Source organism: Hymenobacter sp., assembly GCF_035709525.1.
Classification (GTDB): Bacteria; Bacteroidota; Bacteroidia; order Cytophagales; family Hymenobacteraceae; genus Hymenobacter.
In genome coordinates this window covers 56,161-105,321 of the sequence record NZ_DASTEP010000170.1, presented here as the reverse complement: position 1 = coordinate 105,321, position 49,161 = coordinate 56,161, and the positions used below count along the sequence as shown (strand labels likewise).

Genomic DNA, 49,161 nt, shown 5'->3' with positions numbered 1-49,161 from the left:
AATGAGTGAAGGAGTGAGTTGTGAATGAGAGAATTGATTGTTCTGAAAATTCTCTCATTCACAACTCACTCCTTCACTCATTGCGAAACGCCTCGTCCAGCGCTAGCACCTGAGGCAGCACCAATTGCGAGTCGTCGTTGTAGATGACGTAGTCGGCGCGTTGCAGCTTCTCCTCATCGCTGAGCTGCTGGCGCATAATGGCTTGCACGTCGGCGGGCGTGCGGTGCGGGTCGCGGCTCAGCACGCGGGCGGCGCGCACCTCGGGCGGCGCGAAGACGGTGATGATGCGGTCGAGCTGCCGGTAGGCACCCGACTCATAGAGCAGGGCCGCTTCCTTGAGGATGTAGAGATGGCCGGCCGCCGCCTGCGCGGCTACCCAGGCTTCAAAATCCTGACCCACGCGCGGATGCACCAGCCCGTTGAGCTGCGCTACCTGCGCGGCATCTTTGAAGACGCGCTGGGCCAGATGCACCCGGTTTAGCACGCCCTCGGCGGTATAGGTTTCGGGGCCGAAGGCGGCGACCAGCTGCGCGCGCAGCTGCACGTCGTGGGCCATGAGGTGCTTGGCGCGGCTGTCCGAGTCGTACACGGGTACGCCCAGGGCGGCGAAAAGCCGCGCCACGATGCTCTTGCCCGAGCCAATGCCGCCGGTGATGCCGATGCGTAGCATAAAAAGTAACACCAAGCTCCAGCTTGGTGCAGCGTTAGAGGGCGTTGAGACAAGACTGTGAGGCGCGGCCGCTCAACGATTCTCCAAGCTGGAGCTTGGAGTTACACCCGTCGAATCTGCCCCCGGCATCAGGTAGTACGTGGCCGAGTCGGCAGGCAGCGCCACCAGGCGCACGGTGCCGAGCGCCCGGCGCAGCGGGGGCCGCAGCGGCGAACGGAAGGGCGGCGTACCGGGCAGCCGCAGGCGCACCTCGGCGGGCGGCTCGCTAAAGCCCAGCGCCCGGCTCAGCAGGCGCCAGCCGCGGCCCTGCACCTCGATGGTGAGGGTGGGCGGCAGCGGCCGGGCGGGGTGGTAGCGCTGCCGGTTGTAGCGCCACGTAACGGGGTAGTCCAGCGGGGCCACGTGCACCGTGTTGAGGCCGCGCAGCATCCAGAGCGTGCCCGCGATGAGAAAGCACGCCAGCACCACCCGGTAAAAGCTGGGCTCCTGCGCCGCCAGCGGGCGCAGGAACCGGAGCCATAAGCGGGGGGCGGGCGTGGCCATGCTAGGCGGTGGTAGCTACCACGTTATCGTTGGCAGTAGTGGTGGCACCGGCCACGCGAGCAATAGCCGTGCGGTCGAAGCGCAGGCGTTGGCCGCGCTCTACTTCGAGCAGCACGGTTTCGGGGCCTACCTCTACCAGCAGGCCGTGCAGCCCGCCGATGGTTACGACGCGCGTGCCCTTTACCAGCGACTCGCGGAAGGCCTTGGCCTCCGACGTTTTGCGCTGCTGCGGCCGAATCATAAAGAAATACAGCACCAAGCCAATAGCCACCGGAAACACCAGCTGCATGATGCCGCCGCCGGGCGCGGCTTGGAGGAGAAGCGTTAGAAAAGCCATTTTATTGAATGTGGGGGATGTGAAAATGTGAGAATGTGAAGATGGTAGATGCTATGAAAACGGCTGTCATGCTGAACGCAGTGAAGCATCTCTAGCGCACCGCTGGACGGTTTGGAAGAAGCAGTAGAGATGCTTCACTGCGTTCAGCATGACAGCCGTTTTCCATTTTCTCCACCTTCCGCACCTTTCCACATTCCAACCTTATTTCGTGAGGATGTTGCCCTTGATGATGATGGTAGTAGTGGCGGGCTGCGTATTGGCGCGCACGTTTACCTGCTTGCTGATGAGGCCCTGCTTGCCTTTGCTGTCGAACTGCACGTCGAGAGTGCCTTTGGCGCCGGGGGCGATGGGCTCCTTGGTCCAATTAGGGGTGGTGCAGCCGCAGGAGGCGGTGGCATCGGCGATGAGCAGCGGCGTCTTGCCGGTGTTGGTGAAGCTGAAGGTGTGCTTCACGACCTCATCGGGCTTGATGTCGCCGAAGTCGAACTGCGTTTCAGCGAAGGTCATCACCGGGGCGTCGGGGTTGGGTGCTTCGGTGTCGCTAGCTACATTGGGGTTGTCGATGGTCGGGTTGGCCTTGGCATCGTCGGCAGCGGCGGCGGTGGCATTCATGCCCTGGGTGCCGGCTTCGGAGGTTTTGTCGCGGTTGCAGCTGGCGGCCAGCAGGCTGAACGCTAGCAGTACACTAACTTTTTTCATAGGGTAAAAGTACGGCGGCCGGGCGGGTGGCGCGGGCTTCTTACATCAGTCATGCAGAGCGCAGCGACGCATCTCGCGTGGTGCAGTAACCCAAACGTTATTGATTACTACACCACGCGAGATGCTTCGCTGCGCTCTGCATGACCAGTCTTGGCCTTACAGCTTGTTGATAATCGCTTGCGTAAACTCGGCAGTCGAAGCCTTGCCGCCGAGGTCGCCGGTGCACTCGTCTTTGTTGAGGAAGGTAGCGTTCAGCGCCTTTTCGATGCGGGCGGCGTGCTCTTTTTCGCCGAGGTGCTCCAGCATCATCAGGGCCGAGCGCAGCAGGGCGGTGGGGTTGGCTTTGCCCTGGCCCGCGATGTCGGGAGCCGAGCCGTGCACGGCTTCGAAGATGGCCATGTTGTCGCCGATGTTTGCGCCGCTCACCACGCCCAGGCCGCCCACGAGGCCGGCGCAGAGGTCGGAAAGGATGTCGCCAAACAGGTTGGTGGTCACAATCACGTCGAATTGCTCGGGCTTGCCCACCAGCTGCATGCACATGTTGTCGATGATGCGGTCGTCGTAAAACGTAACCTCCGGAAACTCGGCGGCGGCAGCCTTGGCGGCTTCCAGCATCAGCTTGCCGGCGTTTTTGAGGATGTTGCCCTTGTGGGCCATCGTCACGTGCTTGCGGCCGTGCTTGGCGGCGTAAGCGAAGGCGGCGCGGCATATTTTACGGCAGCCTTCCACCGTCACGCGGCTGATGGAGTCGGCAATACCTAGGCGCTCGTCGTACATTTCCAGGCCAGCATACAGCCCCTCGGTGTTCTCGCGAAACAGCACTAAGTCAATGCCTTCGAAACGCGTTTTGATGCCGGGCGTGGTTTGGGCCGGGCGCACGTTCTGGTACAAGTCGTACTTCTGGCGCAGCGTGATGTTGACGCTCTTGAAGCCCTTGCCGACGGGCGTGGTCACGGGGCCTTTGAGGCCCACGCGGGTGCGCTCCAGCGAGTCATACAGCGGCTGGGGCAGCAGGCTGCCGCTTTCGGCCAGGGCAGTTTCGCCGGCATTGTGGGTTTCCCACTGCACGGGAACCTGCGCGGCGGCAAAAATATCAACGACTGAACGGGTGATTTCCGGGCCGATGCCATCGCCGGGAATGAGCGTTACGAGGTGCATAAAAAGGTACCTGTGGATAAAAGGAGGAGCAAACGAGGGTAGAGCCGGCCGGCCAGAAAACAAGAGAGCCTGATACACGCTGGCAGGGCTTGCCGGCAAATATCAGGCTCAATGTCTTAGCAAACGGTCATGGCAACTAGCTAGTGGCGCGGCGCGAGTTGATTTGGCTGATGAGTTGGTCAACGTCGCCGAGCAGCTGCTCGGCCTTGGTTTTGGCATCCTGAATCACGCGCTGGCCTTCGCGCTGGGCCGACGACGGGGCGTTGTCGCGGCTCGTCACGAGGCTTTCGGTGAGGTCGGCCAATACCGAGCGGTATTTTTCGAGCTGGTAGCTGAGGAAAGAGCGGGTTTCGCGGCCGGTTTCGGGCGCGTAGAGCAGGCCGATGGCGGCCCCGGCAAGGGCGCCGCCCGTGAAGCAGAGCAGGCCGGTGGTGGTTTTGCTAGCCATTGTTGAAAGGGTCGGGAAGTGAAAAAGAAAGTGTAGGGTAAGCTTTAGCTTGCCATTCGCAGGCAAAGGCAAGCTAAAGCTTACCCTACATTACTACTGGTTATCAAGCAGGCCGCGGCCCGACTTGCGGATTTCGCCGCTGGCGGCCAGGTCCTGGGCCAGCTTGTCCAGAATACCGTTTACGAATTGCTTGCTCTTGGGGGTGCTGTAGAGCTTGCTGATTTCGATGTACTCGTTGATGGTCACCTTCACCGGGATGCCCCGGAAAAGCTGCATTTCACAGAGCGCCATCTTCAAAATTATCTTGTCGAGCAGGGCCACGCGCTCTACATCCCAGTTCTGCACCGAGTCGGCAATGAGCTTTTCGGACTTGGCGTCGTCTTCGAGCGTCTTTTTGTAGAGCGTTTCGGCGAAGTCGCGGTCGTCCTGCCAGTTGGCGCTCAGGTTCATCAGCTCCTGCTTTTCGTCGGCCGCGTAGGGCAGCATTTTCAGGGTTTTGAGGACCAGGTTGCGCACGATGGGGCGGTTTTCCTCCCAGTTCAGGTCGCTGGCTTCGAGGTAGCGCGGCAGGGCTTCGCCCTTGAATACGAAGTCTTTGTAGATATGGCGCAGCAGCTCCATATCGGTTTCGTAGTCGGTTTCGGCCAGGCCGGTATTCTTGCCGTTGAGGTAGGCCTGCACGGCTTCGTCGGGCTTGATTTCCTTCTGCCAGGCTTCGCGCAGCGCCTCAATTTCCTCGGCGTCCGTCCATTGCAGCTTGCGCTTGATGGTGGTTTGCAGCAGCTGCTCGTTTTCCTTGAGCTTCTGAAAGGCCGCATTCTGAAACAGCCGCGCCGTGCCCTCGGCCTCGAAACGCGGGCCGGTAAAGCGCCGGGCCTCACGCTCGTTGTCCTCTTTGATGATTTCGAGCAGCGCGGGGGCCAGGTTCAGCAGGTGCAGGTACTGGTCGTGAATGCTTTCGGCCCCGTGCAGCAGCTGCCCGCCGTAGAAGGAGCCTTCCTTCTGCACCAGCTGCTCGTAGTAGGCAATGGCGGACTGGAGGGCAGCGGCCACTTCCTTGTCGTCGGAGCCGGTTTCGGGCAGCTCGCCGGTGCGGTGCCACTCGCGCAGCTGCGCTTCGCCCAGCTTGCGCTGGCCTTCGAGCAGGCGGCGGTCGGGGGCCACGTCGGCATTCAGGTCGGGCTCAAACGCCACCGCGATACGGTCGTGGGCCAGCTGAAAATCGGCCGCTACCGCCTGCTGATAGGCGTAGAGGGCTTGCATGACCTTGATTCTGAGGAGGCGGCGGTTTAGCATATTTTAGTGCTTGGTGCTTAGTTATTGGTGCTCAGCGCTTAGTTGTAAAGTCTTAGCAAGCTTTTTAACTAAGCACTAAGCACCAACAACTAAGCACTATTAATAGGTCGATTTTACTTTCCCCACCGACGCGATACGCTCTTCGGCCTGGCGAATGGCGGCGGCTTGCGGGTGGGAGTTTTCCTGCTCAGCTTTGTCGAGCACTTGCAGGGTGTAGTCGTAGATTTTTTCGGTTTGGGCGAGGGCACCCTGGCGGCTGCTACCCACTATTTCGGAGTAAACGTTGATGAGGCCGCCGGCATTTATCAGGAAGTCAGGCGCGTACACGATGCCGCGGCGCACCAGTTCGGGGCCGTGCTCGTTTTCGCTTTCGAGCTGGTTATTGGCCGAGCCTGCGATGACGCGGCACTTGAGGCGGTCGATGGTTTTGTCGTTTACCGTGGCGCCCAGCGCGCAGGGCGAGTAGATGTCCACATCCTGGTCGTAGATTTCATCGACGCCCACGGCCACCGCGCCGAAGCGGGCAGCCGCCTCGTAGGCGCGCTCCTCGTAGTAGTCGGTGAGGATGAGTTGGGCACCTTCTTTTTGCAGGTGCTCCAGCAAGTACATGCCCACGTGGCCCACGCCCTGCACCGAAATGCGCTTGCCGGCGAGGCTGTCCGAGCCGTAGGCTTTTTTGGCGGCGGCCTTCATGCCCATGTACACGCCGTAGGCCGTCACGGGCGAGGGGTCGCCGCTGCCGCCCATGCTCTCGGGCAGGCCGGCCACGTGCTTGGTTTCCATCCGGATGTACTCCATGTCCTTGGTGGTCATGTTCACATCTTCGGCGGTGATGTATTTGCCGTTCAGGTTATTAACGAAGCGGCCGAACTTGCGGAGCAGCGCCTCATTCTTCAGCTTTTTGGCATCGCCGATAATCACGGCTTTGCCACCGCCCAGGTTCAGGCCCGAAATGGCGGCCTTGTAGGTCATGCCGCGGCTCAGGCGCAGCACGTCGTGCAGGGCCTCGGCCTCGGTGGCGTAGTGCCACAGGCGGGTGCCGCCCAGGGCGGGGCCGAGCACCGTATTATGAATGCCGATAATGGCCTTGAGGCCAGTCTCATGGTCGTGGCAGTACACCACTTGTTCGTGCTGGAATTCGGCCACCTGGTCGAAAACCGATGCCTGGGCAACGGGAGCGTCGAGCATCATAGGAGAAAAATTGGGGGTTGGGTGGGAAAAAAGGGAGGGAAGAGTAGGGCGTAACTTTGTTGGGGTACTGGCGCGGGGAACCTCACCCCCCAGCCCCCTCTCCAAAAAAGAGGGGAGCCGAGACTGTGGGTTTACGTCAGCGAACGTAGGCAGTCGTCAGGCTCCCCTCTTTTTTGGAGAGGGGCCGGGGGTGAGGTTCCCGCGCCGGGCCAACGTCCAACACCGTTGCGGCCACAAAAGTACCCAAGTTTTTCCGGTTGCGGCCCTGCGCGCCGCCGCCCTCCTCCCCTATGCCGACCCGCTCGCTCGCCGCCGTCAATTTCCATATCTACCGCTACAAGTGGCATTTTCTGGGCGGCGTGCTCTTCGTGGTGCTCAGCACGTTGCTCACCATTTTCCCGGCGCAGCTGGTGCGCTACTCCTTCGATTTGGTGAACGAGGGCATCGACCTCTACCACCTCTACGCGGGCACCCAGGCGCAGGCGGGCGTATACCAAGTATTTGGGCGCAACGTGCTGTTTTACGGCATGTTGATTATCGCCTTGGCCTTGCTGCGGGGCATCTTTCTGTTCTTCATGCGCCAGACGCTCATCGTGATGTCGCGCCTCATCGAGAACGACCAGAAAAACCAGATATACCAGCACTACCAGTCGCTGCCGCTCAGCTTTTACCGCCGCCATAGCACCGGCGACCTCATGTCGCGCATCTCCGAAGACGTGGGCCGCGTGCGGATGTACCTCGGGCCGGGCATCATGTATTTCTTGCAGCTTGTGGTGCTGTTCATCCTCGTGGTACCGCTGATGCTGATGGTGAACGTGCGCCTCACGCTGCTCACCATCCTGCCGCTGCCGATTTTGTCGGTCGCCATTTTCTACATCAATAACTTAATCGAAAAGAAATCCGACGACATCCAGAAGGCGCTGGCGGCCATGACGACCTTCACGCAGGAGGCGTTTTCGGGCATCCGGGTGTTGAAGTCGTTTGTGCGGCAGCAGGATTCACTGGATAATTTTACGGCCGCTACCAACGAGTACAAGGACAAGTCGCTCAGCCTCAACTTCGTCAACTCGCTCTTTTTCCCGCTCATCATGTTCGTGGTGGGTATCAGCACCATCGTCACGGTCTGGATAGGCGGGCAGGAAGTGATAAACGGCACCATCACGACGGGCACCATTGCCGAGTTTATCATCTACGTCAACCTGCTCACGTGGCCCGTCACGGCGCTGGGCTGGACGTCGTCGCTGGTGCAGCGTGCCGAGGCCTCGCAGGCCCGCATCAACGAGTTTCTGGACGAGAAAACCGACATCGTATCGCGCCGCGACGTGGTGCAGGAAATGCAGGGTGAAATCGTATTCGACCACGTCTCCTTCACCTACCCCGACACCGGCATCAAGGCCCTGCGCGACGTCAGCTTCCGCATTCAGCCCGGCCACACGCTGGCCATCATCGGCAATACCGGCTCGGGCAAAAGCACCGTGGCTGCCCTGCTCTGCCGCCTCTACGACGTGACCACCGGCGACATCAAAGTGGACGGCGTGGACGTGCGCGACTACGCGCTAACCTCCCTGCGCGAGCAGATTGGCTACGTGCCGCAGGATATTTTCCTGTTTTCCGACAGCATCCGCAACAACATCAACTTCGGCCTCGACCGCCCCGACGAGGAGCGCATGGCCCAGGCCGCCCGCGACGCCGACGTGTACGAGAACATCATCCGCTTCCCCGAAGGCTTCGACACCAAAGTGGGCGAGCGGGGCATCACCCTCTCGGGCGGCCAAAAGCAGCGCGTAAGCATGGCCCGCGCCCTCGTCAAAGAGCCCAAAATCCTCATTCTAGACGACTCGCTTTCCGCCGTCGATACCAAAACCGAAAACGCCATCCTCGACAGTCTCCAGCGGGTGATGAAGAATCGCACCAGCCTCATCATCTCGCACCGCGTGAGCTCGGTGAAGCTGGCCGACCAGATTCTGGTGCTCGACGATGGGCAGATTGTGCAGCACGGCACCCACGCCGCCCTCATGGGCGAGGCCGATGGCCTGTACCGGGCGCTCTACGAGCGGCAGTTGCAGACGGAGGATGTAGGGTAAGCTTTAGCTTGCCAGTGGCTGCAAAGCCACCAAAAAGCCCCGTTGATTGCGCATCAACGGGGCTTCTTTACGTTCAAAAGGCAAGCTAAAGCTTACCCTACACCTAGTCGCCGACCATCACGCGGCGCATACCGGTTTTCACGCCAGCCGTGCAGCGCACCACGTAGGGGCCAGCGGGCAGGCTCGTCACGTCGAGCACGACGGGCGTGGTACCCACCACCGTATTCTTGGTCAGCACCGGGCGGCCGTCTTTGTCGTTGATTTCGATGCGCGTGGGGCCGGGCGCGTCGCAGCGCACCGTCAGCTTGTGGCTGATGGGGTTCAGGTCGGCTTTGATTTTGAGCGCGTTGGGGTCAGCGGCCGGCGTCACGGGGGCCAGCGCGATGGGCGCTTGCGCGGGGGCCGCGCCATCGGCGGCGGGCTCAGCGGCTGCTGGTGCAGCGGTGGGAGCCGCAGCGGCTGGCTTCGGGGCGGCTGGTTTGGCAGCGGCAGCGGCGGGCTTCTTGGGAAGCGGCTTGGTTTGGGCGCGGCCGGCGAACGGGGCCAGCAACAAAGCTCCTGCGCAGATAGTAATAAGTCGCATAGAATGGTAGTGATAAAAGGTTGGCAATTTTGATTGGGGTAAAGGTACAACGGCGGACTTTTTTTCGGAAGCACCTTTTACTGGGGTTGGGTTACTGCGGTGCTAATGACAGGGGATGGCGCTGGGAGTACCCTGATTGCCCCTGCTTCAACCGAAACAGTTTTTGAGAAGCATTTTTTTTGCAATTCACAACTCACTAGGAATCTATAAAGTAGCTATTCCAAAACCCTGCCAATCGCGACCAAAGCGACTTTTACAGCAAAAAAATTGTGCAGACTCGTGCATTTATCAAATTTTTATCTACCTTTGTGACTCCAATTCCCTCGGGGTGTAGCGTAGCCTGGTATCGCGCCAGCATGGGGTGCTGGAGGTCGTAGGTTCGAATCCTGCCACTCCGACCGAGGGTTTAGTTGCCCCACGATTAAGCCCCCGACCTTCGGGTCGGGGGCTTTTTCAGGCAAACTAGCCAACAGAATTGGAATACCGGCGCGGAACTGCCCCCTCAGTTTCGCAACCTTTCGGGGTGTAGCGCAGCCCGGTAGCGCGCGTCGTTCGGGACGACGAGGCCGTAGGTTCGAATCCTGCCACCCCGACTAAAAAGCCAGCTTTTCCACTGCGGAAAAGCTGGCTTTTTTCATTTAGTGCTCGGGCAGGCGCAATACTGGCAACTACATTTGCCGGTTTAATACCTCCTGTCTTTTTCATAAATGAAAAAATCCTTTTCCATCTTTCTCTTGTGCGCCACGGCCTCCATCGCCCACGCGCAAAGCCCCATCAAAGCTGGTACCGTGGCGCTGGGCGGCAGCATCAACTACTCGCACAGCAGCGACGAAGTAAATAGCAACACGGGCTATCGCAACGGCAGCTACTCCTCTAGCTATAGCAACAACATACTCAGTCTGAGCCCGGAAGCAAGCTATTTTGTGGCTGATAATATATCGATTGGCCTCTCGCTGAACTATAGCATTCAGGAGATTTCGTTTAGCTCCTCCCCCAATTTCGGTGGCACCAGCTACCGCGATGCGACGAGTTTCCGCATTGGCCCCTTTGTGCGCTACTACAAGATGCTGACCGACCAGTTTGGCTTCACGGGCACACTGGGCGCTGGCTACGAGCACGACAAGCAGCCCGGCCAAACCAATAATTCCGTGGCGCTCAAGTCTAATGGCTTTTACGCCGCGCTCACGCCCGGCTTCATTTTCCTCCCCATTCCGAAGCTGGGCATCGGCGCTTCTGTTGGGGGCCTGGGCTACACCCGGCTTAATGTCGAGCCCGAAACCTCTACTACCAACGGTAGCTACACCCAAACCAATTCTACCTTCGGCGCTAGCTTTGGCTTAGCTCAACTTACGTTTAGCGGTACGTATTTCTTTGGCCGCTAGGCTTTCAGGTTTAACTCAACGGAAAGGCCCGACTTACTGCCGGGCCTTTTCTATTTCACCCCTACCCATAATTCGCTGTTTTCATCGGCCCCAAACTGCTCTAGATAGGGCGGCTGCTTGGTCAGCTTCTGAGCTTTGATTTCCTGCTCGGCGGCGGCGTAGAGCTTGCCGGGGGCCAGCATAAAGCTCGCGCCGGCCAAGCGGGCGTGCAGGGTGCGGCGGCCGGCCGGCACCACGCGGTAGCGCCAGCCAGCGGGTAGCGTGGTGCTCGTATCTGCCACGGTGAGGCCCACAAAGGCTCGGATGCTGTCGTGCGCCTTTTCGGGGTCGTTGTAGTAGAGGTTGGCCAGGGTGCGGGCGGGGCCAAAGCGACCGTTGGCCTGCATGTCGCTGGCTTCGCGAAACAGCTCGCCGAAGCGCGGCGCGCTGACCTTGCCGGCATAGGGCTGGCCGGCCAGCAGCACCGGGGCGGCGGTGGTTTCAAGGGCTACGGTGGGCGTGCGTAGGCCGCCGAGGTAGGCGTAGATGCTCAGGCCGATGGCCGTGAAAATGAGGACGAGGGGAAAGAGAAAACGCATATTTTCAATGAGCAATTAACAATGAGCAGGCTTCATCTTACTTACTGTCTTTCTTATCAACGGGCAGTTGCTCACTGCTCATTGTTACTTGCTCATTACTAGCATACTGCATCCGGTAGAGCTGGGCGTAGTAGCCACCGTGGCGCAGCAGCTCGTCGTGGGTGCCGGTTTCCTTGATTTCGCCGCGGTCGAGCACGATGATGCGGTCGGCCTTCTGGATGGTGCTGAGGCGGTGGGCGATAACGAGCGCCGTGCGGCCTTCCATGAGCTTATCGATGGCTTCCTGAATCAGCTCCTCGGTTTCGGAATCGACCGACGAGGTGGCTTCGTCGAGCACGATGACGCGGGGCTCGTACACCAGCGCCCGCACGAAGCTGATGAGCTGACGCTGACCCACGGAGAGCGTGGCCCCGCGCTCCATCACGGGGTAGTCGAGGCTGCCGGGCAGGCGCTCGATAAAGCGCTGCGCGCCCACGAGCGCGGCCGCTTCCCAGATTTTGGCGTCGCTGATGTCGCGGTTGCCGAGCGTGATGTTGTCGCGGATGGAGCCGGCAAACAGGAATACGTCCTGCAAGACTACCCCAATCTGGCGGCGCAGCTGGCTGAGGTCGTACTCGCGCAAGTCCTGCCCATCGACCCGGATGTGGCCCTTCTGGATGTCGTAGAAGCGGCTGAGCAGGTTGATAATGCTGGTTTTGCCCGCGCCAGTAGCGCCCACGAAGGCAATGGTCTGGCCGGGCTTTACGTGGAAGCTGATGTCTTTCAAAACCCACTCGGGCTCGTTGTAGGCAAAGGACACGTGGTCGAACTGCACGTCGCCTTGCAGTTGCGGCACAGGCTGCGTGCCGGAGGTAGCTACCAGGTCTTTGTTATCGAGCAATTTGAGCAGGCGCTCGGTGCTCACCAAGCCCAGCTGCAAGGTATTGAAGCGGTCGGCAATCTGCCGGATGGGCCGGAAGAACAGCGAGTTGTACATGATAAAGGCAATCAGCTCGCCCTTGGAGATGGAGCCCGCAATCTGGCCTTGCGCGGCGTACCACACCAGCAGTCCCACGCCGATGGCCCCGAGCACCTCGGCCACCGGGAAATAGATGCTGTAGTAAAGCACCGACTTGATGTTGGCCTTGGTGTGCTCCTGGTTTATGGCCTCAAACTTCTTGTACTCGCGCTCCTGGTTGTTGAAAATCTGCACGATATTCATGCCCGTCAGGTGCTCCTGCACGAAGCTGTTGAGCTTGGCCACGGCGTTGCGCACTTCCTGAAAGCTGCCCTTCACTTTTTCCTTAAACACGTAAGTGCTAAAGAGTAGCGGCGGAATAACCGACAAGCTGATGAGCGCCAGCTGCCAGTTGGTGTAGAACATGAAAATCATCAAAAAGATGATTTGCAGCAAATCGCCCACCATCGCGGCCAGGCCCTCGCTGAACACGTCAGCCAGCGTTTCCACGTCGGAAATATTGCGGGTGACGAGCACGCCGATGGGCGTGCGGTCGAAGAAGCTGAGCTTGAGGCTGAGCAAGTGCCGGTAGAGGTCGGTGCGAATGTCGCGCACGATGTACTGGCCCAGCCAGCCGCCATAGTAGGTCTGGAGGTAGCTCACCACCGTGTTCACGACCAGCAGCGCCAGCAGCCACAGCGTCGAGCGGTTCAGCCCGGCCCAGTCGTTGGTGCTGATGTCCACGTCTATCATGCGCTGAATGAGGGCGGGGCGCACGGTGCCCAGCACCGCGGCGGCCACCGTGAGCACGATGAGGCCGATAAACACGCCCCGGTAGGGCTGCACGTAGGCGAGCAGGCGGCGCAGCACCTGCCAGTCGAATACCTGGCCGGTTTTGGTAGCAGAAGTTGGGTCCATAAGTAAGTCGGGCTACTAACAAAGGTCGGGCAGGGAAAGTCTACGGCGCGGGCCAATTCGCAAGTAAGCGCTGGGCCTATCTTCGCCACGCACTCTTTTTCTGCCTGCTATGCCTCCTTTCACCCGGCTGCTTTTGCTGCTGACTTTGCTGCTGGCCGCCGGCCCCGGCCGCGCCCAAACCATCGACACCGAGGCCGCCACGGCCTACTGGAAAATAACCGACGCCCTGCGCCGCAACGAGCCACTGACCGATGCCAAATGGCGCGAGTTTCTGGCCCTGCCCGCCAATAAGGTGTACGTGAGCAGCATTTTTGGCAGCGATACGGCCAGCCTGGCAGCGTATCGGCAGGCCGTCGAAGTGGTGTACATGCCGCGCTACGACTCGCTGCGGCAAGCAAAGCTCAAGGCCAAGCGCTGGTACTACGTGCTGGTGAACAACTACAAAGAGCACGAGAAAGAGCACCAGGCCTTTTTGGCCGAAACTGCCAAAAACCCCGCTTACCTGGAAATAATGTACACCTACGCCTACGACTACCTACCCACCCGCGCCCACCGAAAGCAGCCAGCCCTTCGCTTGTATTACACTGCCCTGGGCGACGATGCTACTTCGCAGGAGGACGGTATTGTCTTCAGCCTGTACGATGCCTATAGCTACCAGCGCGTGCGGCCTGGTATTCTGGAAGCGCACGAGCTGCACCATCAATTGCTAGGCTACGCCCTCACGCCCGCCGAAAACCTCACCCGCCCCGCCCAGCCCGAAGATGAGGGCCTGCTGTGGCTGCTACGCTCATCGCTGATAGAAGGCCTGGCCGACCTCACCGACAAGCAGGTGCAGCTGGCGGCCCCCACCGATTCGGCCGAGATGCGCCAGCGCTATTTCCGGCCGGCCCCCCGCGTACTGCACCAGGTAGATTCCGCCATTCAGGTGCAGGCGGCGGGCGGCCCGGCCGCCCCCGAGCGGTTTTACCGCGGCCTCACCAACGGCAGCAATGGCCACCTGCCGGGTTTTTTTATGACCTACACCATCCTGCAAAACGGCTATCGCAAGCCCCTACTCGACCACGCCGACGACTTCGTTGCCTTTACCTTGCTCTACCAGAAGGCCGCTAAGAGGGACAAGCACCACCAGCATCCGCCTATATTCACCGAGGCTTCGGTGCGCTACCTACAGCAATTAGCCTATAAGTACGCCCCGCCCCGCCCAGCACCCGCAGCAGCGCTAAAACCTTAGCTGGCAACTCGTAATACATGGGCTGTTTTGTACTTCGCTGTCTTGCAGTGAAACTAAACGGGCTTTTTTATACTAATACGCCAGCTTTTCCGATATTGCTTCGTCGGGCACGATACCCGGCGCATACTCTACCTTGCTCAGATATAAACCTTTGGCAGGTGCCGCGCCGCTGGCCGCAATACGCTGCTGCCGGTGCAGTATCTGCTGAAACTCGGCCGGCGTGAGCTTGCCCCGGCCTACATCGAGTAGCGTACCGACTACCAGCCGCACCATACCCCGCACAAAGCGATTGGCCCGGATGCGGAACACCAGCCCACCCGGCGCAGGGTGCCAGCCGGCTTCGTAGAGGTAACACACGTAGTGCGTTTCGGCCCCTTTCACCTTCGAGAAAGCCGTGAAATCAAACTGCCCTACAAGGTAGCTCGCCGCCTCATTCATGGCCGCCACGTCGGGCGCCCGGTCGAGATACAGCGCCTGGTCGCGCCGGAACGGGTCGGGCTGCAAGCTTATAAAGTACTCATACGTGCGCGCCTCGGCCGAAAAGCGGGCGTGGTCCTTCTCCCCTACCTCATGGATGCGGAAAGCCTGCACATCGGGCGGCAACGCCCGATTCAGGCGGTAGCGCAACAGGTCGAAGGTCATACCCTCTGGCAAATCCGCCTCAAAATGCGCTACCTGGTGGCTGGCGTGCACCCCCGTGTCTGTACGCCCACTTCCTAGCACATGGATGGGCTGGCGCAAAACTTGGCTTAGCGCCCTATCAAGGGCTGCTTGCACGGTAGCCACGCCCGGCTGCACTTGCCAGCCACAATAAGCTGTACCCTCGTAAGCAAGATGAATAAAATAGCGCATAGAGCTCGCAAAAGTACCGATGCGGCTCTGGCTTCACCTAACAGGCTTACCGCAGGCGTAGCTTAGTACGAGCGCTAAAAAGCAATGCCTAGTAGCTACCCATGCCTATGTAGAGCTCAGCAAAAGCCTGCTCGCGGCTTAGCTCACCGGCTACATAGCGCATAAGCTGGGCCTTAGCGCTGGGGCCTGGCTTGCGCTCGCACAGGGCTTGCACAATCAGGGCGTTTTCTACCTCACGCTGGCGAGCGGCTTGGCCCACGGACTCTCCTACCTGACGGTTAGCAGCAACTAGGTTCGTAGTATTCATAGAAATAACAGTAGCAAGAGCGAATGCCTTTCTAATACTAATCGATAAATAATCCCTAGTATTTTATTGAGGCGCTCAAAGATAAGCACGCCACTGATTGCCAGCAATACACTCAAATAGCCCTATCGCTGAAATTAACATAAGGTTACAGCACAGCTTTCGCAAATGCTAAACAAAAATCTAATCATCAGCCTATTATACTTTAAAAAAATTAATAAATATCTCTGCAAGAGGTAAGGCAAGCGTTCTATTAAAATATAGACTTACTTAAATATGTGGAAATTACATACTAAAAGCTGCGCCAAACAAAAAAACGCCGGAACTAAGTAGTTCCGACGCTTTCGCTTTGGATGGAATGTGTATCTACCGGCCAGCCGCCAGTGCTTCAGCACCACCTACGATTTCAAGAATCTCGGTCGTGATGGCCGCCTGGCGCGTCCGGTTGTACGTCAATTTCAACGACTTCAATAGTTCACCGGCGTTGTCGGTGGCTTTGTCCATCGCCGTCATGCGGGCGCCGTGCTCCGAGGCGTTGCTTTCCAAAACAGCCTTGTAAAGCTGAATTTTCAGGCTCTGCGGAATGAGGGTTTTGATAATCTCTTCCTTGCTCGGCTCGAAGATGTAGTCGATGCTGTTATCGGGCGCGCTGGCGCTGGGCGTGCCAGCGGGTACTTCCGTGGGCACTAGCGGCAGCAACTGCTCGGCCTGCACCACTTGCGTGGCCACGTTTTTGAACTCGTTGTACACCATCACCACCTCGTCGTAGGTGCCTTCGGTGAAGCCGCGCATGGCTTCCTCGGCGGCCTCGCGCACGGTGTCAAACGACAGCTTGGCGAAGACATGGGTGTAGTTGCCCACCAGCATGTTGCGGCGGCCGTAGTAGTCGTGCGCCTTTTTGCCGATGGCCATCACCGAGATATTACCCACCGGCAGGTTGGCATAGCGGGCCGCAATCAGCGCATTCACCCCCTTGAAGATGTTGGCGTTGAACGCGCCGGCCAAGCCACGGTCGGAGGTGATGGCGATGACGAGCACCCGGCGCACCTCGCGCACCTCACCGTACTCGCTAACTACCTCGTCGGTAGTGGTGCGGGTCAGGTTGGCCAGAATGCTGGTCAGGCGCTGCGCGTAGGGGCGCATCCGGATGATGTTGTCCTGCGCGCGGCGCAGCTTGGCCGCCGCCACCATTTTCATGGCTTTGGTAATCTGCTGCGTGCTCGAAACCGATTGGATGCGCGAGCGAACTTCTTTTAAAGAGGCCATTTCTTGATATTGTCAGATTGTTGGAACTGCTGGATTGTTAGATTGCTGGACAATTGAACGGGATAGCGTACCCCAATTCAACCATCCAGCAATCCTGACAATTCAACAATCTAGGCAGCGAAGCCTGCGGCTACGTCCTTAGCCGTCTGGCGCAGGGCGCCGGTCACGGCGTCGTCGAGCTTACCGGCTTTCAGGGCCTTCAGCGCGTCGGGGTGGCGGGCGTTCAGCACCTGGCGGTACTCCTTCTCAAACTCGCGCACGCGGTTCACAGGCACGGTGTCGAGCAGGCCGTTGGTGGCGGCGTAGATGATGGCTACCTGGTCCTCCACCTTCACGGGCGAGAACTGGGGCTGCTTCAGAATCTCCAGGTTGCGACGGCCGCGCTCGATGGTGAGCTTGGTCGAGGCGTCGAGGTCCGAGCCGAATTTAGCGAACGCTTCCAGTTCACGGAACTGCGCCTGGTCGAGCTTCAGCGTACCCGATACCTTCTTCATCGACTTAATCTGGGCGTTGCCACCCACGCGGCTTACCGAGATACCCACGTTGATAGCGGGGCGCACGCCGGAGTTGAAGAGGTTGGTTTCGAGGAATATCTGGCCGTCGGTAATCGAAATTACGTTGGTCGGGATGTACGCCGAAACGTCACCGGCCTGCGTTTCGATGAGCGGCAAAGCCGTCAGCGAGCCACCACCTTTCACCAGCGGCTTCAGGCTTTCGGGCAGGTCGTTCATGTTGCGCGCAATCTCGTCCGAAGCGTTGATTTTAGCGGCACGCTCCAAGAGGCGGCTGTGCAGATAAAATACGTCGCCGGGGTAGGCTTCGCGGCCCGGAGGACGACGGAGCAGCAGCGACACCTCGCGGTAAGCCACGGCCTGCTTCGACAAGTCGTCGTACACCACGAGGGCCGGGCGGCCCGTATCGCGGAAGTACTCGCCGATGGCGGCACCCGTGAAGGGCGCGTAGAACTGCATCGGGGCGGGGTCCGAGGCCGAAGCCGCTACTACCACAGTGTAGTCCATGGCACCGCCCTTGGTGAGGGCGTTTACTACCTGCGCTACCGTCGAGGCCTTCTGGCCCACGGCTACGTAGATGCAGAATACGGGCTCGCCGCGCTCGAAGTACTCGCGCTGGTTGAGGATGGCGTCGAGGGCTACCGTCGATTTGCCGGTCTGGCGGTCGCCGATAATCAGCTCGCGCTGGCCACGGCCAATCGGAATCATGGCGTCGATAGCCTTAATGCCGGTTTGCAGGGGCTCGGTTACGGGCTGGCGGAAGATTACGCCGGGGGCCTTGCGCTCGAGGGGCATTTCGTAGGTCTGGCCCACGATGGGGCCGCGGCCGTCGATGGGCTGGCCCAGCGTGTTTACCACGCGGCCCACGATGCCCTCGCCTACCTGGATAGCGGCAATTTTGTTGGTGCGGCGCACAGTGTCACCTTCGCGTACTTCGGCGTAGTCGCCGAGTAGTACGGCACCCACGTTGTCTTCTTCGAGGTTGAGCACCAGCCCTTGCAGGCCGTTCTCGAACTCAATCAGCTCGCCCGACTGCGCGTGCGACAAGCCGTAGATGCGGGCCACGCCGTCGCCGACCTGGAGCACCGTGCCGACTTCTTCCAGCTCGGCGGCCGATTTGAAATTGGACAGCTGCTGCCGCAGGATGGCGGAAACTTCGTCCGGGCGTACTTCTGCCATGGATATATTAGTTTAAGCTGGGAGTAAAAGTCTTGTCGGTGAGCGAGGTACGCAGGCGGCGCAGGCCACCACGCACCGAGTCATCAATTTGCCGGTCGCCGACGCGCAGCACGAAGCCGCCAATCAGCGAGGCATCCACCTTCTCGGTGAGCGAAACTTGCGTGAGGCCGGTTTGCTGCTGCACCATCTTCTCGATTTCGGCGCGGGCGGCGGGCGAGAGCGGCGCGGCCGAAATCACTTCGGCTACCTGCACGCCCATCAGGGCATTGTACTGCTTCAAAAACTCGTCGCCGATGTGCTCCAGCGTCGCCTCGCGGTTTTTACTGGTCACAATCTGAAAGAAACGCAGTAGCAAATCCGACACCTTGCCCTGAAACACGGCGTTGAGGATGCTTAGTTTCTTGTCGTGCTTCACAATCGGATTGCGCAGCAGCAGGCGCAGGTCGCGGCTACCGGCCATGGTGTTGGCCAGCAAGTCCATGTCCTGCTTAATCGTTGCCAGGTTGCCCTGCTCCTGGGCCAAATCCAGCAGGGACTTAGCATAGCGGGCAGCTACTTGTTGGTCGGCCATTTGTTGGGGTGAGTTGGTTTAAACCGGACTGTCATTGCGAGCGCAGCGAAGCAATCGCATAATAACGAGCCGTTCAGGTGAGATTGCTTCGCTACGCTCGCAATGACAGCCGGTTCGAAACACTAATTCAATTTTACGTCTTTCAGGTACTCGGTCACCAGTTGCTGCTGAGCGGCCGGGTCGGCTAGCTCGCGGCGGAGCAGGCGCTCGGCGATATCCACGCTCAGCTGGGCAGCGGTGTTGCGCACCTCGGCCAGTGCTTGGTTTTTTTCCTGCTGAATGGCTTCGCGCGCTTGCTGGGCAATGCGGTTGGCCTCTTCGGTGGCGTCGGTTTTAGCCTTCTCCACAATTTGATTGGCGATGTTCTGGCCTTCCTTCAGCATTTGGTCACGCTCGTGGCGAGCGTCGGCCAGTAGCTTTTCGTTACCGGCTTTCAGGCTCTGCATCTCCAGCTTGGCTTGCTCGGCCATGCGCAGGGCATTGTCGATGCTGTCTTCGCGGTCGCGCAAGGCTACCAGAATCGGCTTCCAGGCAAACTTGGCCAGCAGGAACAATACCAGCAGGAAGATAATCAGCTGCCAGAAAATGAGGCCTAATTCGGGGGTTACAATTCCCATAGTAAATAGAGAGTAATTATCGGAATACGAAGCAGTTGGGCTGCCACAGCCTAGACTTGTGGCTTACCTCCTGCAATCTTTCACGCAAACAGCCCGCCGCGCCCTACGCCGAAGCGCCGCGCAGCGGGCTGTATCTCGTCGTCTCTACTAGCGGAACGAAATCAGCAGGCAGACTACCACTGCGAAGAGGGCCAGGCCTTCAACAAGAGCCGCTACAATCAGCATAGCGGTTTGAATTTTGCCCGAAGCTTCCGGCTGACGGCCAATGGCTTCCATAGCTTGGCCGCCGATGCGGCCGATGCCGAGGCCAGCGCCGAGGGCAACCAGACCTGCACCAATAGCAGCACCAAATACAGCCAGACCAGTGGCGTTAGCAAGTTGCAGTAACAGAGAGAGCAACATAAAAAAAGAGGGAAAGTGTGGGGAAATGAAAAAACAAAAGAAAGGCAATCAACCAATTACCAAAAAAGCAATCTAGATACTAGTGAGCCGGGTTAGGGATAACGGCACCGGCGGGGCCGGTCTGCATGTCCAGGGAGTGTTCCTCATCATGGTGATGCTCTTCTACTGCGCCGCCGATGTACATGGCCGTGAGCAGGGTGAAGATATAAGCCTGCAGGATGGCTACCAGCAGCTCTAGCACGTTAATAAACAAGCCGAAAGCCAGCGACACCGGTGCTACTGCTGCCGAGCGGAAAATGAAGATGAGGCTAATGAAGCTCAGAATTACAATGTGGCCCGCCGTGATGTTGGCAAACAACCGAATAGTGAGCGAAACCGGCTTTACCAGGAAGGCACCAATCAACTCGACCGGTATCATGATAATCAGTAGCGGCTTGGGCACGCCGGGCGTGTTGAAGATATGCCCCCAGTAGTTCTTATTAGCGCTAAATAGCGTGATAAGCAGCGTGATGATAGCCAGCGTAGCCGTTACCGCAATGTTGCCAGTCAGGTTGGCGGCACCGGGGGTGAGGCCCAGCAGGTTGTTAAACCAAATAAAGAAGAATACGGTGAGCAGGTAGGGCATATACCGCTCGTACTTGGGGCCAATAGATTTTTTAGCGACCTCATCGCGGATGAAGACGATGATGGGCTCAAAGAAAGACTGCATGCCCTTGGGGGCGCGGCCCTGGTTTTTTTTGTAGCCAGCAGCTACACTGGTAAACACCACCAGCATCAGGACAGCACTGCCAAGCAGGGCAACGGCATTTTTAGTGATAGAAAAGTCGTAGACCTTGCTGCCATCGGTGGTCACTAGCTTGCCTTCGCGCAGCATAAGACCGTCATACTCAGGGCCTTCGAAGTGGCTGCCACCGGCTGCGCGCTTGCGCGAGGGCGACTCTTCATCGGCCAGATTGGACTCAGCGGCAAGCTTCTTGGAGGAGAATACCGATAGGCCTTTGCCAGGGCGGTAGGCGATGATGGGCAGGTAAGAGGTGAAGTGGTTGTTGTCGGTCGAAAACCAGTGCCACTCGTGCGAATCGCCGATGTGATGCATTATCATCTCACCGGGGTTGAACGCTTCCTCTTTTTTGCCCCCTTCGGTGGGCTCGGCCGCGAAGCCGGCAAACGTGCAAAGGCAAAAAATCAGCGTGAGTAACCTCTTCATTTAAAACTAATTAAAACCCGATTAATTTGGTAAATTCCTATGCTTCGGGAAGTTGCTTCTTGGAAAACGGGCGCAAGTTACTAAAAATAGCCCAAATTTCAAAGCCGGCGCCCAGAAAGTAGCTCACAAAGAACACCCCGAGGAAGGCCCAGGCGCCCCGCCCTTCGTGCGCGCCACCCCGAAAAAAATAAACCAGTACGATAACCAGCGACAGCATCAGCCGCAACACCACGCCGCCGAAATAGGCTCCCATAAAGTTGTCGGCCGAGCGTGTGACGAAATGTGCGGTAAGCCAGTAGGTGAATAAGGTAACGGCCAGCAGCCCTCCCAGCACGTAGGGCGCGAGCGGGTGTATCACCGCCGACCCAAATGCCGATTTCAGCCCAAAAAGCACCGCGAAGCTGGCGAGCACCAGGGCAGCAAACTGGGTGAGAAAAGAGCGTGTCATGCAAGAGAAAATGGCGGCCAAAAACCATTCGGGCTGCAAAGGTCGGCATAACTTCCCGTATGCCAACGCTAAGGCCCCACTAGCGCCGGCTAATGGGGCCAAAAAGCGGTCAATAAGGCTGGTTTGGCTTAGTTGGCGATGATATAATTTATGCGCCGCCGGCGCTGCGCGCCGTTGGCGAAGGTCATCGTGACATCGAGCCGCACAGCTGTATTGAGGGCGTAGGTGGTGGGCACGGTGTAGGCGATGGGCTGCGCGGTGGTCTTAAACGTCTGGTTGAAGGTGCCGGCGGCCGGGTAGCTGCCGACCTGCATCGAATCGGTTTTGGTGGCCTGGAATACGGTGATGGCCGTCGGGTTGTCGGGCTGGTTGTACACGGCCGTTATCGGGATGGTTTTGCCGGGGCCGTACTTGGCGGCAAAGCCGGTGGTGCTGAAGGTGGTGCCCAGCACGCCGATGTTGAAAAAGCCCGGCTCGGCCTGCAAGTTGTAGTAGGTGGCTACGTCGTCCTTTTTGCAGCTGGCCAGCAGGCTGGCCGCCAGTAGCACCGGAGCGAGGCGATAAAGCAGCTTCATAAGCAATAAGTAGTTAGAAATGAAGCCTTACGGCTGGTCAAACCACAGCGGCTTGGTGATGTAGGTATTGATATCGCCGCTGGCCACACCGGCATCGGCGAAGAGCTTGGCCACGGCGTTGGGGCTGTAGAGCACTTCGGTGGCACCAGGCGGCAGGCGGCGCGGGTAGCGCAGCTTGGGGTCGGCTTGGCCGGCGGCCGACTGGTTTACGGCGGTACCCACGGGATAAGCAAAGTTGACGTAGATGTTGGAAGCGAAATCGTACCGGCGCAAATCCGACCACGAATCGGGGTTCAGGAACATGGCAATGTACTTCTGCTCCATGATGCTGCGCGGCGTGACGGCGGCGGGCGTCTGGGGCACGGCCGCCGAGGCAAGGTAGGCGTTTATCTGGGCCGTGGTAATCTGCGGAAACGTAACCGGCGGCGGCGAGGAGGAGCCGCCTACCCCAATCTTGACCATGTGCGCCCGAATACCGGCCCGCAGGGCGTCGTAGGCGCGCTGCCGGTTGCCAGCGAGGTAGGCGGCTTCGGCCTCGATAAACTTCAGCTCGTGATAAGTAATAACCTCAAAATAGCCGAGGTCGCGGGCGTACCAGCCGCCGTAGAAATCGGTGATGGCCGGCGTGACGCCGGGCGTGATGTTGATACCCGTGGCCGGTAGCGAAGTGCCCACGCCGGGGTTGGCACCCGTGCTGGTAGTAGGTGCCATAATGCCGAAACGCGGGTCGACCACGCCCGGAAAAGTCGTGCCGTTCAGATACTTAATGATATTCGCCGAAAAGGTAGCGCCCCCGAAATTGGCCCGCGTTACGCCGAAAATATTGGTAGTGCCGGTGAGCGGCAGCACGGGTACCTGGTAGTTTAGCTGGGCGTCGTCGGCACTGCTGGTGAAGGCTTTATCGCAAAGCGCGAGCACGGCAACGGGGTCGTAGGTGCCCTGCTTTTTGGTGAGGTGCTGGGCCTGGCGGGCTTTCAGGGCGTAGGCCAGGCGCGTCCACTTGCCCACGTCGCCTTTGTACAGGATGTCGCCGCTTTCGCTGGGCGCGGTGCTGTACAGCGGGCGCACATTGGCCGAGGCCGGCTTCTGCATCTCCACAATGCCTTCGTCGCAAAGCTGGTTGATGGTAGCGTAAATCTGCTGCTGCGAGTCGTACTTGGGTGTGTAGTTGGCCCCGCCCTGGTAGGCCTCGGAGTAGGGCACATCGCCGAGCATATCGGTAACGTGGGCCAGAATGACGGCCTGCATAATCTTGCCCGCACCCACGTAGTAAGGCGAACCCTCGGCTTGCGCCGCCGCTATCATGGGCGGAATGTTACCGCCCGACTGAAAGTACGAGTAGTTAAAGGTGTTCGTACTCTGCGCGTTGGTGAAAATATACTGGTCGTTGGTGCCGCTGTTGGCGGTGCGGTTCACCACGTACTGCTCGATGTAGGGCGTGCGCAGGGCCGTAAACATCTGCGTCTGAATACCGTTGGCGATGATATTTGGCAGCAGGAAGTTAGGCGTGGTAGAGGTCGGGTTGTTCGGGTTGGTATTAACGTCGAGAAACTTCTCGCACGAGGTCAGGGCGGTAGTAGCGCCCAGCAGGCCGAGTAAAAGGAGGTATTTTTTCATCGTGATTATGGCTGGATAGTTGAATGGGCGAATTGTTGAATGGATGAACTGCGGAATGAAAAGCGGCTCAATATGAATGCTTAGCCGTTCAGCCATTCAACAATTCACCCATCCACCCATTCAACAATTAAAAATTAACCCGCAACCCCATATCCACGCCGCGCGTGGCCGGGATGTTGCCGTAGTCGATGCCGCCCGAGCCGCCGCCGCGCACGCCGGCCCCGGCCGAGGCCGTTTCGGGGTCGGCACCGGTGTAGTTGGTCAGCAGCACGAGGTTGCGGCCGGTCACGCTCAGCTCGATGCCTTTCAGGAACGAGCTAGCGCCGCCCAGCCAGCGGGCCGGCAGCGCGTAGCTGAGCGTGACGTAGCGCAGGCGCGCCCACGAGCCATCTTCGATAAAAGCGGTACCCGCCGCGCCCAGCACGTTGGTATAGTAGGCCTGCGTCAGCTCGGCCGGACGGGTGTTGGGGGTGTAAGTAGTGTTGCCGCTGGCATCGCGTGTGGCCACTACCCCATCGAATACCACTTGCTTGTAGCGCTCGGCGGTGCGGGCCGAGGTGCCCACGGTGGTCTGGTAGTAGTCGTTGCCGTTTATCACCGAGCCGCCCACCCGGAAATCGAGCAGCGCGGCCAGCGATAAGCCCTTGTAGGTAAACGTATTGGTAAGCTGCGTGGTGAAGCGCGGCGCGCGGTTGCCCGCGTACACGAAGTTAGAATTGACGGTGGGGTAGCCCGTGGCGCTGTTGATGATTATCTGGCCGTTGTAGGGGCTGCTAGGGTCATTGACGCGGGCAAAGTCGCTGGCCGCGATGCCCCCGATGGGCCGACCGGGGAAGGCCCCACCCTCGTGGATGTTGGTGATGAACGTGTCGGACTGGTACACGACCGTCAGCGGGTCGGGCAGGCTTTCTACGCGGTTGGTGTTGTGGTAGAAGTTCACCAGCACGTCCCAGGTAAAGCCGGTGGTCGTGCGTACCGGCGTGCCGCTGAGGCTGATTTCCTGGCCTTCATTGGTCACCACACCGCCGTTGATGTATTGCAGGATGAAGCCCGTGGCCTGGCTTACGCGGGGCGCGATGAGTTGGTCGGTGGTGCGCGAGCGGTAGTAGTTGAAGTCGAGGCTGAGGCGGTTTTTGAAGAATTGCAGCGCAATGCCGGCCTCGTAGGTGCGGGTGCGCTCGGGCTTCAGCAGCCGGTTCGAGCCAAAGAAATCGTTGCGGAGGCCACCGCCGATGTAAGTACTCTGCGTCAGGGGCGACTGCACGCGGTAGGGGCCAGTGTCGCGGCCTACCTCGGCCACGCTGGCCCGCACTTTGCCGAAGTTCAGAATCGGGTTCTGGTCGAGGCCCAGCACCTTCGTAAACTCGTAGCCCGCCGCCGCCGAGCCGTACAAGAAGCCTTTGCCGAAGATTTTGCCTTCGTCGGGCCGGGGCAGGGTCGACGACCGGTCGTAGCGGGCTTGCAGCTCCAAGGTCAGTTGGTCGAGTACCGTGGCCGACAGCCGGGCGAAGTTGCCGATGAGGTGGCGTTTCGAGTCGCGCTGCAAGGCACCTGTATCTACCGTATTATTTAGCCCCGCAAAACCGGGGTTGCGAAAGACCAGTCCTAGATAATCGACCGCCTCGGTGCGGTTTTCCTCAATCGTGTTGCCCAAAACGAGCGAGCCGCGCAGCTTGTCCTGCATAAAGCTCTGGGTAAACGTGGCCAGCGTGGTGGCCGTCGTCACGCGGGTCTGGTCCACGGTTTCGGCAATGCCGCCAAACTGGTTATTTACCTGCGAGGTACCTACGGCCCGCACCGACGTCACACGGGTAGTAGCCCAGTCAGTACCGATATTATGGCTCAAGGTCAGCCATTTGGTGGGCGCGAAGCTCACCAGCGCGTTGCCGATAAAGCGGTTGGTGCGGTCGGTTTGGGGGTTGCGGTCGGCGCTCCAGTAGGGGTTGTCGGCGTCGGCATCGGTGCCGTTGCCGAGGGCCAGCAGGCGGCGGCGGCTCCCGTCGGGGTTGAGGTAAATGCTGGCATCATCGTTGCGCGGCCAGTTGAGCAAGCTCAGCATAAAGCCGCCCGTGCTGCCAAACAGCCCCGGCCCCTGCAACGGCCGCCGCGCCCCCGAATTGAGGTACTGCCCCGAGCCGGTGATGGTGAGCTTGGGCGAGATTTTGGCCGAGCCCGACAAACGCACGGTGGTTTTGTCGTAGTTGCTCTGGGGCGTCACGCCGCTCTGCTGCAGGTTAGAGGCCGAGGCAAAAAAGCTGGCCCGGTCCGAGCCACCCGACATCGTTACGAAGTTTTGGGCAGCGTAGCCCTTGCGGAAAAAGTCTTCCAGATTGTTGTAAATCGGCTGCCCATCCTGAAAGCGCGGCCCCCACGAAACACGCGTCGAGCCGTCGAAAATCCCGTTGGAGCCCTGCCCGTACAGGCTCTGCATTTTGGGTAGGCGGTTGACCTCATCCACCGATACCTGGCTGCGAAAGTTGAGCTGCGTACGGCCCGCCGCGCCTTTTTTGGTGGTGATGACGACCGCGCCGTTGGCCGCGCGCAGGCCGTAGAGCGCGGCGGCAGCCGGGCCCTTCAGCACCGTCATCGAAGCGATGTCTTCGGGGTTGAGGTCGCCGGCGCGGTTGGCCGCGCCCACCGAGCGGCCCAGCAGGCCGTTGAAGGCCGAGCCGCCGCCCGGCGCGGTGCTTTCCTGAAACGACGAGTTGTCCATTATCATCCCGTCGATGACGAACAGCGGCTGGTTGTCGCCATCGAGCGAGGTGCCGCCCCGAATAACGATGCTCGCGCCCTCGCCCGGCCCGCCGCCCGACGAGGTGATGTTGACGCCCGCCACCTTGCCCTGCAAGGCGTTCACGATGTTGGGCTGGCGCGACTCAATAATATCCTTGCTACTAACCTCTTGCACGGCCGTCACGAGGTCGCGCCGCTCCTGCTTGATGCCGTAGCCCAGCACGATTACCTCATCGAGGTCGCGGTTGCTGGCGGTCAGGGTCACGTCGAGCGGGCCACCATCGGCCTTGCGCTCCACGCTCTCGAAGCCCACGAAGCTGAACACGAGCGTGGCCCCGGCGGGCACGTTGGCGAGGGTGTAGCGGCCTTCGGCATCGGTAGCGGTGCCATTGCTGGTGCCTTTCACTACCACGTTCACGCCGGGCAGCGCCACGCGGTCGGCGGCCTGCCGCACCACGCCGCTGATGGTGCCCGTGGCGGCGGCTGAGGTGCCGGGGGCCGTTTGGGCGCGGCCGGGCGGGGCCACCAGCACGCCGGGCAGTAGGGCTAGAGGAAGCCAGTAGATTTTCTTCATAGAAACGAGAAAGGTTGAAAAGGCAATTTTAGCTTCTTACAATCAGACAATTACTAACATCTGTTAGCAATACATTCAGGCGTAGTGTCTAAATATTACTGCTGTCCGAAAGGTTAAAAGTGCAACTTATTTTCGACTTTTCTTCACGCTGGCTTAATTCTACTCCGCTACTTGGCATAGACGGTATTTTTTCCGGCAACGTTTGGGGAAATTATTGCCCCGGCAACGCGCTTTCAATAGCCAGCTGCAACAATGCCGAGCGCACGCCCAGCTCGCCGAGCTTGCCATTGCGGCGCGTGGGGTTTACGCGGTTGGTGAGCAGAATCACGAACAAATCCTTGTCCGGCTCGACCCAGAAATACGTGCCGGTAAAGCCCGTGTGCCCGTAGCTGCGCGGGCTGGCGCTGCGCGCTGCGTTGAGGGCCGGGTTTTTGGGGTCGGGCTTGTCGAAGCCCAGCCCGCGCCGGTTGTCAGGACAAAAAGGGCACGCGGTAAACGCGGCCATCGTTTCGGGCCGGATAAGCTGTTGCCCGCCGTAGCGCCCCTGCCAGAGGTAGAGCTGCACGAGCTTGGCCAGGTCATTGGCATTGCCGAAGAGGCCAGCGTGGCCGCTCACGCCACCCAGCATGGCCGCGTTTTCGTCGTGCACGGTACCATGCACCAGCGCGTGGCGAAACAGCGAGTCATACTCGGTGGGCGCGATGCGCCCCAGCGGAAACCGGCGCAGCGGGTTAAAGCCTAGCGTAGTAGCGCCCAGCGGCCCGTAAATTTCCTTCGCTAGGAACTGGTCAAACGGCTGGTCCGTGGCCTTTTGCACGTAGTACGGGTAGAGCATAAAGGAAAAATCGGAGTACACGTAGCCCGGCCGGGCATTGAGCGGCGAGGCGGCCACGCCTTGGTAGATGCGCCCTGGCAGCGCCCGGCTACCCCACAGCCCCGCCGCTACCGGCAGCGGAAACGCGGCCGACGAATCGGGCCGGAAAAACTGTGGCTGCGAACCCCCACCCTGCTGCACGTAGCCCTGCCAGAAGGGAATGAACGCCTTGAGCCGCGCCTGGTGCGTGAGCACGTCGCGCAGGCGCAGGTCTTGTTTATCAGTACCTTTCAAAAAATCGAACAGCGCGCCCAGCGTGTAGTCGGGGCCGAGCAGGCTGCGGTCTTGCAACAGCATGAGGGCCGGCAGGGCGGCGGTTACTTTGGTGAGCGAGGCGAAGTCGTAAAGGGTACTGTTGAGCACCGGCCGGCTAGTGCCGGCCTCCTGTACGCCGTAGCTGCGGCTCAGCGCCACCACGCCGTGCCGCGCCACCAGCACCTGCGCTCCTGGAAAAGCACCCGCTTCGAGCGCTTGTTTCATCAGGGAATCAACCTGTTCGGGCAGATTACCTTGTAAACCCGCTTCTTTTACCGAAGCATAAGCTAAACGTGAGCCACCTAGCATGGGCAGTCCCGCACTCAAGCCGGGCAACGCGGCTGGTAGCCGCCCGGCCGCGCCCATTCCGCCAAAAATGACTTGCACAGCGCGGTTGACGGCGGCCACGCGGCGAGCTTGCACCAGCACTACGGCCGTGGCCTGGCGCAGTTCGGGCCAACTCAGCGCGGCGCTATCGAACACCATCACAATGGTTTGCTTGCCCAGCGCTAGCGTCTGGCGCAACGCCACACGGTCGTGCGGGCCGCCTTCGGGCAAAGCCAGCAGCAATAGATTGTGGCGGCGGAACTGAGCAAGGTCAGCTTTTTGCGGGCCGGTGAAAAAGCTGGTCGGCGCGTAGTCGGCCACGTCGTGCGGCAGGTGCCAGCTAAAATCGAGGCCACTCTTGGGGGCCGCCGTAGCCTGGGCTTTTATGGTAGCCAGGCGCAAGGTATCGAACCGTTGCAGGGGTAGCAGTTCGCCTTCGTTGCGCAGCACCACTATCTCGGCGGTGCTGAGCGCCGGGCGGCCGGGTGGCTGCCCCTGGCCGGCCCGCGCACCCGCGAGCAGCAGCAAAAAACACCAAACAACAACGACGGGCCGAGGTAGCAGATACGGGAGCATAGCTCGCAATATATTGCCCCTCAGCCCGTCGTAATTCAAACTACGTCTGTCATTGCTTCGCTACGCTCGCAATGACAAGCTACTTGGCCGCCGGAAAGTGCGCGTGCAGCCACGCTACCGCCCCGTCGAGGTCAATAGGCGTGAGGTTGTGGCCGGCCGGCGCGTCGTGGCGCGTGAGGTCGTAGCCGCCTTGCGTGAGCAGCACCGCGTAGGCCTCGGTAGCGGCGGGGCGCACGGTGGGGTCGTGGCTGCCGGGCGCGAAGTACACCGGCACCGGCCGGGGCGCGGCAAACGCCGGCACCTGCTGCACCAGCGGCTGCATGGGCCGCCACAGCACCGCGCCCGCCAGCAGGCCGGGGTGCAGCAGCAGCAGGCCACCCGCGATGTTGGCCCCGTTGGAGTAGCCCACCGCGATGAGCTGCGCGGGGTCGAAGCCTTCTTTGGCAGCCACTTTTGGCAGAAAATCGGCCAGCTCGTGGGTGCGAAACACTACGTCGGCCTCGTCGAAGACGCCCATGCCGAGGCGGCGGAAAAAGCGGGGCATACCGCCTTCCTGCACGTTGCCGCGCAAACTCAGCACGTTGAGGCCGGGGCCGAAGCGGGCGGCCAGCGGCAGCAGGTCGCGCTCGTCGCCGCCGGTGCCGTGCAGCAGCAGCAGCGTGGCGCGGGCCGGGCCGGGCGCGGGCTGGTACACGTAGGCGAGAGGCTGAAAATCGGTCGGTTGCATGGGCTAGCCTAGTTTGGGAAGGTGGGCTTCGATGGCGGCGCGCTTGCTTTCGTGCTGGGCGGGCAGCATGAGGTGGGTACCCAACTCGGCCAACGGCTCATCCACCATGAAGCCGGGGTTGTCGGTAGCTATTTCGAAGAGCACGCCGCCTGGCTCGCGGAAATACATGGCGTGGAAATACTGCCGGTCAATCTGCGGCGTCACCTGGAAGCCCTTCTTAATCAGTAGGTCGCGGAAGTAGAGCTGCGTCGCGTCGTCCTTCACCCGGAAGGCCACATGGTGCACCGAGCCGGCCGCCACCTGCCCGCGCCCCTCGCCGGGCGCGGCTACCAGCTCCACAATGTTGGCGGTGCCGAGCGCATCGGTAGCGTAGCGGTAGCGGTTGACGTGCTGAGCCACTAGTTTATAGCCAAACACGTCAGTGAGGACGGCGGCCGTGGCTTTCACGTCGCTCAAGGTCAAGGTAATGTGGTGGAAGCCGCGGGTGGCTACGTCGGCCCCTACCTCGGCGGTAGTCCAGGGCGTGCGGGGGTCGTCGGCCACTTCGGTCAGCTCCAGCTTGAGGCCGTCGGGGTCGAGGAAGGTGAGGTAGCGCTCACCGAATTTCTCAGCGGGCTTGTTGTAGGTTACGCCCTGGGCGTCAAAGCGCTTCATCCAGAAATCGAGACTGCCCCGGGGCACGGCGTAGCCGATTTCGGTGGCCTGGCCGGGGCCGCGGCGGCCGGGCGTCATGTGCTCCCAGGGGAAGAACGTGAGGATGGTGCCGGCCGAGCCGCTTTCATCGCCAAAGTAAAAATGGTAGGTGCCGGGGTCGTCGAAATTGACGGTCTTCTTGAGGAAGCGCAAGCCCATCGTCTTCGTGTAGAAGTTGAAATTGCGCTGGGCGTTGCCGGCAATGGCCGTGATGTGGTGCAAACCGAGAATGCGATTTTCCATGATTGCTAACGATTTACAGAAAAGCGATTGTCATTGCGAGCGTAGCGAAGCAATGACAGAAAATTATTAGTGATTAATGGGCGCTTCAATGAGCAAAAACCGCGTGTCGGCGGCGCAGTCGAGATGCACCGGGGCGTGGGTATTCCAAATGCCCAGCGCGTCGCGCTGGCTTAGCACTTGGTCATTTATCCGCACGGTGCCGCTTATCACGAAGACGTACAGCATCTTATTGAGCGGGGCAAAGGCGTAATCCAGGCTGTGGGACTCGGTGTAGTAGCCCAGCGAAAGCTTGGCGTTCTGGTTTATCCAGCAATGCGCGGTGCCCTCCTCGTTGCTCACGATGGTGGTGAGCTGATTGGCGCGCTGCGCCTCCGGGAATTGGCGGCGCTGGTAGCGTGGCGTCACGTTTTGCAGCTTGGGCTCAATCCAGATTTGCAGGAAGTTCACCTCGTCGTCGCCCACGTTGTATTCCTCGTGGCGCAGGCCGCTGCCGGCGCTCATTATCTGCACGCCCCCGGCCGGAATTACCTCCGAGTAGCCCAGCGAGTCCTTGTGGTTCATGGTGCCGGCCAGTAGCACCGAAATGATTTCCATGTTGGCGTGGGCGTGCAGGCCGAAACCCTTACCGGGGGCCACAAAGTCGTCGTTGAAGACCTTGAGCAGCCCAAAGCCATTGCGCTCGGGGTTGGCGTAGGGGCCAAAGCTGAACGTGAGGTGGCTTTGCAGCCAGCCGATGTCCTTGAGGCCGCGCTCGGCGGCGGGGAAGAAATACGTGTTCATGGTGAAAAGGTTAGGGAGGACTGACGGGTAGCTGATTGGGTAACGCGCCAAAAATGTAGCGACATTTAATGTACATACATTAATTAACGCGAAAAAGTTTTTTAGCTTATGCTTTTGCAGTCTGCATGGCTGTCGATGAGCGGCGTAGAGACGCAATATTTTGCGTCTCGTCGTTGTTGAGTTATTACCGCCTGACTTACTACCACCTGACGCACCCTGACGCGAGACTCCAACTATTGCGTCTCTACATCATACGCCTCTACCCTTTCGTGAGGCCGCGAATGACCTGGTAGAGCGCCGCCAGCACGCCAAACAACATCAGCCCGATGGTCCACCACGGGTTTTTAGTCTGGAAATGGCCGTCGAGCCAGGTGCCGGCCCAGGCGCTGAGGCCGATGGTGGCGAGCATCTGGAAGGCGATGCCCGAGTACTTGGCAAAGGCGCGCAGGCGGTCGGGCGAGTTGGGGCCGTCGGCGTCGGACGGGGGCAGCGGGTTGGTAGCCATAGAAATGAGCGGAAAGCTGGGCGTTTGCACTACGGGGGCAGCGGCGTGGTGTTTCGGGCAGGGGCGGCGTAATTTTACCGATTGGCGGGCGTTACCAAAGGTGGCGGCCGAACATTCTGGCCCCGGCGCAACGTTGGCGCGGTATCTACCTTTCTTCTTTGGCTTTGACTCGCACTTTTTCCCTTCCCCAACTTTTCGGAGGCTTGCTGGTGGCGCTGCTGGGCGCGGGCGCGGTGGGCTGCGCCTCCGACAAGTCGCTGGTGAGCCACCAGCTCAACAACGTGGCCGCCCGCGACAATGGCTACTTCCTGGCCCGCGAAAAGCTGCGCGAAACCGAAACCGCGCTCTACAAAGGCCGCCTCAACGACTACAACCGGGTTTTGCCGCTCTTCCCGACCTTGGACAGCGGCACGGTGCGCGCCACCCGCGCCGACCTCAACGACATTATCAAAAAAGCCTCGCTGCCGATTCAGCACCGGCCGGGCTCCGACTGGACCGACGACGCCTACATTCTGGTGGGCTGGTCGCGGTTTTACAAGATGGAGTTTGACGATGCCGTGCTCACGTTCAAGTACGTGAACAGCACCAGTAAAGACCCTTACGCCAAGCAAGAGGCGCTGATTGGGCTGATGCGCAGCTTCTTGGTGCTCAAGCAACTGGATAACGCCAAAGCTGTTTCGGACCTGCTCGACAAGGAAACCGGCCTGCGCAAAGACGCCCGCGAGCTGTTTCTGACCCGCGCCGCCTACTACCTCCAAATCAACGAGCCCAAGCAGGCCATCGCGCAGTTGGAGCGCGCCGTGCCGCTGATTCCGCTCAAGAATGAGCGCTCGCGCACGCGCTACATCCTGGCGCAGCTGTACCAGGAGCAGGGGCAGGACAAGGAAGCTACCGCGCAGCTCAACGAGATACTCAAGCGCAACCCGCCCTACGAGCTCGATTTCTTCGCCAAGCTGATGCTGGGGCAGGTATCGGAGCTGGGTGCCAAAGACCGGGCGCGGCTGGACAAGTACTACGCCAAGCTGCTCAAAGACCTCAAAAACAAAGAGTACCGCGACAAAATTTACTACGAGATGGCCCGCGTGGCTTATCGCCAGCAGAAATACAGTGAGGCCCTGAAACTCCTCCAGACCTCGGCTAAGGCTACTACTACCAACCGCTCGCAGAAGGGCTACACCTACCTGCTGGCTGGGCGCATCTACTACGAAAACCTCCAGAAATACCGCCTCGCGGCGGCCTACTACGACAGCACCACCCAGGCGCTGCCCAAGGACAACCCGACCTACGCCGCCGTGCAGGAGCGGGCCGATATCCTGAAGGAGTTTGCCAAGCAGTACACCATCATCGAAACGCAGGACAGCCTGCAAGCCTTGGTGAAGCTGCCCGCCGCCGAGCTCGACCAGCGCCTGGCCAAGTACGCAGCCGACGAAATAGAGGCCAAGCGCAAAGCCGCTGCCGCGGCCCTGGCCGCCCAGAAAGCCCAGCAGCAGAAAGCTCTGGCCCAGGCCCAGGGCGCGCCCGGCGTGCCGAGCGCCCTGAGTGGCAACCAGCGCGACATCAGTAACCCCAACGCCTTCGACCCTAATACCGCCGTACCCACCGGGGCGCTGTGGTATTTCGACAACCCGACTGCGCTGAGCACGGCGCGCACCGACTTCGTGCGCAAGTGGGGCGACCGTGGCCTGCGCGATAACTGGCGCACTGTGAACACGCCCAGCAGCTCGCCCAACGACCCGCGCAACGGCGGCGTGCCAGTGAGCGTCACCGGCAACGGCACTACCCAGGTAAACAACCCGGACGGCCAGCCCGGCGGCGCGCCCGCCGCCCCCGACCCCGCCGCCGAGCAGGAGGCGCTGGTAGCCGGCTACCGCGCCGCCCTACCCTCCTCGCCCGATAAGCTCGCGGCCTCCAATGTGCAGGTCGAAGCGGCGATGTACGAGCTGGGCGGCATTTATAAAGAGCTGCTGAAAGAGCCCGCGCGCGGCTACGAAACCTACACCAGGCAAGTGGCCCGCTACCCGCACGGCGCCAACGCGCCCGAGGCGTACTACCTGCTTTACCTCTACTATAAAGGCCTGCCCGATGCCGAGAAAATGGCGCAGTACGCGGCCGCGCTTCAGCGCGAGTTTCCGACCTCGACCTACGCCAAGCTCATCGCCGACCCGCTGTACCGCGAGCACGAGCTGGCCTTGAATAAGGAGGTAGCGCTGCACCTCGATTCGGCCTTCGTGCTCTATAAAGACCAGTATTTCACCAAGGCCAAGGCCGTGCTCATCCGCACCGAGCGGGCCTACCCCAAGAGTGGGCTGGCCGACCGCATGGCGTATTTGCGCACGCTGCTCACCATTCGCACGCTGCCGCCTACTACGGCTCGCGCGGCGGTGATGCAGTTCAGCCAGGAATTTCCGAACAGCTCGCTGGTACCCCGCGCCCAAGAGCTGGCCGCTGCCTATAAGAAGGCCGAGGAAGGGCAACTAGCCGGCGCGCTGGCCTCGACCGACAAGCCGGTGGTGTCCATTTTCCGCCCCGGCGAGGTCAACAACCGCCTGCGCATCCTGGAAGACGACGACCTGCCGCCGCGCCTCGACGCGCCCGCGACGCCGGCCCCGGCCGTGCTTACTACCACCCCCAGCGACCTCAAGCCCGCGACCACGCCCGTAAATACGACTCCGCCACCCGTAGCCCCGGCCGGGCAACCGGCCGCGAAAGCTGCTCCCATTACTAAATCGGGTAGGGGCGGTAAAAAGCCCGCCACGACCGCCGCACCAGCTGCCGGGACACCTGCTACAGCCACCGGCGTAGCAGCCACAGCCACAACTACCCCGGCGAGTGGCGCGGCTGCGCCAACGGGCAACACGCCCGCTCCTACCGCCTCACCGGCGGCAGGCACGCCGCCCGCCACTACTCCGACGCCTGCTACCCCGGCCCCCGTGGCCGCCCCGGCCGTGGCCTACACCACGCAGTTGAGCGCCGCCCACGCCGTAGTGCTAGTGTACCCGAAAGGGACCGCGCCTACGGCTGACCTCGCCACGCAGCTGGGCACGTACAACGGCAAGTTTTTCCGGGCTAATAACCTCGTGGTACAGCCCGCCGAGCCACTCGGGGCCACGCAGGAAATGGTCGTGGTACGGACTTTGCCGGGCGCCAAAGTGGCCCAGAGCTACGCTACCAAGCTGCGCGGGCCGCAGTCGCCATTGGCGCGGCTGCGCGGCCAGGGCTACCAGACGCTGGTCATCAGCCTCAGCAACCTGGCCTTGCTGCAAGGCGCGGGCGACATGGCCGGCTACCAGCAGTTTTACCAACAAGTTTACCAATAGCACTGTGCAGGTATAAAGAGCGCCTGTCATTGCTTCGCTTCGCTCGCAATGACAGGCGCTCTTTGCCTTGCCTTTTTACCTTATGCCTAGCTCTTCTTCACACGCTACCTCCTCCCACTCGGCCCATCGCCCCGCTGGCCGCAAGCCGCCCGTAGCGCGGCGGGGGCGCTTTCAGGCGTTTATCCGCACCATGTGGGTGCTTTTCTGGGGCGGGCTGGTGGGGCTGCTGCTGTACGTGGCGGCCGTGAATTACAACTTCATGAACCTGTTTGGGCGCATGCCCAACCTGCGTACCCTCGAAAACCCTAAAAGCGAACTAGCCTCCGAAGTGTACTCGGCCGATGGTGTGCTGCTGGGCAAGTACTTCCGCGAAAACCGCACGCCCGCCGACTACCGCGACCTGCCGCAAAACCTAGTCGATGCCTTGGTAGCGACCGAAGATGTGCGCTTCGAGCAGCATTCGGGTATTGATTTTAAGAGCATCATGCGGGCTGTGGCGGGCCTGGGGCGCAGTGGCGGCGGCTCCACGCTCAGCCAGCAGGTAGCCAAGGTGTTGTTTAAAACCCGCCCCGGCGAGGCCAGCAACCTCAACGACGGCACGCTGAATGGGGAAGGCAAGCTAGGCCTGCTCATCACCAAGACCAAGGAATGGCTGCTCGCCATCCGCCTGGAGCGCAACTATACCAAGCGCGAAATCATGCGGATGTACCTCAATACCGTGGATTTTGGCTCCAACGCTTACGGCATTAACACGGCCGCCAAGACGTTTTTCAATAAGAAGCCCAAAGACCTGACCACGCCCGAGGCGGCCACGCTGGTGGGCATTGTGAATGCGCCGTCGCGCTTTAGCCCGGCCCTGCACCCGGTGCGCTCGAAGCGCCGGCGCAACTGGGTGCTGCGGCAAATGAACACCTACGGCTACCTGCCGCAGGAGGAGCTAGTGAAAGATACGGCGAAAGCCATCGTGCTTCACTACTCGGTGGAGAGCCCCACGCAGGGCCTGGCCCCGTATTTCCGCACTGAGGTGGCCAAGTACCTGCAAGCCTGGGCCAAGGAAACCGACCACGACCTCTACGCCGACGGCCTGAAAATATACACTACCCTCGACTCGCGGATGCAGCTCGCCGCCGAGCAGGCCGTGAGCGAGCACCTGGCCTTGCAGCAAAAGGCGTTTTCGGCGCAGTGGAAGGGCCAGCTGCCCTGGCGCGACGAGAACGGCCGGGTTATCCCCAATTTTTTGGCCACGGCCATGCGCCGCACCCAGCGCTACAAGTCGCTGATGACGCAGTACGAGGGCAACAAGGACTCGGTGAACTACTACCTGCGCAAGAAGTACAAGATGCCGGTGTTTAGCTGGCAGGGTGAGAAGGAGATGCTGCTATCGCCGATGGACTCGCTCGACTACTACAAGCGCTACCTGCGGGCCGGCTTTATGGCCGTGAACCCGCTAAACGGGCAGGTAAAAGCCTGGGTAGGCGGGCCCAACTTCAAGTATTTCAAGTTCGACCACGTGCGGCAGGGCAAGCGCCAGCCGGGCTCCACGTTCAAGCCCATCGTGTACACGGCGGCTATCGACGCAGGCTACTCGCCCTGCTACCCGCGCCCCGACATGGCCACTACCTTCCCCGCCGTGGCGGGCCGCCCGCCCTACACGCCCAAGAACTTTGAGGGCGGCTTTTCGGGGCGCGTCTTCACGCTACGGCAGGCTTTGGCGCGTTCCATGAATTCGATTACGGCGTGGCTCGTGTTTCAGCTCACGCCCAAAACGATTGCCGATTATGCCAAAAACATGGGCATTACCTCGCCCATCGACCCGGTGCCGGCCGTGGGCTTTGGGGCGTCGGATTGCAGCATTTATGAGCTGTGCGGGGCCTACGGCACGTTCGTGAATAAGGGCGTCTGGACTTCGCCCATCATGGTAACGCGCATCGAGGACAAGAATCGCAACGTGCTGCGCGAATTCGTGCCCCGCACCAAGGAGGTGCTGAGCGAAGAAACGGCCTACGTAATGACTAACATGCTGCAAGCCAGCACCACCGAGCGCGGCGGCACTAGTACCATTTTGCACACGGGCTTCAAGTTTCCGTTTGAGATTGGGGCCAAAACGGGCACTACTTCCAACTACTCTGATGCCTGGTTTATGGGTATTACGCCCAACCTCGTGTGCGGCATGTGGGTGGGCGGCGAAGACCGCAGCATTCACTTCCGCTCGGGCTACTACGGGCAGGGCGCGCGCCTGGCGCTGCCGCTCTACGGCATCTTCATCAAGAAGGTGTATGCCAACAAAAACATCGATTTCGACACGCAGCCTTTCCCCAAGCCGGCCAAGCTGGACATTGAGCTTGACTGCTCGAAGTACTCAGGCGCGCGGCGCGACACCATTCCGGCCGACCAGAAAATGGCCCAGCCGACGCTGGACGCGCTAGACGACAAGGACATCTAAGACCGCAGATTCAAACGGATTTGTCGGATTTAACGGATACGCCCGCTGCGCGGGCTGGCTTTTGGGTGGGGTGTGGGTGGGCATCTAGCCCGCTTACTCTTTGCGCGTAGCGCAAGGAACAGCGGGTACTTTTGCCGGCCGTTCTGTGTTCTCCACACGTACCTACTAGTCAGCCCGCGCAGCGGGCGTATCCGTTAAATCCGACAAATCCGTTTGAATCTGCGGTCATGGCAGCCAAGTCTGAACTACAAGAACAAATAAACCGCTTGCCGCACCAGCCCGGCGTGTACCGCTACTTCGACGACGAGGGCATCATCTACGTGGGCAAGGCCGTGGACTTGCGCAAGCGCGTGTCGTCGTATTTCACCAAGCAAGACCACAACAAGAAGACGCAGCAGCTGGTCAAGAACATCAAGCGCATCGAGTTCACCATCGTGAATTCGGAGTCGGATGCGTTTTTGCTGGAGAATAACCTCATCAAGCAGCACCAGCCCAAGTACAACATCCTACTCAAGGATGGCAAAACGTACCCCTACCTGCTGCTGACCAAGGAGCGGTTTCCGCGCCTTATCCCGACGCGCAATAAGCAGCCCGGCGATGGGCAGTACTTCGGCCCCTACGCCCACCAGGGCGCGCTCAACGTGCTGCTGGAGCTCATCCGGGCCTTGTACCCGCTGCGCACCTGCACCTACAACCTGAGCCCCGAAAACGTGGCCGCTGGCAAGTTTAAGGTGTGCCTGGAGTACCACATCGGCAACTGCAAGGGGCCCTGTGAGGGCAAGGAAGACGAGGCTACCTACAACCAATACATCCAGCAAATCCGGCAGATACTGGGTGGCGACCTGCGCCTGCCCAAGCAGTACTTCCGCGAGCGCATGACCGCCGCCGCCCAGGACATGCAGTACGAGCTGGCCCACCAGTTCAAGCAGAAGCTCGACAAGCTCGACGCCTTCCAGGCCAAGAGCACCATCGTAAACGCCTCGTTGACCAACATCGACGTATTCAGCATCGCCTCGAATGAGAAAGCGGCGTTCGTCAACTATTTCAAGGTGATGAATGGCAGCATCATCCTGACCCAAAACCTGGAGCTGACCAAGAAGCTGGACGAAACGGACGGCGAGATTCTGGCCCCGCTCATCATGCAGCTGCGGCAGGAGTATGAGAGCGAGGCCCGCGAAATTCTCACCAACGTGCCCGTGGGCGACCTGCCGCTGCCCGGCGTAGCCATCGCCCAGCCCCAAATCGGCGATAAGCGCAAGCTGCTGGAATTGAGCATAAAGAACGTGCTTTACTTACGTAAGGAAAAGGAGAGCATGAACGAGAAAAGCAAGGATGTAAACGAGGTTCGCATCATGGAGCAAATCAAAAAAGACCTGCGCCTGACTGAGCTTCCTAAGCACATCGAATGCTTCGATAACTCCAACTTCCAGGGTGACAACCCAGTGTCGGCGATGGTGTGCTTCCGCAATGCCAAGCCCAGCAAAAAAGACTACCGCCACTACCACGTAAAAACAGTAGTTGGTCCCAACGACTTCGACACCATGTATGAGGTCGTAACGCGCCGCTACCGCCGCCTGGTAGAGGAAGGTGCCAGCCTACCCCAACTCGTGATTGTAGACGGCGGCAAGGGCCAGCTCAGCATGGCTGTAAAAGCCATTAAAGACCTCAACCTGTGGGGCCAAATGGCCATCATCGGCATCGCCAAGCGCCTCGAAGAAATCTACGTGCCCAACGACCCGCTGCCGCTCTACATCGACAAAAAGAGCGAGAGCCTGCGCCTGTTCCAGCGGATGCGTGACGAAGTTCACCGCTTCGGTATCACCTTTCACCGCAAAACCCGCGACGACGCCACGCTCAAAACCGAGCTTACCGATGTGAAGGGCCTCGGCCCCATTACCGCCGACAAGCTTCTCAACAAGTTCAAATCGGTCAAAAAGATAAAGGAGCTAACTCAAACCCAACTGGAAGCCGAAATCGGCAAAGCCAAAGCGAAAGTGCTTCTCACCTATTTTAGCGAGCAGGAAGACGCGCAGGAAGCATCTTAAATACCCAGCCGTTCGAATTGCAAATCCCAATAAAAGCAAAAAGCCCCAACCAGCAGGTTGGGGCTTTCGCTATCCAGTCAGGAGCGAAGCTCCGTATCCGTTAAATCCTAGAAATCCGTTTGAATCTGCGGTCTAGAAGGACCACAGGTTGTACTCATACTCTACCAGGTCAGCCGCAATCTGCTGCGAAGCCAGCAGACCTTCACGCTCGCCGCCGTAGGTGCTAGCCAAGTCGTCGCCGGCCGGGTTCGACACCTTCGTGATGTAAGAGTTGAACAGCCACAGCTCAAACGCGTCAGCCAGGTTCTTGTGCTGCGCATCGTTCTGCGCGTTGAACCAGATGGCGGTTTGCGGATTGTTGCGGAACACCTTCACCAAGTCAGCGTACTTGAAGGTGGCGATGTTCTTCTCCAGACCCGATACGTTGCTTTTCAGGGTAGAAGGCAACTTAAGCGAGATGGTCTTAATCTGATGGTACATTCGCGAGCGCTTCTTATCGAAAATCATCTCCTCGGTTAGCTCCATCTGATAGATTTCGCGGGGCAGGTACTCGTCCGTCGTCTTAGGCTCAGGAGCAGGCTTGGCAGCTACCGAGGTAACGGGAACCGTCTTGTAAACGATTTTACCGTTCTTCTTCACCACCTTACCGTTGGCGTCGGTTACCGCTACACGCTTGGTAGCAGGCTTTTTGGCGGCGGGGGCCGGCGAGCCCCAGCCATCGTCGACCGGCTTGGCTTTGGCAGCGCTTTTGGGCGCTGGCGTGCCACCCCAGTCGTCGCCCCCATCCACCGAAATCGGCGCTTCGATGGGATACGACATATTGGCCGACATCTCCTTGGCGTTGAGCGTAGTGGTTACCGAGTCGTTTCTGTACGCCTGCAGCTCGCCGCGCTTCACCGCCTGAATAATGACCTTGCTTATTTCCCGACCATCCGAAAACATCGGCTTATTCTGCTTTTCACGCAGGTCAATTGCTCTCCAGATGGTTTTGCGAAACATCTGGTCGGACACTGGTATGGGGCGAACAGCGCCCGTGGTAGCAGTGGCAGCGGCTTGTTCCTGCGCGTGGGCAGCCAGCGAGACGGTCAAAGCCGAAAGCACCAGCGGAAATTTAAAATAGCGGGTCATAAGAAATAGAGTTTGATAGCTTAACGACGGAATTTCCTTGGTTATTGCACCGAAACGGTGAAGGTCCGGCTAACGTTCACGGGCGATACTTTACCCTGGAAATTTTGACGCTGTACGCCTTTCACTTCTACGAACAGGCGGTCGTCGGGGCGGGCAGCGTTAGCGAGCGAGCTGATGTCGCCCTGTGGGCCATTGATGCTGATAGTTTGCGCTACCGGGCGCTTGCCACGAGCCAGCGTTACCTCGAAGCTCGATACGCGGAAGCGAGCATCTTCGGGCAGGAAGGTAGCGAAGCCGGGGTCAGGAATAGCACGCATTGTCATGGTGCGCAGTTGGCCAGCCGAGATACCACGCTTGTCTTCGATGTCGGTGCTACCTACATAGCCTTTGATGGTAGGCAGCGGAATGGGACGCACTTTGAAAGCCTGCGAGCCGATGGGGTTGCCACCGCTGCTCACGTTCAGGGTTACTTCGCGGGCGTTGGGCACCAACGTTACTTCACCTTTCTGGCCAGCGATTACCGAAGCACCCGAGGCCGAGAAGCTAGGCTGGTACTGGGCACCCAGGGCGGGCACCTGCACGCTCAGCTTGTTGCCGCATTCGTAGTACAGCGCCTGCACCGAAGCCGACTGAATTTGCATTACCGGCTTGGTTACGGTGTAAGGCACCGTCACTTTGAAGGTAGTGTCGCGACCAGCCTGGTTAAGGCGGATAGTACCCGTCCACGAAGCCTTGGCATTACCCGAGGCATCGAAGTTACCGGGACGAGCCGTGAATTCTACCTTGCCGTGGCCATCGGGGCCGACCGACAGCGGCGAGCCGTTGTAGGTCATCGTGGGGCGGATGTTCGAGGCCGAGGCAGTCAGGAACAGTTCAGCTTTGTACTTGGTACCAGCGGCTACCGTCTGCGACTCAGCCGAGGCGAAAGCGCCCAGCTTGTCGAATACCATTACTTCAGCACCTACTTTTTGAGCTTGGGCCGACAGCGCATCAGCTTCCAGTTTCAGTACTTCGGTCTCCTTCTGCGACAGCGTAGCCAAAGCAGCTGCCAAGGGCGTGGATTCAAAGTTCAGCTGAGCGAAGTCTTTTGATTTCTGCTCTTTCGTAGTCTGGTCTTTGGCCGTCGTTACGCGAACGTCGTCTTTACCATCCAGTGCCAGTTGCTTGGCACCCGGCACGAATTGCCCGATGTAAGTCGAATATTCGTTCAGCTTGGCTTTCAACGGATAACCAAGGCCGTTTTTCTTGTCGCCCGAGCCAATCATGGTGGTGGCAACAATGTCTTCAGCGTTGATGTCCTTGTATTCGGTGGCACCTTTGGGGTTGCCACCAGCTACTACCAGTTTATCGCGCACTTCGCGCAGGTAGGCGATAATGTCCTTGGTTTTCTGACGAATTTCTTCGCTCTGAGCCAATATCGCCTTGTCCTTGGCAGTGTTACCATCTTTGGCAACCGCCGCCTGAATACCTTTAATAGTATTATCAGCCGAACCAGAGGTTTTGTCATTGACGCTCAGCAAGCTGTCGTCAATGAACTTAAACTTCAGAATTACAGCCGACTGGACTTGAAGCGCCAGAAGAGCGGTCAGCACGAGGTACATCATGCCAATCATCTTCTGCCGCGGTGTTTCTTTTCCGCCTGCCATTATATAAGTGTTGCTATAGTTAAGAAGAAACGCTAGTCAACGATTACTAAGCGGCGCTGCCAGCGCGCATAGCGTTGAGCATGTTGCCGTACACGCGGTTCAGCGACGACAGGTTGGTGGTCAGGTCGGCTACTTGCGCCTGCATGTTCTCGGTGTCTTTGCCAGCCTGAATCATGTTCTCCATGGCTTTGCCGAGCGTACCGTAGAACTGGTTCATCGACTTGAGGTGCGTGTTGGCATCCTGCAACTCCATTTCGTACACTGCATTCAGCGCGCCCAGGTTTTTGGTCACGTTCTGCACTTGCAGGTGGTACTCTTTGGCGTCGTTGGTAGCGTTCGACATGGCCGAAACGGCTTCTACCGTGTTAGCATACGACTCGTTGATGCGCTCCAGCGACTGAGCAGCGGTGCGTACCTTCTTGGTATACTCGTCGGTTACGTTGGTAGCCTCGCCCAGCTGGCCCAGTTGGGCGGTCGTAGCGCTGAGGCGGTTCAAGCCCTGGCCCAGGTTGGTGAGGGCTTCGGGGGTAACGTTGGCATTTTTCAGCATGTCGTCCAACTTGCCGGTCAGGCCATTGGGGGCCGCAGTTTTGGCATCGCGGAAACGGTTGTCGTTGGTCGAAGGGTCGTAGCCTTCGCTTAGCTCAGGATAAACCAGCGCCCAGTCCGTTTCGGCCTGGTGGGGCTGGAAAGCACTCAGGAAGAAGATAACAGCTTCCGTCAGCAGGCCGATGGTAAGCATTGGGCCAGCACCGGGTAAGTGCTGAATTTTGAATAGGGCACCTACGATTACTACGGCAGCACCAATGCCGTAGATTTTCGGCATGATAACATCGTACAGGACATTCTTCTTGACAGCCATCTTGAATTAGAAGTACTTAGGGGTTTGTGAAAAAAGATGAAATGGGCAATGAACAAAAACTAGCGGTTGAGGCCGCGGTTGGTGCCCATGCCAATCTGAATCATGGAGCAACGGAAGCCGATGTAGGAACGCGAAGAATCTTGGTATTCGAAGTTGCGGGTACCCGTTTCGAGGAAGTACTGAATGTCTTTCCACGAGCCGCCGCGCACCACCTTGCGGGGTTCGTTGTCGTCGGGGTTGGTGGGGTTCAAGTCCCACACAATCGGCACGGAAGCTTCCATGTAAGCATCATCGCACCACTCCGACACGTTGCCGGCCATGTCGTACAGGCCGAAGTCGTTGGGGAAGTAAGACCCTACTTCCGACGTGTAAGCAAAACCGTCGGCGGCATAGTCGCCCCGGCCGGGCTTGAAGTTGGCCAACATGCAGCCACGGGTATTGCGCACATAAGGGCCGCCCCAGGGGAACGTTACGCCCTCGCGCCCACCGCGGGCAGCATATTCCCACTCGGCCTCGGAAGGCAGGCGAAAGTTAGGCAGAGGCGCTTCGCCACGCTCCTCGTTGTTGGCATTCTTGAGCTTGCTGCGCCAGTTGCAGAAGTACTTGGCCGCAAACCAATCAACACCTACCACCGGGTAGTCGTCGAAGGCCGGGTGCGAGTAATAATACTCGAGCAGCGGGTCGCCCATGTGGTAGGTGAAGTCGCGCACCCACACCGTGGTGTCAGGATACAGCTCCGTCTTGATGTAGTCCTCACCCAAGGCCTCGACCGAGTCTTGCATGATGGCGTTCACAAACTGCCGGTATTCGTTGTTCGTGATTTCGGTTTCGTCCATGTAAAAGCCGGCAATGGTCACCTGCTTGTTCATGTTTACCATCGAAGCCGAAATGTCTTGGTCGGTTTGGCCCATGTGGAACGTACCGCCCGGGCAAGGTACCATCCCGAAGGGCACATCCTGCGGATTAAAGACTGGCCGGTCTTCCGCACCTACCAGGTCGCCCCGATAGTCTTTGGTAAAACAGCCACCCATAAGCAACCCCGAAAGGGCTAAGAGGGGCAAGACTAGAAACTTTTTCATAATAGAGAGAAGACTAATTGTATATCCAGGAGCTAACTAAGCCTATTTTATCGCTTGGCAAATCTACACTATTTCAAGTCGCTTTGCAATATCAACAGGGCATACCAACCCTATTATTTGCACTACAAAACACCGAAAATGCCCTGATGTGGTCAAAAGCAGCCTTTTTTAACGCAAGAATATTTCCTTACAAATTTCCTTACTCCGCTTAGCTCAACCCTAGAAATAGGATTAAAAGCTGTAGCGTGGGGTACGAATAGCCGGACGAGCTTTTGGGCCAACCTGGGGCAGGCGCAAGGAGAGCAGGATTTCGTGCGAGCTGAATGCCCGAGCTGCCTGATTGAAGGCTATGAAGTCGAATGCGTAGCCGATACGATAGCGGTTGTCGGCTCCAAACCCGTAACCCAGTAGCCCCGAGAAGGATTCCTGGTGGCGGTAGTTTACCCCAGCCCAGAATTGGTCGTTGAACGTGGCTCTTACGCCGCCCTCGAAGGAATAGTTCTTTTCGTTGTCGTATTTGCTTACCGCGTCATAATTGCCCGGCAATACCGATTTGACGAGTACAGTGGGCGTGATGGTAACGCTGGACGACGCTTCGATATTATAACCCGCCGTAAAGTAGGCGTGGTTTTCGCCGAGCGAGCGCGAGGTATTCTGGTACCCGATGATGTTGCCGTTGGCGTCGCGCCGGGCGCTTTGCAGCGTGTAGTTGCTCCGGAAGAGGTTGTTAATGCTCAGGCCGGCGTAGAACTTGGGCGACTCGTACCACAGGCCCGCCCCGGCGTCGAACTTCTTGTCCGAGCCATTTTCCGGCACGTAGGGGTCGTTGGCATCAATGTACTTATAGGTACCTTTGCTGAGGTAAGTATAAGTACCCTGAATACCAATACCCAAACGACCGCGCCCGAGGTTGATGTGTTGTGAGTACGACAGCGCCGCGTTGGTCACTTTCGATTCAGCAATCTTATCGTAGTAAACAACCGCGCCCAGGCCGCCGCTCAGCGCCCGGATGGGCACCGACACCGAAGCCATACCCGTGCGGGGCGAGCCGTTGGCATCCCCTTGCGTATTGCCCAGGTTCAGGTACTGGTAGCGGCCAATCAGGGTAACCTCCGTTTGCCCTTTAATACCGGCGTAGGCCGGGTTGAGGTACATACCGTTGAAGCCGTAGTGCGTGAACTGCGGCTGTTGCTGCGCCGAAGCGGTGCCGGCCGCTGCCAACAGCAGCAAAGGAGCAAGTACATTTCCCTTCATATGAGGTGCAAGAAAGAACTGAAAAGATGATATGGCGAGTAGGAGAAAACCTTAAAATAGGATGAATCCTGCTTCCAAATGTAAGTACTAAACAGTAGCTGCGCGAAGCACCATCCACTATTTAGGCTTATTTTTCTTGCTTCAGTACCTTAGCGAGCACCTTATTAGCTGGCTCCTTTGGCTTTATCGGCCCCACCCTTGGTGGCGGGCGCGTGCTGCCGGATGTAGGCTTCGATAGCACCCGTCATAGACGGAGCGTTGGGCATAGGTGCCTCAATGTCAAGAATGAGCCCGGCATCCCGTACAGCTTTGGCGGTAGTAGGGCCAAAGGCCGCGATGCGGGTGCCATCCTGCACAAAATCAGGAAAATTGACAAAAAGCGAGCTGATGCCGGAAGGGCTAAAAAAAGCCAGGCAATCGTATTTCACATCCGACAAATCGGACAGGTCGCTGGCTACCGTGCGGTAGATTACTGCCTCCGTGAACTTGAGGTTGTTAGCTCGCATAAACTCGGGCAGGTCGTCCTTGCGGATGTCCGAGCACGGGTACAGAAACTTCTCGCCCTTGTGCTTTTTGATGACGTCGAACAAGTCGGCGGCCGTGCGCAGGCCCACGAACAGCTTGCGCTTGCGCAGCACAATGTATTTCTGCAGGTAATTAGCCGTTTGGTCGGAGATGCAGAAGTACTTCATCTCGGCCGGCATTTCGAGCTTGGCTTCCTGGCAAATGCGGAAGAAGTGGTCGACGGCGTTGCGGCTGGTGAAGATGACGGCGGAGTAATCCAGGATATTAATTTTATCCTTACGAAATTCCTTGTAAGGAACTCCCTGCACCTCAATAAACTCCCGAAAATCAACCCGAATTCCGTACTTCTCGGCAAGTGGCGAGTAGGGTGAAACATCGGTAGTGGGCTTGGGCTGGGTAACCAGTATGCTGCGGATGGGCTGGGCGTGCCGGTTCAGACCTGGCTGTGCTGCGCTCTCGGCCATAAAGAAAAAGGTAACGCTAGGGCGATAGACTAAGTGAGCTGGGCCGCCCCCACTAACCAGTGGATTTAGAGAGGGGACGTAAAGACAATGAGCTTAAGCAATACCGCCAAGGGCAGTATTTCGGTAGCACAAAGGTACGCGAACAAATGAAGATTAAGCAGCGAGGCGCGCTGGTGCAGCGTTTGGGCCACCCGCAGCACCGTTACGGTGAGCAGTACCAGCACGAAGCCATTGGCTATGCTAACGATGGGGGGCCAGTACGCGTTCAGACTCAGAAACAAGAACAGAGCAATGGGCACCAGCAGCCCCATTACCAGCGTAGTGCGCAGATACTCACGGTAGTGGATGGTAGCCAGGGCGCGCAGGTCGAAAATGTAGCTCAGCCCTTCTACCAGCAAAAACTTACCGATAATAAAGCTCAGAATAAGCCCCGTATACAGGCTGATTTTGGCAAGTGTAGCTGCCTCGGTTACTTTCAACAGTTGCTTTACCAGGGGCAAACTACTGAAATCGGTGTGCAGCGCCGTGAGCAGCAGCGCCAGCGACAGCGAAAAAAGCACTACCAGTACTAGGTTGAGGAGCGTGAAAGCGGGCCGCATCAGAAAGGCCTGCGGATTGCCCTTGGCCCCGAGCACATCGCTCACTTGCAGCGCACTGGCCAGGCCGGCCGGATAGGCACTGCGCACGGCCCCGTAGAGCAGCCCTACCAGCAGCAGCCCCAACAACAGCGACTGGCTTTGCAGCGCGCCTACCTGCAGCCGGGCGGGCAGCGGCGTCGCGCTGGCAAGCGGCGCGTCGGCCGGGGCCTTGTCGGCAGCGGGCGTGGGGGCTACTACCGTAAACGAGCCCAGCGCGGGATAGCCGTCGGGCTGCCACACGGCCAGCAGGTGGGGGCCCGCCGCCTGGCGCGGCAGGGTCTGGGTTAGGTCGACAATGTACGAGCCTGCCTTGCCGGCCCGTAGCAGCAGTTTGTTATCCAAGAAGATACTCAGGCCGGGCTGCGCCGCGAATGACACCCGCAGCGGCTGGCCTGGCCGCAGGCGCAACCACTGGTAGTAGGCGTGGGCCGGCGCGTGGTAGCCGGGTAGGTACAGAATGAGCCGGTTGCGGGCCGCATCGTGTAGCAGCCAATTGTCGGCCGAGAGGCCGGGGGCCGGGGCCGGCGGCAATGGGCGGTACTCGGCAGCGCCAGCTAGCCCAGCCCAGCCCAGGCAGGCCAGTATCGCCAGCAGGCACCGCCAGCGCCCGCCACGTTGGGCAGCCAAGGTGCTCGCCATTAAGTAGATGCAACCTGGCGCCGGGCCAGGCGGCTTTGGTACACGCCCAGAAAAACGCTCAGCAACACCCCAAACACCAACAGCGCGCCGATGAGAATGAGGTTGCCCAGATACGCGAAGTTGATGACGAAAAGCACCACCACCGAATTGAGCAAGCCCAGCAGCAGCACCGTGCTTATCTGCGAAAAGCCCATCGCCATGATGCGGTGATGCACGTGGTTTTTGTCCGGGATGAAGGGCGATTTGCCGGCCAGCATCCGCAGGGTGAATACCCGCAGGGTATCGAACAACGGCACAAACAGGATGCCGAGCGTAACGGCCGGGGCCGTGCTGCCAAACGGCTGCCCCGTGCTGTTGCCCATTTCAATAAACTGAATGGCCAGTATCGACACGATGAAGCCGCACACCAGCGAGCCCGTATCGCCCATAAATATATTGGCCTTGTGGAAGTTATAGCGCAGAAAGCCTAGCATTCCGCCAATCAGGCACACGGCCACGAACGAGTAGTTGCTGAACGCGCTGCCCCCGTAGCGCAGAAAATAATAGCCAAACGTGCTGCTGATAATGAGCACTATCGTACCTGCCAGGCCGTCGAGGCCATCTATCAGGTTGATGGCGTTGGTAATGCCCACGATAACAACGAAGGTGAAACCGTAGCTGAAGCCCGCCGACAGCGTTTCAATTCCCAGGATTCCCTGGAAGCTGGTAATCCGCACGTCGGCCATTATCATCACGACGCCGGTAGCAAGTAGCTGGCCCACAAATTTTTTAGCCACCGAAATGGTAACCAGGTCGTCCTTCAGCCCCACGAAAAACAGGATGATGCACCCGGCCAGCAGTTGCTGCACACCATTGGTGAGGGGCGCAAAAATGGTGAGCGCCGACATGAAGCCCGCGAACACGGCCACCCCGCCCAGACGCGGCGTGAGCGACTTGTGTACGGTGCGCCCATTGGGCGTGTCGAGCAGGTTTTTGAGGTGCGCGATGAACACGATGGAGGGCACCGCGAACATGGCGACCAGTAGCGCCCACAGCGCGGCCAGGCCCAGATAAATATTAAAGGTGTGGTTCATAGCGTAAATAACAGAGCAATCTTGAATGCTACCAGTCGCTTGGCAACCCGTGGCCAGGGCATCCCCGGCTAGCCGTGCAGCACGCCCGGCTGCCCATCCAGCAGCTCCAGGCGGCTCAGGTTTTCGGGCACGATGGCGTCGGGCACAAACAGGAAT

At 59.4% G+C, this 49,161-nt stretch carries 43 protein-coding genes and 2 tRNA genes (1 of these 45 only partly in view); 8 read left to right on the top strand and 37 right to left on the bottom strand.

The genetic code is table 11. The features are described 5' to 3' along the window. Positions 1-73: 73 nt before the first annotated feature. From coaE to VFO93_RS15180, 8 genes are all read right to left on the bottom strand, one after another. Complete coding sequence (coaE, locus tag VFO93_RS15215; protein ID WP_325135244.1) at positions 74-670, bottom strand: dephospho-CoA kinase; 597 nt, start codon at positions 668-670, stop codon at positions 74-76. Between the two features lie 72 nt (positions 671-742). Further along, on the bottom strand, positions 743-1,213 hold the full coding sequence (locus VFO93_RS15210; protein WP_325135242.1) for a hypothetical protein: 471 nt from the start codon (positions 1,211-1,213) through the stop codon (positions 743-745). Position 1,214: 1 nt separating this feature from the next. Continuing rightward, positions 1,215-1,550: a preprotein translocase subunit YajC gene (yajC, locus tag VFO93_RS15205; RefSeq protein ID WP_325135241.1), complete on the bottom strand. Its 336-nt coding sequence runs from the start codon at positions 1,548-1,550 to the stop codon at positions 1,215-1,217. 201 nt (positions 1,551-1,751) lie between these two features. Further along, complete coding sequence (locus VFO93_RS15200; RefSeq protein ID WP_325135240.1) at positions 1,752-2,249, bottom strand: DUF1573 domain-containing protein; 498 nt, start codon at positions 2,247-2,249, stop codon at positions 1,752-1,754. Between the two features lie 156 nt (positions 2,250-2,405). After that, positions 2,406-3,407, bottom strand: coding sequence for an isocitrate/isopropylmalate dehydrogenase family protein (locus VFO93_RS15195; RefSeq protein WP_325135239.1), 1,002 nt, complete (start codon positions 3,405-3,407; stop codon positions 2,406-2,408). A 136-nt stretch (positions 3,408-3,543) separates the two neighbouring features. Then, positions 3,544-3,855 carry a YtxH domain-containing protein gene (locus tag VFO93_RS15190; protein ID WP_325135238.1) on the bottom strand — a complete coding sequence of 104 codons (312 nt, stop codon included), beginning with the start codon at positions 3,853-3,855 and terminating at the stop codon, positions 3,544-3,546. A gap of 93 nt (positions 3,856-3,948) precedes the next feature. Next, on the bottom strand, positions 3,949-5,118 hold the full coding sequence (gene nusB / locus VFO93_RS15185; RefSeq protein ID WP_325135237.1) for a transcription antitermination factor NusB: 1,170 nt from the start codon (positions 5,116-5,118) through the stop codon (positions 3,949-3,951). A gap of 132 nt (positions 5,119-5,250) precedes the next feature. After that, positions 5,251-6,342, bottom strand: a complete 1,092-nt coding sequence (locus tag VFO93_RS15180; protein ID WP_414653593.1) for a Glu/Leu/Phe/Val dehydrogenase dimerization domain-containing protein — start codon at positions 6,340-6,342, stop codon at positions 5,251-5,253. A gap of 290 nt (positions 6,343-6,632) precedes the next feature. Here VFO93_RS15180 and VFO93_RS15175 point away from each other — a divergent pair, with 290 nt between their 5' ends. Beyond that, on the top strand, positions 6,633-8,426 hold the full coding sequence (locus VFO93_RS15175) for an ABC transporter ATP-binding protein (RefSeq protein WP_325135236.1): 1,794 nt from the start codon (positions 6,633-6,635) through the stop codon (positions 8,424-8,426). A gap of 103 nt (positions 8,427-8,529) precedes the next feature. Here VFO93_RS15175 and VFO93_RS15170 read toward each other — a convergent pair whose 3' ends face one another. Continuing rightward, positions 8,530-9,009: a hypothetical protein gene (locus tag VFO93_RS15170; protein ID WP_325135235.1), complete on the bottom strand. Its 480-nt coding sequence runs from the start codon at positions 9,007-9,009 to the stop codon at positions 8,530-8,532. Between the two features lie 324 nt (positions 9,010-9,333). On the opposite strand from VFO93_RS15170, the gene VFO93_RS15165 reads away from it, so the two are divergent. The 3 genes from VFO93_RS15165 (at position 9,334) to VFO93_RS15155 (ending at position 10,391) form a co-directional block, all read left to right on the top strand. Further along, a tRNA-Pro gene (locus VFO93_RS15165) sits at positions 9,334-9,407 on the top strand. A 121-nt stretch (positions 9,408-9,528) separates the two neighbouring features. Then, positions 9,529-9,602, top strand: a tRNA-Pro gene (locus tag VFO93_RS15160). Between the two features lie 114 nt (positions 9,603-9,716). Further along, positions 9,717-10,391, top strand: coding sequence for a hypothetical protein (locus VFO93_RS15155; protein ID WP_325135234.1), 675 nt, complete (start codon positions 9,717-9,719; stop codon positions 10,389-10,391). Between the two features lie 50 nt (positions 10,392-10,441). Here the strand turns inward: VFO93_RS15155 and VFO93_RS15150 are convergent, their stop codons facing one another. Both VFO93_RS15150 and VFO93_RS15145 read right to left on the bottom strand, forming a co-directional pair. Continuing rightward, positions 10,442-10,969: a hypothetical protein gene (locus VFO93_RS15150; protein WP_325135233.1), complete on the bottom strand. Its 528-nt coding sequence runs from the start codon at positions 10,967-10,969 to the stop codon at positions 10,442-10,444. 37 nt (positions 10,970-11,006) lie between these two features. Next, positions 11,007-12,824 carry an ABC transporter ATP-binding protein gene (locus VFO93_RS15145; RefSeq protein ID WP_325135232.1) on the bottom strand — a complete coding sequence of 606 codons (1,818 nt, stop codon included), beginning with the start codon at positions 12,822-12,824 and terminating at the stop codon, positions 11,007-11,009. A 109-nt stretch (positions 12,825-12,933) separates the two neighbouring features. Here VFO93_RS15145 and VFO93_RS15140 point away from each other — a divergent pair, with 109 nt between their 5' ends. Next, on the top strand, positions 12,934-14,055 hold the full coding sequence (locus VFO93_RS15140) for a DUF5700 domain-containing putative Zn-dependent protease (protein WP_325135231.1): 1,122 nt from the start codon (positions 12,934-12,936) through the stop codon (positions 14,053-14,055). A 72-nt stretch (positions 14,056-14,127) separates the two neighbouring features. Here VFO93_RS15140 and truA read toward each other — a convergent pair whose 3' ends face one another. The 17 genes from truA to VFO93_RS15055 form a co-directional block, all read right to left on the bottom strand. Next, positions 14,128-14,907 carry a tRNA pseudouridine(38-40) synthase TruA gene (gene truA, locus VFO93_RS15135; RefSeq protein WP_325135230.1) on the bottom strand — a complete coding sequence of 260 codons (780 nt, stop codon included), beginning with the start codon at positions 14,905-14,907 and terminating at the stop codon, positions 14,128-14,130. 88 nt (positions 14,908-14,995) lie between these two features. After that, the gene (locus VFO93_RS15130; RefSeq protein ID WP_325135229.1) at positions 14,996-15,214 is read right to left on the bottom strand and encodes an antitoxin VbhA family protein; all 219 of its coding nucleotides are present in this window, start codon (positions 15,212-15,214) and stop codon (positions 14,996-14,998) included. A 363-nt stretch (positions 15,215-15,577) separates the two neighbouring features. After that, the gene (gene atpG / locus VFO93_RS15125) at positions 15,578-16,477 is read right to left on the bottom strand and encodes an ATP synthase F1 subunit gamma (RefSeq protein WP_325135228.1); all 900 of its coding nucleotides are present in this window, start codon (positions 16,475-16,477) and stop codon (positions 15,578-15,580) included. Positions 16,478-16,587: 110 nt separating this feature from the next. Beyond that, positions 16,588-18,168 (bottom strand): F0F1 ATP synthase subunit alpha, encoded by a 1,581-nt coding sequence (gene atpA, locus VFO93_RS15120; RefSeq protein ID WP_325135227.1) that lies wholly within the window; start codon positions 18,166-18,168, stop codon positions 16,588-16,590. A 7-nt stretch (positions 18,169-18,175) separates the two neighbouring features. Continuing rightward, positions 18,176-18,739 (bottom strand): ATP synthase F1 subunit delta, encoded by a 564-nt coding sequence (atpH, locus tag VFO93_RS15115; RefSeq protein ID WP_325135226.1) that lies wholly within the window; start codon positions 18,737-18,739, stop codon positions 18,176-18,178. Between the two features lie 122 nt (positions 18,740-18,861). Further along, a complete protein-coding gene (locus VFO93_RS15110; protein WP_325135225.1) occupies positions 18,862-19,356 on the bottom strand; it encodes a F0F1 ATP synthase subunit B in 495 nt (164 codons plus the stop codon). A gap of 147 nt (positions 19,357-19,503) precedes the next feature. Beyond that, positions 19,504-19,758 (bottom strand): ATP synthase F0 subunit C, encoded by a 255-nt coding sequence (atpE, locus tag VFO93_RS15105; RefSeq protein ID WP_325135224.1) that lies wholly within the window; start codon positions 19,756-19,758, stop codon positions 19,504-19,506. Positions 19,759-19,837: 79 nt separating this feature from the next. Further along, positions 19,838-20,965, bottom strand: a complete 1,128-nt coding sequence (gene atpB / locus VFO93_RS15100; RefSeq protein WP_325135223.1) for a F0F1 ATP synthase subunit A — start codon at positions 20,963-20,965, stop codon at positions 19,838-19,840. Between the two features lie 37 nt (positions 20,966-21,002). Then, positions 21,003-21,452 (bottom strand): hypothetical protein, encoded by a 450-nt coding sequence (locus VFO93_RS15095; protein ID WP_325135222.1) that lies wholly within the window; start codon positions 21,450-21,452, stop codon positions 21,003-21,005. A gap of 89 nt (positions 21,453-21,541) precedes the next feature. Continuing rightward, complete coding sequence (locus VFO93_RS15090) at positions 21,542-21,988, bottom strand: hypothetical protein (protein ID WP_325135221.1); 447 nt, start codon at positions 21,986-21,988, stop codon at positions 21,542-21,544. A gap of 27 nt (positions 21,989-22,015) precedes the next feature. Beyond that, a complete protein-coding gene (locus VFO93_RS15085) occupies positions 22,016-23,605 on the bottom strand; it encodes a SusD/RagB family nutrient-binding outer membrane lipoprotein (RefSeq protein WP_325135220.1) in 1,590 nt (529 codons plus the stop codon). Positions 23,606-23,732: 127 nt separating this feature from the next. Next, entirely contained in the window at positions 23,733-26,912 is a 3,180-nt protein-coding gene (locus tag VFO93_RS15080) for a SusC/RagA family TonB-linked outer membrane protein (RefSeq protein WP_325135219.1), read from the bottom strand. Between the two features lie 211 nt (positions 26,913-27,123). Next, positions 27,124-28,896: a serine hydrolase domain-containing protein gene (locus VFO93_RS15075; protein ID WP_325135218.1), complete on the bottom strand. Its 1,773-nt coding sequence runs from the start codon at positions 28,894-28,896 to the stop codon at positions 27,124-27,126. 127 nt (positions 28,897-29,023) lie between these two features. Further along, positions 29,024-29,671 (bottom strand): hypothetical protein, encoded by a 648-nt coding sequence (locus VFO93_RS15070; protein ID WP_325135217.1) that lies wholly within the window; start codon positions 29,669-29,671, stop codon positions 29,024-29,026. A gap of 3 nt (positions 29,672-29,674) precedes the next feature. Then, entirely contained in the window at positions 29,675-30,607 is a 933-nt protein-coding gene (locus tag VFO93_RS15065) for a ring-cleaving dioxygenase (protein WP_325135216.1), read from the bottom strand. A gap of 66 nt (positions 30,608-30,673) precedes the next feature. Next, positions 30,674-31,387 (bottom strand): pirin family protein, encoded by a 714-nt coding sequence (locus VFO93_RS15060; protein ID WP_325135215.1) that lies wholly within the window; start codon positions 31,385-31,387, stop codon positions 30,674-30,676. 259 nt (positions 31,388-31,646) lie between these two features. Beyond that, positions 31,647-31,892, bottom strand: coding sequence for an AtpZ/AtpI family protein (locus tag VFO93_RS15055; protein ID WP_325135214.1), 246 nt, complete (start codon positions 31,890-31,892; stop codon positions 31,647-31,649). Positions 31,893-32,056: 164 nt separating this feature from the next. On the opposite strand from VFO93_RS15055, the gene VFO93_RS15050 reads away from it, so the two are divergent. The 3 genes from VFO93_RS15050 (at position 32,057) to uvrC (ending at position 39,697) form a co-directional block, all read left to right on the top strand. Next, entirely contained in the window at positions 32,057-35,209 is a 3,153-nt protein-coding gene (locus VFO93_RS15050; RefSeq protein ID WP_325135213.1) for a hypothetical protein, read from the top strand. 82 nt (positions 35,210-35,291) lie between these two features. Next, positions 35,292-37,652 (top strand): transglycosylase domain-containing protein, encoded by a 2,361-nt coding sequence (locus VFO93_RS15045; RefSeq protein WP_325135212.1) that lies wholly within the window; start codon positions 35,292-35,294, stop codon positions 37,650-37,652. 227 nt (positions 37,653-37,879) lie between these two features. Continuing rightward, complete coding sequence (uvrC, locus tag VFO93_RS15040; RefSeq protein ID WP_325135211.1) at positions 37,880-39,697, top strand: excinuclease ABC subunit UvrC; 1,818 nt, start codon at positions 37,880-37,882, stop codon at positions 39,695-39,697. Between the two features lie 132 nt (positions 39,698-39,829). Here uvrC and gldN read toward each other — a convergent pair whose 3' ends face one another. From gldN to VFO93_RS14995, 9 genes are all read right to left on the bottom strand, one after another. Beyond that, positions 39,830-40,825: a gliding motility protein GldN gene (gldN, locus tag VFO93_RS15035; RefSeq protein WP_325135210.1), complete on the bottom strand. Its 996-nt coding sequence runs from the start codon at positions 40,823-40,825 to the stop codon at positions 39,830-39,832. 41 nt (positions 40,826-40,866) lie between these two features. Next, positions 40,867-42,471: a gliding motility protein GldM gene (gldM, locus tag VFO93_RS15030; RefSeq protein ID WP_325135209.1), complete on the bottom strand. Its 1,605-nt coding sequence runs from the start codon at positions 42,469-42,471 to the stop codon at positions 40,867-40,869. 46 nt (positions 42,472-42,517) lie between these two features. Next, complete coding sequence (gene gldL / locus VFO93_RS15025; RefSeq protein WP_325135249.1) at positions 42,518-43,297, bottom strand: gliding motility protein GldL; 780 nt, start codon at positions 43,295-43,297, stop codon at positions 42,518-42,520. Positions 43,298-43,392: 95 nt separating this feature from the next. Beyond that, the gene (locus VFO93_RS15020; protein WP_325135208.1) at positions 43,393-44,364 is read right to left on the bottom strand and encodes an SUMF1/EgtB/PvdO family nonheme iron enzyme; all 972 of its coding nucleotides are present in this window, start codon (positions 44,362-44,364) and stop codon (positions 43,393-43,395) included. Between the two features lie 279 nt (positions 44,365-44,643). After that, on the bottom strand, positions 44,644-45,666 hold the full coding sequence (locus VFO93_RS15015) for a PorP/SprF family type IX secretion system membrane protein (RefSeq protein ID WP_325135207.1): 1,023 nt from the start codon (positions 45,664-45,666) through the stop codon (positions 44,644-44,646). A 164-nt stretch (positions 45,667-45,830) separates the two neighbouring features. After that, positions 45,831-46,655, bottom strand: coding sequence for a uroporphyrinogen-III synthase (locus VFO93_RS15010; RefSeq protein ID WP_325135206.1), 825 nt, complete (start codon positions 46,653-46,655; stop codon positions 45,831-45,833). Between the two features lie 65 nt (positions 46,656-46,720). Continuing rightward, complete coding sequence (locus VFO93_RS15005) at positions 46,721-47,920, bottom strand: DUF4271 domain-containing protein (protein ID WP_325135205.1); 1,200 nt, start codon at positions 47,918-47,920, stop codon at positions 46,721-46,723. An 11-nt stretch (positions 47,921-47,931) separates the two neighbouring features. Beyond that, on the bottom strand, positions 47,932-49,005 hold the full coding sequence (locus VFO93_RS15000) for an MraY family glycosyltransferase (RefSeq protein ID WP_325135204.1): 1,074 nt from the start codon (positions 49,003-49,005) through the stop codon (positions 47,932-47,934). Between the two features lie 68 nt (positions 49,006-49,073). Next, positions 49,074-49,161, bottom strand: partial view of a hypothetical protein gene (locus VFO93_RS14995; RefSeq protein ID WP_325135203.1) — the 3' end only. Its footprint extends 335 nt past the window's final position; 88 of the gene's 423 nt are visible here — the last part of the coding sequence; the start codon falls outside the window, past its right edge — the gene reads right to left on this strand; it ends in the stop codon at positions 49,074-49,076.

Coding starts and splice junctions, on each gene's coding strand:
- coaE (WP_325135244.1), bottom strand. CDS start 670: ATGCTACGCATCGGCATCACCGGCGGCATTGGCTCGGGCAAGAGCATC.
- VFO93_RS15020 (WP_325135208.1), bottom strand. CDS start 44,364: ATGGGTGGCTGTTTTACCAAAGACTATCGGGGCGACCTGGTAGGTGCG.
- VFO93_RS15180 (WP_414653593.1), bottom strand. CDS start 6,342: ATGATGCTCGACGCTCCCGTTGCCCAGGCATCGGTTTTCGACCAGGTG.
- VFO93_RS15130 (WP_325135229.1), bottom strand. CDS start 15,214: ATGAATACTACGAACCTAGTTGCTGCTAACCGTCAGGTAGGAGAGTCC.
- atpB (WP_325135223.1), bottom strand. CDS start 20,965: ATGAAGAGGTTACTCACGCTGATTTTTTGCCTTTGCACGTTTGCCGGC.
- VFO93_RS15065 (WP_325135216.1), bottom strand. CDS start 30,607: ATGGAAAATCGCATTCTCGGTTTGCACCACATCACGGCCATTGCCGGC.
- VFO93_RS15195 (WP_325135239.1), bottom strand. CDS start 3,407: ATGCACCTCGTAACGCTCATTCCCGGCGATGGCATCGGCCCGGAAATC.
- VFO93_RS15045 (WP_325135212.1), top strand. CDS start 35,292: ATGCCTAGCTCTTCTTCACACGCTACCTCCTCCCACTCGGCCCATCGC.
- VFO93_RS15175 (WP_325135236.1), top strand. CDS start 6,633: ATGCCGACCCGCTCGCTCGCCGCCGTCAATTTCCATATCTACCGCTAC.
- VFO93_RS15145 (WP_325135232.1), bottom strand. CDS start 12,824: ATGGACCCAACTTCTGCTACCAAAACCGGCCAGGTATTCGACTGGCAG.
- VFO93_RS15155 (WP_325135234.1), top strand. CDS start 9,717: ATGAAAAAATCCTTTTCCATCTTTCTCTTGTGCGCCACGGCCTCCATC.
- VFO93_RS15210 (WP_325135242.1), bottom strand. CDS start 1,213: ATGGCCACGCCCGCCCCCCGCTTATGGCTCCGGTTCCTGCGCCCGCTG.
- VFO93_RS15085 (WP_325135220.1), bottom strand. CDS start 23,605: ATGAAAAAATACCTCCTTTTACTCGGCCTGCTGGGCGCTACTACCGCC.
- atpG (WP_325135228.1), bottom strand. CDS start 16,477: ATGGCCTCTTTAAAAGAAGTTCGCTCGCGCATCCAATCGGTTTCGAGC.
- uvrC (WP_325135211.1), top strand. CDS start 37,880: ATGGCAGCCAAGTCTGAACTACAAGAACAAATAAACCGCTTGCCGCAC.
- VFO93_RS15150 (WP_325135233.1), bottom strand. CDS start 10,969: ATGCGTTTTCTCTTTCCCCTCGTCCTCATTTTCACGGCCATCGGCCTG.
- VFO93_RS15070 (WP_325135217.1), bottom strand. CDS start 29,671: ATGCAACCGACCGATTTTCAGCCTCTCGCCTACGTGTACCAGCCCGCG.
- VFO93_RS15140 (WP_325135231.1), top strand. CDS start 12,934: ATGCCTCCTTTCACCCGGCTGCTTTTGCTGCTGACTTTGCTGCTGGCC.
- gldN (WP_325135210.1), bottom strand. CDS start 40,825: ATGACCCGCTATTTTAAATTTCCGCTGGTGCTTTCGGCTTTGACCGTC.
- yajC (WP_325135241.1), bottom strand. CDS start 1,550: ATGGCTTTTCTAACGCTTCTCCTCCAAGCCGCGCCCGGCGGCGGCATC.
- VFO93_RS15010 (WP_325135206.1), bottom strand. CDS start 46,655: ATGGCCGAGAGCGCAGCACAGCCAGGTCTGAACCGGCACGCCCAGCCC.
- atpE (WP_325135224.1), bottom strand. CDS start 19,758: ATGTTGCTCTCTCTGTTACTGCAACTTGCTAACGCCACTGGTCTGGCT.
- VFO93_RS15170 (WP_325135235.1), bottom strand. CDS start 9,009: ATGCGACTTATTACTATCTGCGCAGGAGCTTTGTTGCTGGCCCCGTTC.
- atpA (WP_325135227.1), bottom strand. CDS start 18,168: ATGGCAGAAGTACGCCCGGACGAAGTTTCCGCCATCCTGCGGCAGCAG.
- VFO93_RS15110 (WP_325135225.1), bottom strand. CDS start 19,356: ATGGGAATTGTAACCCCCGAATTAGGCCTCATTTTCTGGCAGCTGATT.
- VFO93_RS15090 (WP_325135221.1), bottom strand. CDS start 21,988: ATGAAGCTGCTTTATCGCCTCGCTCCGGTGCTACTGGCGGCCAGCCTG.
- truA (WP_325135230.1), bottom strand. CDS start 14,907: ATGCGCTATTTTATTCATCTTGCTTACGAGGGTACAGCTTATTGTGGC.
- nusB (WP_325135237.1), bottom strand. CDS start 5,118: ATGCAAGCCCTCTACGCCTATCAGCAGGCGGTAGCGGCCGATTTTCAG.
- VFO93_RS15000 (WP_325135204.1), bottom strand. CDS start 49,005: ATGAACCACACCTTTAATATTTATCTGGGCCTGGCCGCGCTGTGGGCG.
- VFO93_RS15015 (WP_325135207.1), bottom strand. CDS start 45,666: ATGAAGGGAAATGTACTTGCTCCTTTGCTGCTGTTGGCAGCGGCCGGC.
- VFO93_RS15080 (WP_325135219.1), bottom strand. CDS start 26,912: ATGAAGAAAATCTACTGGCTTCCTCTAGCCCTACTGCCCGGCGTGCTG.
- gldL (WP_325135249.1), bottom strand. CDS start 43,297: ATGCCGAAAATCTACGGCATTGGTGCTGCCGTAGTAATCGTAGGTGCC.
- VFO93_RS15060 (WP_325135215.1), bottom strand. CDS start 31,387: ATGAACACGTATTTCTTCCCCGCCGCCGAGCGCGGCCTCAAGGACATC.
- gldM (WP_325135209.1), bottom strand. CDS start 42,471: ATGGCAGGCGGAAAAGAAACACCGCGGCAGAAGATGATTGGCATGATG.
- VFO93_RS15190 (WP_325135238.1), bottom strand. CDS start 3,855: ATGGCTAGCAAAACCACCACCGGCCTGCTCTGCTTCACGGGCGGCGCC.
- VFO93_RS15055 (WP_325135214.1), bottom strand. CDS start 31,892: ATGGCTACCAACCCGCTGCCCCCGTCCGACGCCGACGGCCCCAACTCG.
- atpH (WP_325135226.1), bottom strand. CDS start 18,739: ATGGCCGACCAACAAGTAGCTGCCCGCTATGCTAAGTCCCTGCTGGAT.
- VFO93_RS15200 (WP_325135240.1), bottom strand. CDS start 2,249: ATGAAAAAAGTTAGTGTACTGCTAGCGTTCAGCCTGCTGGCCGCCAGC.